A 57,671-nucleotide genomic window follows, 5' to 3' on the forward strand; every position below is an offset into this window, starting at 1 on the left:
CCGCGCCGGTTTCCGCGATCACTCGCTTCTTGCCCATGCGTTTGGCGAGCAGGGCCTGGCCGATTACGTTGTTGATCTTGTGGGCGCCAGTGTGATTCAGGTCTTCACGCTTGAGGAAAACCTGAGCGCCGCCAAGCAGTTCGCTCCAGCGCTGAGCATGATAAATCGGGGAAGGACGGCCAACGAAATGCTTCAGTTCGCGTTCGTATTCAGCAACGAACTCGGGGTCTTTCTGGAATTTTTCGTAGGCTTCACGCAGCTCGTTGAGTGCATGGACCAACGTTTCAGCGACGAACACGCCGCCAAATTGGCCGAAATGGCCTCGTTCATCGGGCAAGTTATACATGGTGTCACTCTTCTCAGTGTGCCGGACCGCTCGCGTCATGCGAGGCCGGCTCCGGCGGAATCACTCTGCGTCCGCCGCGCGCACTGCGCGCACGAACGCCGCCATCCGGGCGTGATCTTTTACGCCCTTGGCGCCCGCTACTTCGATGCCGCTCGAGACATCGACCGCGTACGGGCGCACGCGATGAATCGCATCACTGACGTTTTGCGCGTTCAACCCACCACTCAAAACGGCCCGACGCGCGAGCTCTGCTGGAATAAGTGACCAATCGAAAACCTTCCCGCCGCCGCCATAGCCTTCGACATGGGTGTCGAACAGAAGAGCGCTGGCAGCTGCATAGTTAAGTGCCGATTTTACCAAATCGGCTTGCTGAGTATCGGCCTCAACCCGCAAAGCGCGCAACCAAGGCAAACCCGCAACGCTGGCGAGCGCCTCGCATTGCTGAGGCGTCTCGTCGCCGTGGAACTGTAGCAGGGTGAGCGGAACGTTGCTCACCACCTCGCGCATCCACTCGGGCGACGCGTTCACGAACAGCCCTACCACCGACACGAACGGCGGCACGTCCCGCACCAGTTCGAGCGCCTGCGCTACGTTAATCGAGCGCGAACTGGGCGGATAGAAATTGAGGCCGATAGCATCCGCGCCGAGGTCGATGGCGTGGGCCACGTCCTCGGGCTTCGACAACCCGCACAGCTTGATGCGGGTCCGATGGGGCGCCGCGGCTTGCGTCGCGCCCTGCTGCTGGGGTGCGCCGGCCGCGGCCGGCTGGTTCAAGGTGGTTGAATTCATGATTGCGCTGATTCGGTCCAAACGGTACTCCACGGCACACTGGCCGCCTGCGCAGCGGGCACCGCGAATTCCTGAGGATAGCCCACTTGCGCGAGATATAGGCCGTCAGGCATGAAAGTAGGGGCGGCCTGATTGCGATCGCGGCTCGCCAGCACATCGGCCATCCACGCCGCAGGATAGCGCCCACGTCCGACTGCCACGAGACAGCCCATCAGATTGCGCACCATGTGGTGCAGGAAGGCGTTGGCGCGGAAGCGGAAGTGGATGAAGTCGCCCTGCTGCCGCACGTCGATCTGGTACAGATGCTTGACTGGTGTTTTCGCCTGGCATTCCGATGAACGGAACGCCGAAAAATCGTTCTCGCCGATCAGATAAGCGGCGGCGGCGCGCATCGCCTCGACGTCGAGCGGCGTGTGCACCCAGCCGGCGCGTTCGGCCAGCATCGGCGAGCGGACCGGGTGGACGTACAGCGCGTAGTAATAGGTCCGCTCGAACGCCGAAAAGCGCGCGTGGAACGTCTCCGGCATCGGCTTCGCCCACTGAACCGCGACCGTTTTGGGCAGAAACGCATTGGTGCCGCGCACCCACGAGAAATCCGTACGATCCAGTTCGGTGTCGAAATGCACGACCTGTCCGAGGCCGTGCACGCCGGTATCGGTACGGCCGGCCACCACGGTCTGCAGGGGCGTCTGCGCAAATTCGCGGAGCGCTCTTTCGAGCGCATCCTGGACCGTCTTGCCGTGCGGCTGCGACTGCCAGCCGCAAAATGCCGAGCCGTCGTACTGGATTCCTAGCGCAATCCGTGTCACGGCGGGCATTACGACAGAGGCCGCAGCGTCGACAGCAACGCCCGCGCTTCGCTGCGCGTGGCAGCGTCGTTCGTATCAATCACTTCCTGGATCAGCGCTCGCGCGCCGGCCAGATCGCCCAGTTCGATGTACTCGGAAGCCAGATCGAGCTTGTTGCGAGCAATCCGGACCAGGTCATGCGGCGTGAACGATGGCAGTGGTTGCGCGGGACTCGGCGGCAACTCCAGATCGAAGTCCAGATTCAGCGCGCCGAAGCCGGCAGCGCCTAGCCCGGCGACGGCCGCTGGGCCTGCCGTGCCAGCAGCGATTTCTTCGGCGGCAGGGAGTGAGCCCGCGGAACCGTGCATGAAGGCATGCTGCGCGGTGATCTCGGGCTCGACCATCGGCTGCGTCGACAGCGAAGCCGGCGGCGTTACCGGCGTGGCTGGCGATACCGGCTCGGTGCGCGGCGGCAACGCCATGTCGAGGCTGCCGAAGGCGTCGACTGCATCGCGGGGGAAGCTGCTTGCGGCGGCCGGCTCAGCCGGGGATGCGTTTTGCTCGACGTGTGGCGCGTCCGGTTGCTGATCGGTCGGCGCTGCTTCGTGCGGTGCCTGTTCGAATGTTTCGGGCGCGGAGGGCTGTTCGTGCGTCGATGGAGGGAATGCCTCCGGCGACAGCGATTCTCCGTGCGGCACCGATTCGGATACCTGGGGTGTCAGCGGCTCGCCCCACTCCGGCTCAAGTTGCGGCGGCGAGGGGAGCGGCTGCGGGGCTCCTGTGTGATAGAGCGACGGCTCGGCGGGATGTTGGCCGAATGGCGACCCCGTTTGCGGCTCGCCAAGCGGCGCCGGTGCACCGAAATCCATCTGCGGATGCGGCGGTTCGTTGCGTTCAAGCGGCGGCTCTTCGGCGGCACTTTCTTCAGAGGGATGCTCCGCGGGCTCCGTCCATTGATTCGGGCCGGCCGGCGCAGGGTGGGTCGGATGCTCGATCGCTGGGTGGAACTGGTCTGGACGCAATACGTCAGTCCCGGGTTCTATGACCGGAGCGTGATCGGCCGAGGCGGTGGTGTCTTCGAAGGAGGACGGTGCAGAAGTGTGCTCGGCCGGTTCGTACGTCGCTGTTTCGCTCTCTGCTGACTTCCGTACTGCGGCCTCGTGCTCTTCCACTTCATGCGAGGCCGCTTCTTCATGAGATGCCGCGTCATGAGCCGCTGCCTCGTGCTCTGCGATCTGCCGGGCCGTTGCCTCCCGATCCGCCAATTCACGTGCAGTTGCTTCTTCGTGCGCAGCAGCCTCGCGAGCCGCTGCTTCGCGCTCTGCAGCCTGTTGGGCTGCCGCCTCACGCTCCGCGGCTTCACGTGCAGCCGCTTCCTCGTGTGCCGCAGCCTCACGGGCTGCTGCCTCGCGCTCTACGGCCTGCTGGGCGGCTGCCTCCCGCTCCGCCGCTTCACGGGTAGCCGCTTCTTCGTGTGCCGCAGCCTCGCCAGCTGCGGCTTCGCGCGCCGCGTACCCGCCGGCAACCACTGAGTCAGACGTACCAATCTCATCATGCGGCGCGAAGTTATCCCGCGCCAGCACAGTCTCCGGCCCCGCCACGGGTTCAGTTTCAGACGCCCCAGCAACCTCCCCCGACGTCACGCGACTCTTACGCCGACGCATCCCTAGTGCAGCCAGCAAGGCGACCGCCGCTGCGCCGATTGCAGCGGCAAAGCCGAGGTTCACCGGGGACAGGTCGAAGCCGCCACTCTGAGTGTGCGAACTCGCCACAGCACCCGTGCTCTGCACATGAGTCCCGCTGGCAACGACCGCCGGACTGCTCTCAACCGTCGCAGGACCGCTCGCCGAAGCAGGCTGCGCCGGCTTGCCGCCGATGCCATGCTTTTGCAATTCCAACAGCACCCGGCTCTTCAGCGCGAGCAACTGTTGCAGACTGGAAACCTGCGTCGGAGCCTGCAAGGCCTGCGGAGCGGAGGAAGGCGTAACCGGCAGCGTCGCAGACGCAGACGCCGCGGGGGCGACCGATGCCCCGGTCGCCGGCTGGATCGAGCCCGTCCAGACATGCGCACCAACCGCCTGCGAGGCAGACGGCGCGACGGCTGTCGACGAAACGCCGGCAGGCGCCGAAGCCGCGCCAGACACCGCACCGGACGCGGCCATAGCGGCCCCACTGCCGGCCAACGGCGCGCTAACGCCAGCGCCAGCACCGGGGGCCGAACTCGCCTGAACCGCCGCACTCGCCGGCCCAGAGACGGCCGGAGCAGCCTGCATGGCAGCACTCGCGGCATTCGCCTGCCCACTGGCAGGCTGCGACGCAGCGCTGACCGCAGTACTTGCCGCAGTTGCCGTGGCCGCCGTAGCGGGTGAAGCCGCCGCCGACGACGCACTCGCCGCTACAGCCGAACTTGCTGCCGCCCCCAACGGTGCCGAGGCCCCCGCAGCATCCGAAGCCACGATCGCCGCGCCCGTCGCATCCAGCGCCGGAATCGTCAGCACTGACCCCAGTCGCAGCCGGCTCGGGTCGTGCGACATAAACGCGTTCGGGTTTGCGTCGAACAAGGCCTTCGAGGCGCGCGCCAGCGTCGCGCGGTCGTGCGACTGCGTGGCCGCGATCGCTACATCATTCAGCGATTGCCCCGGATGAATCGAATACTGGCTGCCGGCGGCGAGCGGCGCGGAAGCACCGGCTGGCGCGCTGGCCGCGTCGACAGTCGCTGCCTGAGCGCCGGTTGCACCCCCACCCAGGCCGCCCAGCACGAAGGCCAGGCTAGCCGCGGCGGCGAACCGGCACACACTGCTGCGCGCGATAGCGCGACGGTAAGCGTGTCGGACGGTCATCTGGACCACGGGCGCGTCAGCGCTCAGCCCTTGTTTGCGGTTGGATTGAGACAAGATTTTGGGAGCACACCAATGAAAAAAGCGCCGCGCGAGCGCGACGCTTTTTGAGTTTTTACGCGTCGTAGCCGCGTAGTTTACTTTACTTGTCGAGCAGAATGCGCAGCATCCTGCGCAGCGGCTCTGCGGCGCCCCACAAGAGCTGGTCGCCAACCGTGAAAGCCGACAGATATTCGCCGCCCATCGCCAGCTTGCGCAGACGTCCCACCGGCACCGTCAGCGTGCCCGTGACCACCGCCGGTGACAGATCGCGGATCGACGCTTCGCGCTCGTTCGGCACAACCTTGACCCAGTCATTGGCCGAGGCGAGGATGCTGCTCACCTCGTCGAGCGGCACGTCTTTCTTCAGCTTGATCGTCAAAGCCTGCGAGTGGCAGCGCATGGCGCCGATACGCACGCACAATCCGTCCACCGGGATCGAACCGGGCGTGCCCATGGCCGGCTTGCCGAGGATCTTGTTGGTTTCTGCGCCGCCCTTCCACTCTTCCTTGGACATGCCATTGCCGAGGTCCTTGTCGATCCACGGAATCAGCGAACCGGCGAGCGGCACGCCGAAATGCTCGGTCGGCATGCGGTCGCTGTTCATCGCGGCGAGTACGCGGCGGTCGATATCCAGGATCGCCGACGACGGATCCGCCAGATCTTCCTTGGCCGAGCCATACAGCGTGCCCATCTGTTGCAGCAATTCACGCATGTTCTGCGCGCCCGCGCCCGATGCAGCCTGATACGTCATGGCCGTCATCCAGTCGACGAGGTTTTCGCGGAACAGGCCACCCAGCGCCATCAGCATCAGGCTAACCGTGCAGTTGCCGCCGATAAAATTCTTCTGACCCTTCACCAGCGCGTTCTTGATCACGTCGAGGTTGACCGGATCGAGAATGATGACCGCATCGTCCTTCATACGCAGCGACGAAGCCGCGTCGATCCAGTAGCCGTTCCAGCCCGCTGCGCGCAGCTTCGGGAACACGTCATTGGTGTAGTCGCCGCCCTGGCAGGAGATGATGGCGTCGCACTTCTTCAGGTCGTCGATGCTCGAGGCATCTTTGAGCTTGGTCTCGTTTTTAGCGAACGACGGCGCGTTGCCGCCCGCGTTGCTGGTGCTGAAAAACACCGGTTCGATCAGATCGAAATCGCCTTCCTGCTGCATACGCTGCATCAGGACGCTGCCGACCATGCCGCGCCAACCTACGAGACCTACGTTCATGACACTTACCCTTCGAGTGGAGGCTTCCCCGCATCTTTGCCCGCAGTGACCGCGCGGGGAAGATGGGCGGGCACGACGGACGATCAGCGAATCGTGATCGTTTTCGGGGTAATTGCTTTAATCAGCGTTTTGACGCTAACGGCGAGCTCAACCACACGGGCCGTTTTGCCGTGGTGGTTAGAAATCGAGGTGATTTGGAGAGCGCTAGCCATTTCTACAGTCTACACGAAAACCGGATTTGGGCGGCCTGATTCGCCGCTTTTGCGCGCGAATGGGCCGGATTTCGGGCCATTCGCGCGTGGGCGCGTCTCGAACTTACGACATCGTCCCTACGTCTTTACGGGCCACGAAACGTTCGCGGCCCGGGTAAAACACAACGCCAACAACAGCCTTAAAGTGCGGCGACGACAGCATCGCCCATCGCCGCAGTACCGACCTGCTTGCAACCCGGCGTGAGGATGTCGCCAGTACGGAAGCCTTGCTCCAGCACCTTCTTCACGGCGGCTTCGATGCGATCGGCCTGTTCGGCCTTGTTCAGCGAATAACGCAGCATCATCGCGGCGGACAGGATCGTGGCCAGCGGATTCGCCACGCCCTTGCCGGCGATATCCGGCGCCGACCCATGCGACGGCTCGTACAAGCCCTTATTGTTCTTGTCGAGCGACGCCGACGGCAGCATGCCGATCGAACCCGTCAACATAGCGGCTTCATCGGAAAGGATGTCGCCAAACATGTTGCCGGTGACGATTACGTCGAACGACTTCGGCGCCTTCACCAGTTGCATGGCCGCGTTGTCGACGTACATGTGCGACAGCTCGACGTCCGCGTATTCCTTCGAGACATCGATCATGATGTCCTTCCAGAATTGCGACGTTTCGAGCACGTTGGCCTTGTCGACCGAAGTCAGCTTCTTGCCACGCTTTTGCGCTGCCTGGAAAGCAACGTGCGCGATGCGACGTACTTCCGGCTCCGAATACCGCATCGTGTCGAAACCTTCCTTCGCGCCGGCGAACGGGCCGTCCGGTGCGTCACGCAGACCGCGCGGTGCGCCGAAGTAAATATCGCCATTCAGTTCGCGCACGATCAGGATGTCGAGGCCCGAAACGATCTCTTCCTTCAGCGACGACGCACCCGTCAATTGCGGATAGCAGATCGCCGGACGGAAGTTCGCGAACAGTTGCAGATGCTTGCGCAGACCCAGAATGGCCTGCTCGGGACGCAGCGCGCGTTCGAGCTTGTCGTACTTCCAGTCGCCGACGGCGCCGAACAGGATCGCATCGGCTTCCTTCGCGAGCGCGAGCGTCGAATCGGGCAGCGGGTGGCCCTTGGCTTCGTAACCTGCGCCACCAACGGGCGCTTCTTCAAGCTCGAATTTCTCGCCGAGCACATTCAGTACCTTGACGGCTTCCTTGACGATTTCCGGACCGATGCCGTCGCCGGGCAACACTGCGATCTTCATGCGAATTTCCTTGATTGTTTTCTTTTAAACCTGGGCACGCAAAAGCGCTAACGCCTCAAACTCAGGCGTGCACTTAACCGACGATACGGTGGCCCAGCCACGGCTGCTTCGTCAGACGCTCTGCTTCGAACTGACGAATCTTGTCAGCGTGACGTAGCGTCAGGCCGATATCGTCGAAACCATTCAGCAGGCAGTACTTACGGAAGCCGGCAACTTCGAACGGATACTCGGTGCCGTCGCCAATGCGCACGGTCTGCGCTTCGAGATCGATGGTCAGCTCGAAACCGTTGAACGCGTACGTTTCGTTGAACAGATGATCGACCTGTTGCTCTGTGAGCACGATCGGCAGCAGACCGTTCTTGAAGCAGTTGTTGTAGAAGATGTCTGCGAAGCTCGGCGCGATGATCGCGCGGAAGCCGTACTGCTGCAGCGCCCACGGTGCGTGTTCACGCGAGCTGCCGCAGCCGAAATTCTTGCGCGCCAGCAGGATCGACGCGCCTTGATAACGCGGCTGGTTCAGCACGAAATCGGGATTCAACGGACGCTTCGAATTGTCCTGACCCGGCTCGCCGTGGTCGAGGTAACGCCATTCGTCGAACGCATTCGGACCGAAACCCGTGCGCTTGATCGACTTCAGGAACTGCTTCGGAATGATCGCGTCCGTGTCGACGTTTTCGCGATCCAACGGCGCCACGACGCCGGTATGTACGATGAATTTATCCATGGCCCATCACCCACCAGAGTAAAGACCGGCGGCTGCGACACTGGGCGCGCCGCCGGTGGAATCGAAACAGAATCGCAGCGGCTTAGCCGAGCTTGCGAATATCGACGAAGTGACCTTCGATGGCAGCAGCAGCAGCCATCGCCGGGCTCACGAGGTGGGTACGTCCACCCGCGCCCTGACGGCCTTCGAAGTTGCGGTTAGACGTGGACGCACAACGCTCGCCCGGATCCAGCCGATCCGCGTTCATTGCAAGGCACATCGAGCAGCCAGGCTCGCGCCATTCGAAACCGGCGTTGGTAAAGACCTTATCCAGCCCTTCACGCTCGGCCTGCGCCTTCACCAGACCTGAGCCCGGCACGACCATCGCCAGACGGATGTTCGGCGCGACGCGGCGGCCCAGCTTGCGCACGACATACGCTGCGGCGCGCAAGTCTTCGATACGCGCGTTGGTGCACGAGCCGATAAAAATCTTGTCCGGCTTGATCGATTCGATCGGCAGGTTCGGTTCGAGCGCCATGTACTTCAGCGCACGTTCCATAGCGTCGCGCTTGACCGGATCTTTCTCGCGTTCCGGATCCGGCACGCGGCCATCGATTGCAGTCACCATCTCCGGCGACGTACCCCATGTAACCTGCGGCACGATTTCCGCAGCATTCAGTTCGACGACGCGGTCGAACTTCGCACCGTCATCCGATTTGAACTGCTTCCAGTATTCGACTGCGTGATCCCACTCGACGCCTTCCGGCGAGAACGGACGACCCTTCAGATATTCGATTGTCGTGTCGTCAACGGCGACCATGCCAGCCCGCGCGCCGCCTTCGATCGCCATGTTGCAGACGGTCATGCGGCCTTCCATGCTGAGCGCGCGGATTGTCGAGCCGCCGAACTCGATGGCATAGCCCGTGCCGCCTGCCGTACCGATCTTGCCGATGATGGCGAGCACGATGTCCTTCGCGGTACAACCGCGCGGCAATTGCCCTTCGACCTTCACCAGCATGTTCTTGCTCTTCTTCTGCAAGAGCGTTTGCGTAGCCAGCACGTGCTCGACTTCCGACGTGCCGATACCGTGCGCGAGCGCGCCGAACGCGCCGTGCGTGGACGTATGCGAGTCGCCGCAGACGATCGTCATGCCCGGCAGCGTAGCGCCCTGCTCCGGCCCGATGATGTGCACGATGCCCTGACGCAGGTCGTTCATCTTGAACTGCGTGATGCCGTAGGAATCGCAATTCGTATCGAGCGTGTCGACTTGCAGCTTCGACACCGGATCGGCGATGCCATGACTGCGGTCCGTAGTGGGCACGTTGTGGTCGGACACGGCCAGATTCGCGCTGATCCGCCACACGGGACGCTCAGCCAGCTTCAGGCCTTCAAACGCCTGCGGGCTGGTGACTTCGTGCAGCAGGTGACGGTCGATGTAAAGAATCGTCGTACCGTCTTCTTCCGTGTGGATCACATGTGTGTTCCACAATTTGTCGTAGAGAGTCTGTGCCATGGTATGCGGGGTAGTGATGACTGCGGGCAAGCTGTGTGTGCGATTGATTATGCCACGCTGATCCGCGATTTTGCGCACCGTTTAACGGAAAAACCCAGAAAAAACAGGGAGTTGGGTGGTAGTGGCGATACCTGTATCGATGGCACCCGGCAAGGTGCGGCGCACAAAGTCACGCCTGATCTGACCCGCCATCAACCCCAAAAGCAAAACGCCCCAACGTTTAACCCGTTGGGGCGTTTCCTTAACCGCAGCGCAGCATCACGCGTAGTACACAGCAGTCTGAATCGCTTAACCGCTAACTACACTACGCGACAATCTACACCTGCTTACCGGTCCGAAATAGCCTTCGCTTCACGCGGCGTATCGCCAACGAACAACTGACGCGGACGGCCGATCTTCTGTTCCGGATCGGCAATCATTTCGTTCCACTGCGCAATCCAGCCCACCGTACGTGCCATCGCAAAGATACACGTGAACATCGACGTCGGGATGCCCAGCGCGCGCTGCACGATGCCCGAGTAGAAGTCGACGTTCGGGTACAGCTTGCGCGACACGAAGTATTCGTCTTCCAGTGCGATCTTTTCCAGCGCCATGGCCAGCTTGAACAACGGGTCGTCGTGCAGGCCCAGTTCTTCCAGCACTTCGTGGCAGGTTTCGCGCATCAGCTTGGCACGCGGGTCGTAGTTCTTGTACACGCGGTGACCGAAGCCCATCAGCTTCACGCCGGAGTTCTTGTCCTTCACCTGCTTGATGAACTCAGGAATGTTGTCGACCGAGCCGATCTCTTCCAGCATGTTCAGCGCGGCTTCGTTCGCGCCACCGTGTGCCGGACCCCACAGGCAGGCGATACCGGCTGCGATACACGCAAACGGATTCGCACCCGACGAGCCGGCCAGACGCACCGTCGACGTGGACGCATTCTGTTCGTGATCCGCATGCAGGATCAGGATACGGTCCAGCGCGCGCACCAGCACGTCGTTGACCTTGTACTCTTCGCACGGGTTCGAGAACATCATGTGCATGAAGTTCGCGCTGTACGACAGTTCGTTCTTCGGGTACGCAAACGGCTGGCCGATGCTGTACTTGTACGCCATCGCCACCAGCGTCGGCAGCTTCGCGATCATGCGAATCGCCGACACGTCACGGTGACGCGGGTTATTGATGTCCAGCGAGTCGTGATAGAACGCCGACAGCGCGCCGACTGCGGCCACCAGAATCGCCATCGGGTGCGCGTCGCGACGGAAGCCACGGAAGAAGAAGTGCATCTGCTCGTGCACCATCGTGTGCTTCGTGACGGTCTCGACGAACTCTTCTTTCTCAGCTGCGTTCGGCAGTTCGCCCTTCAGCAGCAGAAAGCACGTTTCGAGGAAGTCGGCATTCTGTGCGAGGTTGTCGATCGGGTAGCCGCGGTACAACAGCTCACCCTTGTCGCCGTCGATGTAGGTGATGGCCGAATTACACGCCGCCGTCGACATAAAGCCCGGGTCGTACGTGAACTTGCCGGTCTGGCCGTACAGTTTGCGGATGTCGATCACGTCCGGGCCCATCGTGCCCTTGTAGATCGGCATTTCAACGCTCGGCGAGTTGTCGCTGAACGATAGCGTGGCTTTAACATCTGACGGGGTCATGGCACATCCTCAATCGAAGTATGGAAACAGGGTTTCGATAATTGCACGCGTGGAACAACGGACTGGCTTTACTCAAGCAGTGCGCAGCAGCTCCAGCAACCGGATCACATCCGGCTCTGCAAGGTCGCCTTCTGGTTCCTTGCGCGCGAGGAGCAAGTCCATCAGGTCGTTATCGCTCAGCTCTAGCAGGCGCGTAAGTGCGCCCACGTCGGCGTCGCTGAGGTCATGCTCGTATTTGCTGAAAAAACGCTCGAAAATCAGATCGTTTTCCAGCAGGCCGCGGCGGGCGCGCCAGCGAAGGCGCGCCCGCCGAAGCGGGTCAGCTTGATGCGATTCTTGCATGTCAGTACGCGCCGGGCCGCCCCAAGCGTACTGACCGCCCCCTTGGGGGGCAGCGAACGAAAGGGAGCGTGGGGGTTGTTTCATTAGACTGCACGGCGAACCATCAATTCCTTGATCTTGCCAATCGCCTTCGTCGGGTTCAGTCCCTTCGGACACACATCGACGCAATTCATGATCGTATGGCAACGGAACAGACGGTACGGGTCTTCCAGATTGTCGAGACGCTCGCCGGTCGCCTGGTCGCGGCTATCCGCGATGAAACGATAAGCTTGCAGCAAACCAGCCGGACCGACGAACTTGTCCGGGTTCCACCAGAAGCTCGGGCACGACGTGGAGCAGCTTGCGCACAGAATGCACTCGTACAGGCCGTCCAGTTCTTCGCGTTCTTCCGGCGACTGCAGACGTTCCTTTTCGGGCGGCGGCGTATCGTTGATCAGGTACGGCTTGATCGAGTGATACTGGTTGAAGAACTGCGTGAAGTCGCAGATCAGGTCGCGCACGACGGGCAGACCCGGCAGCGGACGCAGCACGATCTTCTGCGGCAGATCGTTCATGTTGGTCAGGCACGCCAGACCGTTCTTGCCGTTGATGTTCATTGCGTCCGAACCGCACACGCCTTCGCGGCACGAGCGACGGAACGACAGCGTTTCATCCACTGCTTTCAGCTTGAGCAGCGCGTCGAGCAGCATGCGTTCGTGCGAGTCGATTTCGATCTCATACGATTGCATGCGCGGAGCTGCGTCCTTGTCCGGATCGTAGCGGTAGATTTCAAATGTACGCTTGGCCATTTCTGAATTCCTTTGACTTGTGCCTTAGAAGGTACGCGCTTTCGGCGGCACCGATTCGACGGTCAGCGGTTGCATGTGAACCGGCTTGTAGTCGAGGCGATCGCCTTCGCTGAACCATAGCGTATGGCGCAGCCAGTTTTCGTCGTCGCGATGTTCGAAGTCGTCCTGTGCGTGCGCACCACGGCTTTCCTTGCGCGCTTCTGCCGACACCATCGTGGCGCGTGCCACTTCGATCAGGTTCGCCAGTTCCAGCGCTTCAACGCGGGCCGTGTTGAACACCTTCGACTTGTCCTTCAGATGCACGTTGTCGACGCGCTCGGCCACTTCGCGGATACGCTCCACGCCTTCGGAAAGCAGCTTCGAGGTACGGAACACGCCGGCGTGTGCCTGCATCGTGGCGCGGATGTCGTTGGCCACGTTCTGCGTGTATTCGCCCGACGAGGACTTGTCGAGCTTGTCGAGACGCGAGAGCGCGAAATCAGCGGCGTCAGCCGGCAACGGCTTATGTTCCTTGATTTCCCGCACGTGCTTGACGATGTGGTTGCCGGCCGCGCGGCCGAACACCACCAGGTCGAGCAGCGAGTTCGTGCCCAGGCGGTTCGCGCCGTGGACCGACACGCACGAGCATTCGCCCACTGCGTAGAAGCCGTTGACCGGCTCTTCGTGACCCTTCGACGTACCCACGACCTGGCCGTGAATATTCGTAGGAATGCCACCCATCTGATAGTGGATGGTCGGCACAACCGGGATAGGCTCTTTAATGCAATCGACGTTCGCGAACTTCAGCGCGATTTCGCGGATCGACGGCAGACGCTTCAGGATCGTCTCAGCGCCGATGTGCGACAGGTCAAGCAGCACGTGATCCTTGTTCGGACCTACGCCGCGACCTTCCTTGATTTCCTGGTCCATCGAACGCGAAACGAAGTCACGCGGCGCCAGATCCTTCAGCGTCGGCGCGTAGCGTTCCATGAAACGCTCGCCGTTCGAGTTGCGCAGAATGCCGCCTTCGCCACGCACGCCTTCGGTGATCAGCACGCCCGCACCCGCCACGCCAGTGGGGTGGAATTGCCAGAATTCCATGTCTTGCAGTGCGATGCCCGAACGCGCGGCCATACCCAGGCCGTCACCGGTGTTGATGAACGCGTTCGTGGATGCCGCGAAGATCCGCCCTGCACCGCCCGTAGCGAACAGCGTGGTCTTGCCTTCGAGGATGTAGACGTCGCCCGTTTCCATTTCCAGCGCCGTCACGCCGAGCACGTCGCCTTCGGCGTCGCGGATCAGGTCCAGCGCCATCCATTCGACGAAGAACTGCGTCTTCGCTGCTACGTTCTGCTGATAAAGCGTGTGCAGCAGCGCGTGACCCGTACGGTCAGCAGCCGCGCATGCGCGTTGCACCGGCTTTTCGCCGTAGTTGGCCGTGTGGCCGCCGAACGGACGCTGATAGATCGTGCCGTCCGCATTGCGGTCAAACGGCATGCCCATGTGTTCCAGTTCGTAGACTGCGTTCGGTGCTTCGCGGCACATGAACTCGATCGCGTCCTGGTCGCCGAGCCAGTCGGAACCCTTGATCGTGTCGTAGAAGTGGTAATGCCAGTTGTCTTCGCTCATGTTGCCGAGCGATGCGCCGATGCCGCCTTGAGCAGCCACGGTGTGCGAACGCGTCGGGAACACCTTGGACAGCACGCAGACCGACAGGCCGGCGCGTGCGAGTTGCAGCGAAGCGCGCATCCCCGAGCCGCCTGCGCCGACGATAACCACGTCAAACTTGCGACGCGGCAGAGAATTCTTGATTGCAGCCATTCTTTTATACTCTCCAGAGAATCTGCGCAGCGTAGCCGGCACACGCCAGCAGCCAGACGATCGTCAGGGCCTGAAGGAGGAGACGCACACCGACGGGCTTGATGTAGTCCATCCAGATGTCGCGAATACCTACCCACGCGTGGTAGAACAGGGACAGCAGCGTCACGAAGGTGGCGAGCTTCATCCATTGCGTCGCGAAGATCGACGCCCAGCCGTCATACGAAAAGTCTTGTGCGCCGAAGAACCACGCGAGCAGGATGATCGTGTAGACCGCCATGATCGTCGCGGTGATACGCTGTGCGAGCCAGTCGCGCAGACCGTAGTGCGCGCCGACGACGAGACGCTTCGGACCGATTCGGTTATTAGCTGACATTTTTTTAGAATGCTCCGAAGAGTTTGAGCGCGAATGCAATTGTCAGAAGCGACGAAACGACCAGCACGATGATGGAGGTTTGCTTGCCCTTCTCTTTCGTCGTGAGGCTGTGGCTCGTGTCCATGAACAGGTGGCGCACGCCAGCGCAGAAGTGAAACAGGAAGGCCCACGCGAGAACCAGCGTGATGAGCTTGACGATGATGTTGGAGAGGAAGCCCTTGAAGACGTCAAAGCTGAGCTCTGAGGTAAGGCTTTGATCGAAGAGGTAAAGCAGGAACGGAAGAAAAACAAACAGCAGCCCACCGCTGACGCGATGGAGAATCGACACACGCCCCGCTAGTGGGAGGCGATACGCCGTCAATATCTGCCCGATACCGATGTTCCGGAACTCCGGCCTCGGTTTTTTTACGGCTTCAGCCATGCTAGACCCCTACTATGTAGTAACACTAATCCTGAATTTTAGCGCCTTTTCATATCGCGCTGCAGCGAAAAACCCCAACGGTCCTTTCCTGCGCACGCGAGAATGGCGTTCTCAAGCGGGTTCCGCGCGTTATGCCCATCACCCTTAAACACATCGATCCAGCTCGAACTTCCGGGTCTCCGACAGCCCGGTTTTAGCTGAGATCGTTCTGATAGTAGTACCCAGTTGTGACATACCATCCGCGCCGCACTTCGACAGGGCGGTCCCCATAGGTATAGGACACGCGATCCACCGACAGCAACGGAAATCCGGGCGGCACCTTCAGCAGGTCGGCGACCGTGGGGTCGGCCGCCACCGCCCGAATCTTCTCGGACGCCCGGATCATACGGGTTCCGAACTCCGTCTCAAACATCGCGTAGAGCGGACCCTTGTACTCGGAGAGCCGCTCGAGAGTGAGTCCACGGAACACGACACCGGGCAACCAGATTTCGTCGAGAACCGTAATTTCACCATCAAACTGCAAAAGGCGCTTTATAAGCACCACTGGGTCGGCCGGTTTGAGATCGAGCTGGCGAGCGATATCGGCCGACGCGCGCAGGCGGCGGCATTCGAGCAGGCGGCTAACATGAGGGTGTTCGGCGCCGTCATCGGCCAGTAACCTGAGGAAGCGAAACTGGGCGCGATCCTCATTGTGCGTTGCAACAAAAGTGCCCTTGCCCTGACGGCGCACCAGCAGGTTATCCGCCGCCAGTTCGTCGATCGCCTTGCGCACCGTCCCCTGACTCACCTTAAAGCGGGCAGCCAGTTCAACTTCACTGGGAATGATCTCACCCGGCTTCCACTCACCCGACTCGAGGCTGTGTGTAATCAACGCCTTGATCTGCTGATACAAGGGGCTGAAAGTGGGCGATGTAGCGGGCGCAGCAGCAGCGGACGCACCCTCGCCCGGCCCCCCAGGGCCGTTAGGATTCGGAGTGCTCGCCGGGTTCGAATTCATGCGCGCATTTCATCATAAAGGCCCGTCTGCCGTCTATTACTTTCCCGGCAACAGATATGTCTTATATAAGACATAAGATACTGTTGACTTTGCGTGTGCCGACTCCTACACTCCTTGGCGAGCAAGGGTTCGAGGGTTGTTCAACGGCTTTTTCCAGGGTATCCACAGGTACTCCTGGCAGGCCGCCCGGCACCTAAAGCCGCTCTGCATCATGCTGTTGTCCCTCGCGGTCCCGCTTTCGATTCGCCGGTCTTTGTCCCGTCAGACGCTTCGGAAACACACCCTTGCAGGAGCCCGGCACCATGCAGCGGCCACCGGTGTCCCAAGCACCCGCTCCGCTGTACAGGTTTCCGGCATGGCGGTCTTGCCGCAACGCGCTTCCAGCCTGGGCTTTCGGCCTGAGGCGCCCCGCGTAACAGTGAATTCCGCCCTGTTTCACAACGCTTCGCCTAACGCGCATATAGAATGGCGTTTTCCCTAGCGTCTAACGCATCGTCCTGGAGAATTCTCAATGGCTAAGCCCGCAAAGCGCGTTGCCGTCACCGGCGCCGCAGGTCAAATCGCTTACTCCCTGCTATTCCGCATCGCCAACGGCGACCTGCTCGGCAAGGATCAACCGGTGGTCCTGCAACTGCTCGATCTGCCGCAAGCGCAAGGCGCCGTCAAAGGCGTCGTGATGGAACTGGATGATTGCGCATTCCCGCTGCTGCAGGGCGTCGTGATCACCGACGATCCCAAGGTTGCGTTCAAGGACGCTGACGTTGCCCTGCTGGTCGGCGCGCGTCCGCGTTCGAAAGGCATGGAACGTAAGGATCTGCTGTCGGCGAATGCTGAGATCTTCACGGTGCAAGGCAAGGCGCTCAACGAAGTCGCCAGCCGCGACGTGAAGGTGCTGGTGGTCGGCAACCCGGCCAACACCAATGCTTACATCGCGATGAAGTCGGCACCGGATCTGCCGAAGAAGAACTTCACCGCCATGCTGCGCCTGGACCACAACCGCGCTCTGTCGCAACTGGCTGCCAAGTCGGGCAAGCCGGTGGCTTCGATCGAGAAACTGGCTGTGTGGGGCAACCACTCGCCGACGATGTACCCGGATTTCCGCGTTGCAACGGCAGAAGGTCAGGACCTGACCAAGCTGATCAACGACGACGAATGGAATCGCAACACGTTCATCCCGACCGTCGGCAAGCGCGGCGCAGCGATCATCGAAGCGCGCGGCCTGTCCTCGGCAGCGTCGGCAGCTAACGCCGCCATCGACCACGTGCGTGACTGGGTGCTCGGCACGAACGGCAAGTGGGTCACCATGGGTATCCCGTCGGACGGCTCGTACGGCATTCCGGAAGACATCATTTACGGTGTGCCGGTAACATGCGAAAACGGCGAGTACAAGCGCGTTGAAGGCTTGGCAATCGACACGTTCTCGCGCGAAAAGATGGACGCTACGCTGAACGAGCTGCTTGAAGAGCGCGAAGGCGTTCAACACCTGCTCGGCTAAGCGCCTGATGTAGACCAGCCGGGACTCTGTTGCTTGCCGACGGGTTCCGGTTTTTTACGTCCGTATTTGATCCGAACGCGTTTTGCGCCGCTTGATGCGCTGTTCCAGCCCGTCAGGCAACACCAGGCAGAACGCGGTCGAATCCGATTCTCAACGAGCCAATACGCCCCTGACGCCGAAGATGCGCGCCCTCACACCCGCCGAAGTGCTGTTTGACGGCGAAGCGCCGCCCACAGTCCTGCCTGCCTGCGATCACTACGCCGGCAGTGAAAAGCTGATGCTGAAATCGCTCGCTTTGCAGCAGGAGTTGGGGCCGGTGTTCGACATCACGCTCGATTGCGAAGACGGCGCCCAGGTGGGCCGCGAAGCCGAGCATGCGGAGCTGGTGGCGTCGCTGCTGGGCAGCGAGCACGACCGCTTCGGCCGCGTAGGCGTACGGATCCACGATTTCAACCATCCGCATTGGCGCGACGACGTGCGCCTGATCCTGCGCGCCGCCAAACGCGCCCCTGCGTATATCACCCTACCGAAGGTCCGCAGCGTCCCCGATGCCGCCGAAATGTGCGCGTACATCGAAGCGACGCGGCGTGAGCTCGGCATCGCTCAAGCCGTGCCGGTGCAGTTGCTGGTCGAAACCCATGGCGCACTGGCGCGAGCGTTCGATCTGGCCGCCCTGCCGGGCGTCGAAGCGCTCAGCTTCGGCCTGATGGACTTCGTCTCCGCGCATGACGGCGCGATCCCCGATACGGCGATGCGCTCGCCCGGCCAGTTCGATCACCCGCTGGTGCGGCGCGCCAAGCTCGAGATCGCCGCGGCCTGTCACGCGCACGGGAAGGTGCCGTCACACAACGTTAGCACCGAAGTGCGCGACATGAGCGTGGTAGCCAATGACGCCACCCGCGCCCGCAACGAGTTCGGCTATACGCGGATGTGGAGCATCCATCCGTCGCAGGTGCCGGTTATCGTGGCCGCCTTTTCGCCGCGCGATGAAGAGATCGCCACGGCCGCCGAAATCCTGCTGGCGGCGCAGGCCGCCCAGTGGGGCCCGACTCGCCATCACGACACCTTGCACGACCGCGCGAGCTATCGCTACTACTGGTCGGTGCTGCGCCGCGCGCGCTCGACGGGACGCACGGTGCCGGCCGAAGCCGCACCGCTCTTTGCTACAACCGGTTCCACCAAAGAGTCCGCATCATGAGCGGACATACAGGAGACTGCTGGAGATGAGCGAAAAGACGCAAGCCGCAGCGATACCAGGCGAGAGCGGAGCCCCGAGCGGCTTCAAACCGAAGAAATCCGTTGCGCTGTCTGGCGTGACGGCGGGTAACACTGCCCTGTGTACGGTCGGCAAGACCGGCAATGACCTGCATTACCGCGGCTATGACATTCTCGACATCGCCAGCACCTGCGAATTCGAGGAAATCGCCTACCTGCTGGTGCACGAAAAGCTGCCCACGCAGGCTGAACTGACGGCCTACAAGGCCAAGCTGAAGGCGCTGCGCGGCCTGCCCGCCAACGTCAAGGCCGCGCTGGAATGGATTCCGGCAGCCGCCCATCCGATGGACCTGATGCGCACCGGCGTCTCGGTGCTCGGTACGGTGCTGCCCGAGAAGGACGACCACAATCTCCCCGGCGCACGCGATATCGCTGACAAGCTGATGGCCTCGCTCGGCTCGATGCTGCTCTACTGGTACCACTACTCGCATAACGGCAAGCGCATCGAGGTGGAGACCGACGACGATTCGATCGGCGGCCATTTCCTGCATCTGCTGCACGGCGTCGAGCCGTCGAAGTCGTGGGTCGAGGCGATGCACATCTCGCTGAACCTGTATGCGGAGCACGAATTCAATGCATCGACCTTCACCGGCCGCGTGATCGCCGGCACGGGCTCCGACATGTACTCGGCACTGACCGGCGCGATTGGTGCGCTGCGCGGCCCGAAGCACGGCGGCGCCAACGAAGTCGCGTTTGAAATCCAGTCGCGCTACCAGAGTCCCGACGAGGCTGAAGCGGATATCCGCCGCCGCGTCGACGCCAAGGAAGTCGTGATCGGCTTCGGCCACCCGGTGTACACGATCTCCGATCCGCGCAACAAGGTCATCAAGGAAGTCGCAAAGAAGCTCTCGAAGGAAGCCGGCAGCACGAAGCTGTTCGACATCGCCGAGCGGCTCGAAACCGTGATGTGGGACGCCAAGAAGATGTTCCCGAACCTGGACTGGTTCAGCGCGGTGTCGTACCACATGATGGGTGTGCCGACAGCGATGTTTACACCGGTGTTCGTGATCGCCCGTACGGCGGGTTGGAGCGCGCACATCATCGAGCAACGCATCGACAACAAGATCATCCGGCCGAGCGCGAACTACACCGGCCCAGAGAATTTGAAGTTCGTGACGCTAAATAGGAGAAAATAGCGTCCGCTGTGCGCTTTCAGGGCGCGTGCAGTTCCACCCTGGCGGCTGCTCCCACCGGTAGCCGCGCACTGTTCAACCGATATTAGATAGAAAAGGCTAACTCCATGAAAAAGCTGCTGATCGCCGCCGTTGTCGGCGCCTTGTCCACGACGATGCTGATCGCCACGACGGACGCTTCCGCACAAACGGCGTCGGGCACCGCCGCGACCACCGCCAAGAAGGCCACGCCGAAAAGGCCGGCTCCGAAACGCCTGATCAAGCGTAAGCCGAACCCGAAGAAAGAAGCGCAGGTCGATCCGGTGCCGGACGGTGCAATCAAGTGGTCGTGTAACGAAGGTCTGTCGTTCGACATGAAGGGCGACATGAAGCGCGATCAGATCGTCACTGTTCACTGGGCGAACAAGAACTACAACCTGCCGCGCGAAACCACCACGACGGGCGCTGACCGCTTCCACGACGCCGCTTCGGGTCTGGACCTGGTCGTGATCCCGACCAAGGCGATGCTGTTCTCGGACAATGACGGTTCGCGTCTCGCGGACGAGTGCAAGACAGCTGAAATGTCGCAAGGCGCGCCGGCTCCGACGCAATCGAACGAGCTGATCAAGAACCCGCAGAACTAAGTTTCCCTTAGTTTCGTTTCAGGAAGGAAAGCCCCGATGTCCGCTCCGATATCCAACGTACGGCCCGACCCGGACCAGGTCCTGGTCGATATCGCCGATTACGTTCTGGATTTCCCGATCGACAGCACGCTCGCGCTGGAAACGGCGCGTCACTGCCTGATCGACACGCTCGGCTGCGGACTCGAGGCACTGACTTACCCGGCCTGCACCAAGCTGATGGGACCAATCGTGCCCGGCACGATCGTCCCCAACGGCGCCAAGGTGCCTGGCACGTCTTTCCAGCTCGACCCGGTTCAGGCCGCCTTCAATATCGGCGCGATGATCCGTTGGCTGGACTTTAACGACACCTGGCTCGCCGCCGAGTGGGGCCACCCGTCGGACAACCTGGGCGGGATTCTCGCCACGGCCGACTGGCTGTCGCGTACCGCCATCGCCACCGGCAAAAAGCCGCTGACGATGAAAGACGTCTTGATCGCCATGGTCAAGGCGCATGAAATCCAGGGCTGTATTGCGCTGGAAAACTCGTTTAACAAGGTTGGGCTCGATCACGTCCTGCTGGTTAAGCTGGCTTCGACCGCCGTTATCGGCAGGCTGATTGGCCTCACGCGTGATGAGCTGATCAATGCGGTTTCCTTGGCCCTTGTGGACGGTCAGGCGCTGCGCACCTACCGCCACGCGCCGAACACCGGCTCGCGCAAATCGTGGGCCGCGGGCGACGCCACTTCGCGCGCCGTGCGACTCGCGCTGATCGCGAAGACTGGCGAGATGGGCTATCCGTCTGTTCTGACAGCGAAGACGTGGGGCTTCTACGACGTGCTGTTCAAGGGCAACGAATTCAAATTCCAGCGCCCGTACGGCTCGTACGTGATGGAAAACGTGCTGTTCAAGATTTCGTTCCCGGCTGAGTTTCACTCGCAGACTGCAGTGGAAGCGGCCATGACGCTGCATGCGCAACTGCGCGCAGCGGGCAAGACTGTGGAAGACATCAGCAAGATCACGATTCGCACACACGAAGCCGCGATCCGTATCATCGACAAGAAAGGGCCGCTGAACAATCCGGCCGACCGCGACCATTGCATCCAGTACATGATCGCCGTGCCGCTGATCTACGGCCGCCTGACCGCCGCGGACTACGAAGATTCCGTCGCGCAGGACCCGCGCATCGACGCGTTGCGCGACAAGATGAGCTGCGTGGAAGACCCGCAGTTCACCAAGGATTATCACGATCCGGAGAAGCGTTCGATCGCCAATGCACTGACGGTCGAATTCAACGACGGGTCGACATTCGACGAGGTAGTGGTCGAATACCCGATCGGACACAAGCGCCGCCGTGAAGACGGCATCCCGTTGCTGGTCGAGAAGTTCAGGACCAACCTCGCGCGCAAGTTTCCGGTCAAGCAGCAACAAGCGATTCTCGATGTGTCGCTGGACCAGGCAAGGCTCGAAGCCATGCCGGTCAATGAATACGTCGATCTGTATGTCATCTAGTTCAGTACTGTAGTTCCGCGATCAAACCAAGGAAAACACCATGGCCCACAACCTCCACAAAACGCTCAAGGAATTCGACAGCGGTTCCGGCAAAGGCAAGTTCTATTCGCTGCCGCAACTCGGCAAGGCACTGAATATCAAGATCGACCGCCTGCCGGTTTCGATCCGTATCGTGCTGGAGTCGGTGCTGCGCAATTACGACGGCAAGAAGATCGCCGAAGAACACATCACGCAACTGGCAAACTGGAAGCCGACCGCTTCGCGCGTCGACGAAATCCCGTTTGTGGTTTCGCGCGTGGTGCTGCAGGACTTTACCGGCGTGCCGCTGCTCGCCGATATCGCGGCAATGCGCGGTGTCGCGCAACGCGCCGGCAAGAACCCGAAGTCGATCGAACCGCTGGTCCCGGTTGATCTGGTGGTCGATCACTCGGTGCAGATCGATTACTTCCGTCAAAAGGATGCGCTCGACCTGAACATGAAACTGGAATTCCAGCGCAACAACGAGCGCTACCAGTTCATGAAGTGGGGCATGCAGGCATTCGACACGTTCAAGGTCGTTCCGCCGGGCGTGGGTATCGTTCACCAGGTGAACCTCGAGTACCTCGCACGCGGTGTGCACAAGAAGACGGACGGCAGCGACACGGTGTACTACCCGGACACGCTGGTCGGCACGGACAGCCACACGACGATGATCAACGGTATCGGCGTGGTGGGCTGGGGCGTGGGCGGCATCGAAGCGGAAGCGGGCATGCTCGGCCAGCCGGTCTACTTCCTGACGCCGGACGTGGTGGGCGTCGAACTGAAGGGCAAGCTGCGCGAAGGCGTGACCGCAACTGATTTGGTGCTCACGGTTACCGAACTGCTGCGTAAGGAAAAGGTTGTTGGCAAGTTCGTCGAGTTCTTCGGCGAAGGCACGCGCACGCTGTCGCTGCCGGACCGCGCGACGATCGGCAACATGGCGCCGGAATACGGTGCAACGATGGGCTTCTTCCCGGTCGACGAAAAGACCATCGACTACTTCAAGGGCACGGGCCGCACCGACGCAGAAATCTCCGCCTTCGAGAACTACTTCAAGGCGCAAGGTCTGTACGGCGTGCCGAAGGCTGGCGAAATCGACTACACGAAGGTCGTCAAGCTCGACCTCGGCACGGTGGCGCCGTCGCTGGCAGGTCCGAAGCGTCCGCAAGACCGGATCGAAATCGGTCACGTAAAGTCGACCTTCAGCGATCTGTTCTCGAAGCCGGTTGCAGAAAACGGTTTTGCGAAGAAGTCCGCCGATCTGGACGCGCAATACACGACGACGAACGGTGTCAACGTGAAGAACGGCGACATCCTGATCGCTGCCATCACGTCGTGCACGAACACATCGAACCCGAGCGTGCTGCTGGCTGCGGGTCTGCTGGCGAAGAAGGCTGTGGAAGCTGGCCTGACCGTGGCTCCGCACATCAAGACGTCGCTCGCCCCGGGATCGCGTATCGTCACCGAGTATCTGACGAAGACGGGTCTGCTGCCGTTCCTGTCGAAGCTGGGTTTCGAACTGGCTGCTTATGGTTGCACGACGTGTATCGGCAACGCAGGTGATCTGACGCCGGAACTGAACGAAGCGATCACGAAGAACGACATCGTCGCAGCGGCTGTGCTCTCGGGCAACCGCAACTTCGAAGCGCGTATTCACCCGAACATCCGCGCCAACTTCCTGGCATCGCCGCCGCTGGTTGTCGCCTACGCAATCGCCGGCAACATCACGCGCGACCTGATGACCGAGCCGGTTGGCAAGGGCAAGGGCGGCAAGGACATCTACCTGGGCGACATTTGGCCGACCAGCGACGAAGTCAACGACCTGCTCAAGTTCGCACTGGACGCCGAAGCGTTCCGTAAGAACTACGCACAGCTCACGAAGAAGGGCGACCTGTGGAGCAAGATCGAAGGCGAGGAAGGTCAGGTGTACGACTGGCCGAAGTCGACCTACATCGCTGAGCCGCCGTTCTTCGGCAAGGACTTCTCGATGCAGCCGGCCGACAGCATTGCAGCGGTCAAGGGTGCACGTGCACTGGGCATCTTCGGTGACTCGGTGACGACCGACCACATCAGCCCGGCAGGCTCGATCAAGGAAGACTCGCCGGCAGGCAAGTGGCTGAAGGCAAACGGCGTGCAGAAAGCCGACTTCAACAGCTACGGCTCGCGCCGTGGCAACCACGACGTGATGATGCGCGGTACGTTCGCCAACGTGCGGATCAAGAACCTGATGATCCCGGCGAAGGCAGACGGTACGCGCGTTGAAGGCGGTCTGACGATTCATCAGCCGAGCGGCGAAAACATGTCGATCTACGACGCAGCGATGAAGTACATCGACGCGGGTACACCGACCGTCGTGCTGGCAGGCGAAGAGTACGGCACTGGCTCGTCGCGTGACTGGGCGGCCAAGGGTACGCAACTGCTGGGCGTGAAGGCTGTGGTCGCTCGCAGCTTCGAGCGGATTCATCGTTCGAATCTGGTCGGTATGGGCGTGCTGCCGCTGCAGTTCAAGGGCTCGGATAGCGTTCAATCGCTGGGCATTACTGGCGAAGAAACGTTTGATGTCGAAGGCCTCGGCGACGACTTCAAGCCGCAGCAGGAAGTCACGCTGGTGATTCGCGGCAAGGATGGCAAGGAGAAGCGCGTGGCGGTTCTGCTGCGTATCGATACGCCGATCGAAGTGGACTACTACAAGCACGGCGGGATTCTGCCGTTCGTGTTGCGTTCGCTGCTGGCTGCTTAACTTAACGCTTGATGCGTTAAGTAGACGTCAGACGCGAAAGCGGAAGCGGTTTGCAGGTGCTGCGTCCTTGTGGAAGGACGCAGCCGATTTGAGAGCCCGGCCTTGGCCGGGTTTTTTTATTGTCTGGCGCGTTATTGCGTGCCGCGGTCTACGTGGAAGGCAGCGGGGTCATCGGTGATCCGGCGTTGGGTCATGTGGTCGTTCCAGCTGTTGTCGAGTGGCGTTGCGGCGCGAGTGGCTGGATGCCGCTGTTGGATGGACCAGTTCAGCCATGGGGTGTCGTCGGTCGATGCGCTTTCATGGGCACGCGATGCGCTGGTGGGCCATTCGGGCTGAGTCGATACTGCGGGACGTGCTGCCGGATGGGTGGCGCGGTTCAGTGCGACCCGTTCGTTTACATGGGCTCCGGACAAGCGTGCCATCTTCACTCGCTTCGGCGGTTTTGTGGGCGAGGCGATGTGTGCGTCGTTTTCACGAGCGGGGAGTTGTACGGTCTGCCTTGGCACTATCTGGATGATTTGCTTGGGCGGCGAGTTATTGATTGCGGCCGCTTTCTCCGTTTCCATGGCGGCTGGCTTACCTTCCTGTCTAAGCGGCTGCAGCTTGACGCGACCCGTAGCAGCAGTGGTGCTCGCTGGAGCGACCTGAAGCGCTTTCGTCTTCTCAGCGTCCTTCATGGAACATGTAACGAGCAACCACGTGAGCGCCATTGTGCAACCGGCGAAAATCGACGCCGCGAGCAGATGATCCGAACGCGTCGAGCGCGGACGAACCGTACCCATTTCAAGATACCGCTTCGCCTCCGCCAATGCGGCGTCGTAGCGCCCAGTGTCCGCGCGTTGTGGCAGCATCTTATAAAACAGGATGTGCTTTACGCCCGGCGGAAAGGGGCCAGCCGGCCGCGGTGCCGCGGGTTGACGAACAGCGCGCTGCACGGCTTCGCGCATCACGTTCCGGTGCGACCCAAAAGGTGGCGGCAGACCGTCGTACGGCCGCGGCAGCGGGATCGTCAGATCGCCCTCGATCAATGCTAGCGGTCGAGTCATTGCGAGTTGCTCCGGTGTGGCTCGACCGCCTGGTCGAGTTGCATCATCAGCGCGGCAATGCGCTTTTCGAGTTCGTCGAGCAAATGTCCCGCTGATTCGCGCTGGGTCGCGCTGGCATGCCGTAGTGCTTCCATCAGACTATGCGCGCCGACGAGACCGACTGCACCGCTCAATCTGTGCAACGAGGAGCGCATTCCGTCCATGTCGTGCCGGGTCCGCAGTCCGCGGATCTGCTGCAGATCGTCGTGCACTGATCGGCGCCAACCGTGGATGAACGCGCGGAGGTCGACGCCTTCATTCGATAGCGCGTCGAGGTAGTTGCGATCAAACGATTCGGTCGACGGGACGGGGGAATCCGCCGGAGGTTCCGCCGCAATGGGCTGTGGTGTCGTCTTCTGGAGATTTACACGGTGCGACGCGTTAAACGCTTGCGGGCGTTCAATAGTGAACGGCGCGCTGAATATGCTGCATGTGCCCCTGGCAGCGTCACTCGATACCTTGAGTTCGCCGCGCATGCATTGCGTCAGTTGCTGGCAGAGTTCCAGACTGAGAGCTTCCTCGTCACGTAACTCTCCCTCAGGCGCGGGCACGTCAAACGACGTGGGTATGTGCATTCGCGCTGAGCAAGTGGGAGAAGCCGGCGTGTCAGCGCCTGCAGCCGTTACGCTCACGAATATTCGTTGCGAGCCGGCATTTAGCGTTTCCGCGCGTGCGGTGACTGTGATCTCGCCGTGCTCAGTGATCCGCACCGCACGACTCAAGAGATGAAAAATAATCTGGCCAAGTCGGGTACCGTCGGCGAGAACTAAAGCGTCGACCGACTGATCTACGGTGGTGCTCAGGCACACGCCCTTCTGCGCCGTGGTGTGAGAGAACAGTGCAGCCACCCCATCAATGAGTTCCCGCACGTCCGTCACCGTTTCATCAAAGACAACGGTGCGCGACTGGATGGGCATGGACGCGAGCATGTCCTCTAGCGCGCGTGCCCATGCGCGCACGGCAACGTGAATTTTGCCCACCAGTTGCTTCTGCGGCGGCTGCGAGGATGATTCGTTGAGCTCATCCAGCAAGCTGGCGAGCGCGGACAAGGGACCACCAACGAAGTCGCGCATGGCTGCGTACACACGCTCGCGCTCCCGATTGGTGGCGACAAACGCCTGTGACGCGACACCGACCCCGGAGGCCTGCTCTCGGGACTCGACCGCTGCGAACCGGCGCTGCCATTCGTTCTCGACAGCGCGCGCGGTCGCGACAGCTCGTTTGAGCAGCACACGCGTTCTGCACCATCCAACCAAGGCGATGGTTGTGAGGATCATAAGCACGGACAGCAATACGGCTAAACATTGCCAAGCAACCGCCACATCGCTGATGCGCAACGCTGCCAGCGGGCGGGCAATATTCGTGACATCCCATCCCGTGCCGCGAACGGCAGCCGGCATCGTGTCGGCACGCGCCGACACGATGCACAGCAACGCGAACGCAACAACGCTGCCAAATGCGATCGCATCGTGAATCGAGACCGCCCGCGCTGCGTGAGAGAAACGGCGGGTGCACGTCCGTGTGGGCACTGGAGAACCCGACCGCTTCATCATGTTCATACGTGGCCCGGTCAGTCGATCAGCTTCTGAAGGGCCGCAAATTCGATCAGCCCCGCCAACGAAGACAGACCCAACTTCTCCTGAATTCGACCTTTGTATGTACTGACTGTTTTATCGCTCATAAATAACGCATCGCCAATAGTTTTATTCGACATGCCCTTGGCAAGCATTTGCAGAATCATCAACTCCTTGTCAGAGAGCAGCTCAAGCTTCTCCTCCTCTTCACCGGCAGCCAAGGTTGGGCTTGTTCCTGTAGCCCCGATGTTCATCGGAAAAACTGTATAGGCGGCCATCACCGCTTCGACGCCGCGCATGATTTCCTTCATCTCCTGCGATTTGCCGACGAAACCCTGTGCTCCCGCACGCATGGCACGCGGCGCAAAGGTTGAAGGATCTTGACCCGACAGCACCAGAACGCGGATATCCGGATGGGCCAGCTTCAGCCTTGGAATGACATCGAGCCCATTAATACGCGGAATGTCCAAATCGAGTATAGCGAGGTCCGGCAAGTGCTGCCGGGCTATCTCAACGGCCGTCTGCCCATTGTCGGCCTCGAAGACATCGTTGACGCCGAGCAGTTTGGCGAGATGCATTTTAATAACGAGCCGAAATGCGGGATGATCGTCCACAATCAGGATGGTGCTCATACAGTTGTCCTCCTAACGGTATTTCGATTCAGTCGCTATTGCGCACGAAGCCAATCTCGACACGCCGGTTTGGCGCAAGACACTGCACCAGAGCGACATGATCGGTCTGGTTGCATTCCACCACTGGGCTGGCCTTGCCAAGTCCTGTGACGGTGATCGGCAAGGTCACACCGCGTTTGACCAGATAAGCCTTCACAGTCAGTGCGCGTTGAAGCGAAAGCCTCTGGTTGTACGCATCACTGCCCAAACGATCGGTATACCCGCTAATACTCAGTCGACGAATGCCCTTCGCTTTTTGCAAGGCAGCGGCCACCCCGTTTAGCTGAGTCTTGCCACGTGGCAACAGTGCGGCGACATCGCTACCGTTGAAGCGAAACGCCGAGTCGGCTCTAAGCGTAATCGCCGGTGCGGCGACGCTTGCGGCGGGTGCGGGTGTGGATGGTTGCGCGCATTGCAGTGCTGCTTCTGCCGATTTGTGCAAATTCCCCTGAATATCGGGGAGCGCCTTTTCGGCAGCTGAGAAATTGCGGGTCCATGCGTAGTGACCGGCGAGCATCAATTCGACTTCGGCACAGGCGAGCGGCGCTTGCGCCTCCGGGCAGCGGGCGGTGACCGGATCGCTCTTGATGACGTTGACGATCTTCCACAAATCCGGACGCACCGTCGATACAGTACGCAACTCGGGATTGGCTGCGGAGAGCGGCGTGTCGTTTTCCAGACCGAAGGTGATGATTGCAGCTTGACCGATGGCTTCCTCAACAAAACCCCATTGATCGTGCGCATCCCGCTGAGCTCGTCCAGCGTCGATCCAACATTGGGCCTTGGTGTGAAAGTAGCTGTTCTTGTCGGCGGGTAGGTTGTTCAGCCGCTGCTGGAGCGCGGCAAGCGCTTCGCCACCATGGCTAACCGGCGCGTAGGTGTTCAGCCATTGCGGCGTCACCGCACCCGAGGCAGTATCTTGTGCAGTGCCAAGACCAGTCTTCAGAACTGTAGGATCTTCAATGCCCAGTCGATCCCTGTCGGCCCGACTCGCGCAGCCTGTTAAAGCTAGCGCACACGCCACCATAGTTAGCTGAAATCTCATCAGTGCCCCGCGTCCAAACGCGTTTGTTTTGTAATGAGCAGGAGTATGGGGAGACGTCTACGGGCATGGAATGGGAAGAGTCTTAGAGTGGTGCCCGAAAAAGAAGAGAGCTAATGGGGCCCACCAGCGGCAGACCAGCGATGACATTGCGCAGGACCGCCACGAGCGTCGCAGCCCGGCGGTCCTCGCGACATCGGCGTATTACTTCAGGCCGAAGTCCACCCGCGTTGTGGCGCCCTTGTCCTTGATGCCTTGCGCGTCGAGTTTCGGTGCGACGATGAACACCCGGCTGCTGTCGATCTTGCCGTCGAAGTACTGCTGCACGCTCTGCGCGCGCTCCTGCGCGAGGTCGCGCAGGCTGGCATCGTTGATCGGCGCATGTTCGGCCAGGGCGCTCTTCATCTCGTCATCAGGCATGCTCTTCGTGAGGCCGACAAAATTGCGCGGCTTCTTGAAGTCGGCATCCTTATAGGCCTTGGTCAGATACTTGTCGTAATCCTTTGGATCAACCGTGACCGTCGACAGATCGACGCTTTCACCGTTCCCGACCACGTCCTTGATCTTTTCCTGCTTGACCAGCTTCTCCACATACTCCGTGCGCAAGGCCGGCGTGTCGACAGCCGGATCGACGCGTCCGATCACATCGATCCGGATCGAAGACTTGTCGGCCAGCGCCTTTGCAATGGTGTCGAGCTTCTTTTCCGCCGCGTCCGAAAGCTTCGCGGACCCGGCATCGAATTCGACGTAGCCCATTTCCTCACCACCTCCGCCACCGAACGCGTTTGCAAGCAGCGAGAATGGCGCGGTCACAGCCCGTTCCAGCAGATTCAACACCGCATGCCAGATCAGGCCGCCGATACTGAACTCCGGATTCGACAACGAGCCGGACACCGGAATGTTCACGTCGATCTCGCCCTTCGAGTTCTTCAATAGCGAAATCGCGAAGCGCACCGGCAGCTTGGTCGCTGTGTCATTGTCGATGTGATCGCCGAACGTCAGTTGATCGATGAAGATGTGGTTGTTCGCGCTCAACTGGTCGTTATCGAGCTTGTAGTGCAGATCGACGTTGAGCTTGCCCTTCGTGATCGGATAACCAGCGTACTTCGCCGAGTACGGCGTGAGGTTGGTCAGTTCGATATCGTGCGCGCTCGCGGTCAAATCGAGCGCAGGTTTGGCAATCAGCGGATTAACCGTGCCGCGAATCGATAGCGGGCCATTTGCCGCGAGCTTGGCGGAAACGTCCACCGGGGCGGACGTGGTCGATTGCGTGCCGAACGCGCCAATCGTCCCCTGAATCCCCACCAGGTTGGCCGTGAAGTTCGGCTTGATGAAGTTGTCGGTATACGTCACACGGCCCTGTTGAAGCACCAATTGGCCAAAGTGCAGCCGAACCGGACTAGCGGGCGGCTGTGGCTGCGCCTGGCCGGCAGCAACCGTCGCACCCGAAGCTGCCTTCGCGGACGCTACACGCGGCGCCGACGCACCCACAGACGCCACCGTGGATGCCGGCACCGACGCCGAAGCCACCGCAGGCTCCGAGGCCGGCACCACAGCCGCCACGCCAGCAGAAGCCGGCTCCGCGGGCTCAGGCGCCGTACCAGGCGTCAACGGCACCGGCTCCGTTTTGCTCTTGCTCCGCGTCAGCGATTGCGGCGTGCCGCCCCCTTCATGGGCCACCACATCCGTCAGATTGAGCTTGCCTTGCGGATCCAGCAACACACGCCCGTAGAAGTTCGAAAAGGTCACGCGTCCGGCGTCGACATCGGTGCCGTGTTCGTCGTAGTTCGCCTTCAGGTTAGTCAGCGCGAGCGATCCCCAGCCCGCGAACGAGTCCGAAGTCGCCTTGTCCAGCATGCGAACGTCGACGAGCGCCGCGTTGCCGCGATACGAAGCCTTCAGCGCTTTCGATGCCTGCGACATCGCCACATCGCCCTTCATGTTCAGCAACGCGCTCGCGATCGTCGCGTTGAGCTTGCCGCCGAAGTACGGCTCGAACGCAGCGGCATCCAGGCGGTTGGCATCCACTTTCAGCGCGAGCTTGAGCGGTGTCGCCGTGACGTCGCCCGTCACGCCAAGCGTGCCCTTGCGATTGAGCGTCGCCTGCAGATCGATCGGTAGAGGCTTGCTCAGATCGTCACTGATCTGCTGCACTTTCAGTTGCAGCGGCGAAATGGCGAGCTTGACCGGACGCGGCGTGCTGTTGTCGGTGAAGTTGGCCGTCGCGTCCTTCAGGCTCAGTTCGCCAATTGTGTAATGCCACGCCGGCCCCTGTTCCTGCGCCTGCTTGGCAGCGTGGATCGCGGTGCGTTGCTGCGCCTCCTGGTGCGGTCCGGCCAGCGCAGTGAGGTCGATGCTGCCGTCCTTCATACGCTGCGCGTTGATCACGAGACCGGTCACGTCGACGGCATTGACCGCCGCATTGCGACCCGGCACGTCCACCTGCTTGACGTCCACGTGACCCTGCGCGAGCGCCACCGCCGCCTCCTTGCCGCCGCGCGCTGCCAGTTTCAGCGATTGCAGGTCCAGTTGCGTTGCGCCCACTTGGATGTCGGGCGGCGACTTCGCCCAGTTGGCGCTGAGGTTGGTCGTCACGGAGAGCGCGCCGTCGGTCACCTGGGCGGCGGTCATGCTGTCGAGATACGGCTGCAGCATCGGCAACGGAAGCGACTTGAGGTCGATCTTCGAATCGGCGCTTTTGGTGACCAGACCGAGCGAGCCCGCCACATCCAGCGAACCCGGACTGTCCTTGAATGCCGTGCTCACCGTATAGCGTGCCGGCGCCTTCGCCATCGTCGAAAAGTCCGCCAGCGACACCGCGAGACTCTTCAGTCCCAGCGCGACCGGCCTCGACGCAGCGTCATCCTGAACGTTGACCGTGCCGTCGTTGAGCGTGAAGCGCTTGATCGCAAGGTCGAGCGGCGCAGCGGGTTTGGCTGCGCCAGCCGTCGACGATGCCGCTTCGGGCGCACTTGCACCTGCACCTGCACTTGCACTTGGGTTTGCACTGGCTGCCTGCGCCTCGCTGGCAGACACGGGCGCTCCCGCTGCCGCCGGCGGCGCAGCAAACGTCCGCTCGACGCTCAGCACACCGTCCTTGTCCCGCGCCAGATTCACGGTAGGCGTGTCGAGACGGATATCGTCGAAGTGATAGACGCTCTTCATCGGCTCAAGCGTGGCCGCCGCGACATGCAGCGCGTGCGCGGCAAAAAACGGCTGCTTCTTCTCATCGAGGACGTCGATATCGTTCAGGTCGACGGTACCGGTCACGCGCAACGAAGGCGCGTCGTCCGACATGATGAAATTGAGCTTGAGATCCGTCGAGAGCTTGCCCGCCTGCACCGTCACCGGCAACTTCTGCGGCGAGTACGAGAGCAGCTTCGGCACGTCCAGCCCATCGAACCGCAGCGACACGTCCGACTCGCGCGATGCGGCGAACGGCTTGGTCTTGCCATCGATCGCAAGCGGGCTGCCGTCGATGCGCGCGCGCAGCAGCGGTTCGACAAAGATGTCGGTTTTCGACGGCAACGTGGCGATAAACGGAATGCCGAGTTTCCACTGATCGATCACGTGCTTCACGCCGAGCAGGCGGTCATCGAAAGTGATCTGGCCGTTTTCGAGCCTGATGTTCGACACAGAGAACAGCGTCGGTTTGCTATCCGGCCTGGACGGCTGCTTGGCGAACTTCTCGATCAGATCCGTGAAATTGAAGCGCTGGGCGTCGTAGCGAACGATGGTGAAGCGCGGTGAATCGAGCTGCACTTCATCGACAATCGGCGCTGCGCGAAACAGCGAGCTCCACGACGGCTTCACGATCAACCGCGAGATATCGACGAAATCGCCCTGGCCGCCACGCTCGCCAATATGAATGCGATCCGCTTCGAGCCTGAGTGTGTACGGATTGAGCGCGATCCGGCCAATGGTCGCGGGCCGGTCGAGCTGTTTGCTGAGTTGCTGCTCGGCAATATGGCGAATCAGCGGCGGCGCCGCGAAGAAGCCAAACAGACCGAACAACACCAGGAAGATCAGCAGGCCGATCACGATACGGCGTGTACGACGCGCCTGCGCGACACCGCGCACGGCCTGCAGGGAAGATGTCAGAGTTGCTTTATTGAGGCTTGCCATGCTCGGTCATGGGTGATGCGGCGGCAAGCCCGCCGCGATAACTGGAGTCCTGCCTCGGGCAAGTATATGTCGTGAGACGTAGGCGGGATAGAAATGTAAGCCGAAAGCAAACAAACACCCGATGCGCATGGGCGCGCGCGAGCACAAAGTTTAGTCACGCGTTTGTGACAATCTTTGCAACGCTGCGAACCCGCGTTGCGGGTTCGGAAACAATTGATTTGCGGGCTACTTGACGGCGCTGCTGCGGAAGCAGCGAAGGTGTGCATCGCAATGGCGCGATGCACACCCCGTCATCATTGACGTACGACGGCGGGCGGTTGCCAGGTGCCGTCGGTGGCTTGCGGTTTGGGTGCGTAGAGTCGCAGCACGAGTTGAAGGTCGGTGCGCGGCGCCGGCAGCCAGTTGGCCGCCCGCACGTGCGCCGACGACACCACCACGTCAAGCGATCCGTCCCGGTTGCGGTGCGCGCCGTTGCGATCGCCGACGGCAAGCCGTGCCGGCGCGCTTTCACCGAGCGCGCCTTCCTTCGTGTAGGCCGTGATCGACCAGAAGCCGCGCACCGGCGGCAACTGGTTCGGCGCGAAATGGATCACATACCGGTTGGCGCCATTCAACGCGTGCCCGTCGCTATCCAGCGTGACCGTGGCGCGCACTTCGTCGTCTTTCGTGCCGATACCCGGCTGCTCGTAGGCTGCGTAAGCACGCAACGCGTAATCCGGACCGTAGTTGCCGACGCCGTCACCGAACCAGCTCCAGCCGTTCACGCTCAGCAGATTCGGCGGAGGCGTCACCACACGCTCACGACCGTCGGCCATCCCCTCGGTAATAACGTCCTTGGCGTTCGGCAGTTCGACCGGCTCACCAGGCTTCACGCCCAGATCAGCGAGGATCTTCAATGCGTGCGGATCGTCAGGCACAGACGGGTTGTCCTGCAACCCCTGCGCAAGCCGGTTGAAAAAGCCGCTCGCGTCGAGCGCGGCGACCTGCGCGGCCGGCGACCCGGATGCCGCCAACGCCGCAGCAGCCGCCGCGTTGCCACCCGGCGCGATCGACGCCGAACGCTTATCGCTCGCGTACGCGCTCAATGGTACGAGACGCATGCCGCGCTGCAGTTTGCGCACCGCCGTGACGTCGCGACCGGCGTTGGACTGGATCCGCACGGTCACCCACGCGTTGCGGGTCGGCACGTCAACGCGTTTGACGTTCGCCGGCAAATCGCCCTGCCAGCCAGGACCGACAAAGGCGATCGCCTGCTCCCTGATCCCGCTGGATCGCGGACCGATCTGGGCGCTGGTCGACCAGACCACGTTGGTCCACATATCGAGCGCGCGGGCATCGACGTAGCGGCCGTGCGAATCGGGCAGCGTCAGGATCACGGGTTCCGCGCTCAGGTCGAGCCAGCCGCTCGAATCGAACGTGTCGATACCGGGTGTGGGCGGATTCGCCGAGCCGACCGGCGGCAACGCCTGCGCGTGGCGCAGCGCATTGAGGGGCGCCTGACCCGGATCGGTGCCGACCGCGGCATCGCGCGCCGCTTCCATCAGCACGAGCGGGTAGCCGAACACGTAGGAGTCGGCCACCTCGTCCTTGATCCAGCCGGTGGGCTTGGGTGCGTCGATATGAGTCGAGGCACAGCCGGCGAGAAAGGCGAAGCCTGCGAACGAAGCGCAGGTCCAATGAAGCGAAAACAGTGTTCGGCGATTTTTTATCATTCGTTCAGGTGGCAGAACGTTCGGTCCAGGGACAGGCGTCGGTCGGCGGCGGCTCTGCCCACGTGGTTCCCAAGCCCCCGCGAACTCGCCACATATCTCGATCCCGACAACAACGGGTTGTATCGTATCCTTGACAGCTAGCAAGCGCAAAGGCACAACCACACCTTTTGCACAACTCGCACCTTCACGCCCCCGGAGCGCCCATGTACGTCCCTGCCCATTTCGAAGAGAATCGTCCAGAGGTCCTTCATCAACTCATCTCCGATCAGCCGTTCGGCACGCTCGTGACCACCGGTCCCAACGGTCTGGACGCGAATCATCTGCCGTTCGAATTCGCCCCGGCCGAAGGTTCGCACGGCAAGTTGCGGGCGCACGTGGCGCGGGCCAACCCGGTCTGGCAGGAAGTGGCTTCGCAACCGGACACGCTGGTGATTTTCCAGGGGCCGGCCGCCTATATTTCGCCGAACTGGTATCCGAGCAAGCACGAGGCGCACCGTCAGGTGCCTACGTACAACTACATGGTGGTTCACGCCCACGGCAAGATCGTCGTACGCGACGATGAAGCGTTCGTCCGCGGACTTGTGGCGCGGCTTACCCGCGCGATGGAGGCCAATGAGCCGCGGCCTTGGAAGATGGGGGACGCACCGGCTGACTATATTTCCCAAATGCTCGGGGCCATCGTTGGAATCGAGATCGAAGTTACGCGGCTGGTCGGCAAATGGAAGCTGGGTCAGAACAAGGAAGCACGCGACCGGCGTGGCGCGGTCGATGCGCTGCTGGCCGGCGGCGGCGAGGCGCAGGAGGCTGTCGCCGAGGCAATGCTGAACGCGCCACCGGCGTTTTAAATGTGGTTTGGCACGCGGTCTGGCCCCGGTCATTATTTTGGCTGATATTAGCCCTTGACCTTCCCATCATGGGAAGGTGAATACTGGGACTCATGATGCGGCCACATGCCGCCCGAGCCCAAACCATGACTGATCTTTCCATTCCCGAAGCCGCGACGCAGGCCAGCGCAGAACTCGAAATCAGCGGCATGACCTGCGCTTCGTGCTCGGCGCGGGTCGAAAAGGCGCTGGCTAAAGTGCCGGGCGTCGCGAGCGTGTCGGTCAATCTTGCGACTGAAAAGGCGACCGTCAATCTGAGCGATGCGGCCACCGGCGTCGATGCGCTCATTGCCGCGGTGACCAGGGCCGGCTATCGGGCGACACCCATTGTCGAAGAAGCCGCGCCGGCCGCGGCAACTTCCAGCGCACAACGCGCCGAGGACCGAACCCGCCGCGAACTCGTAGCCGTCGTGATCTCCGCACTGCTGACGCTGCCGCTCGTCTTGCCGATGATCGGCGAAGGATTCGGCGGCAGCTTCGCACCGCACGGCATCGGCGCGATGGTGCCCCCATGGCTACAGTTTGCGCTCGCCACGGTCGTGCAGTTTGCGTTCGGCGCGCGGTTTTACCGGGCGGCGTACCGTGCAGTGCGGGCCGGCGCGGGAAATATGGACCTGCTGGTTGCGCTCGGCACCTCGGCGGCGTACGGCATCAGCGTCTACGAACTGGTCGCCCACCCGGGCAGCGCGGCACATCTCTACTTCGAGGCCTCGGCGGTCGTGATTACGCTCGTGCGCTTCGGCAAGTGGCTGGAAGCACGCGCCAAGCGTCAAACTACCGACGCGATCCGCGCGTTGAACGCGTTGCGGCCCGAGCGAGCGCGCATCCGCGTCGGCGAGAAGGAACATGAGTTGCCGCTGGCACAGGTGCAGGTCGGCATGATCGTCGTCGTGCGACCCGGCGAACGGGTGCCGGTCGATGGCGCGGTGTTCGAAGGCCGGACTCACATTGACGAATCGCTGATTACCGGTGAGAGCCTGCCCGTGCCGAAGCAGCCGGACGACCCGGTCACGGCCGGCTCGATCAACGGCGAGGGCGCGATCACCATCACGACGAAGGCGATCGGCGCGGAGACCACGCTGGCGCGGATCATTCGCCTCGTCGAAACGGCGCAGGCCGAAAAGGCGCCGATCCAGCGGCTGGTGGACCGGGTAAGCGAGATTTTCGTACCTGCGATTCTGGTAATTGCGTTGCTCACGCTAGTCGGCTGGCTGATCGCCGGCGCGGGCGTCGAAACTGCGATCCTCAACGCGGTCGCCGTGCTGGTGATTGCCTGCCCGTGCGCGCTGGGCCTGGCGACGCCCGCCGCGATCATGGCGGGCACCGGTGTAGCTGCGCGCCACGGAGTGCTGATCAAGGACGCAGAAGCGCTGGAAATCGCGCATCGAGTGAACCTCGTCGCGTTCGACAAGACCGGAACCTTGACCGTGGGACAACCGTCGCTGACGGCGTTCGAGCCGATCGGCATGGCGCACGACGAGGCGCTCGCATTGGCGGCGGCCGTGCAGCGGGATAGCGATCATCCGCTTGCGCGGGCAGTGGTCAAGGCTTATGAGGGCACGCGCCGCGAGGATGCCGCGTCCGGCCACGCCCTTGCGGCAGTGGCCTCCGGGGCGAACTCTGAAGCGACCTCTTCCAGCCGCTCCCTCCTTGGAGCATCCTCCAAGGCGCGCGCTGTGCCGGGACGTGGCGTCGAAGCCGAGATCGACGGCCGGATTATCGCGATCGGCAGCAGCCGCTGGCTCAAGGAACTGGGCATCGTGCTGACACCCGAACTCGCCGCCCGCGCCCAACAACTTGAACACGCAGGCAACACTGTCTCGTGGCTGATGAGCTACGCGGACCATGCGAACAGCGAAGACGCCAACGCCGCGCCCGCGCGAGCACTCGCGTTGCTCGCCTTTGGCGACACCATCAAGCCGAGTGCACGCGCGGCGATCGAACGCCTCAAGCAAATGGGTATCCGCAGCGTGCTCCTGACCGGCGACAACGAGGGCAGCGCGGCCAGCGTCGCGGCGGCGCTCGGTATCGACGAATTCCACGCCCACGTGTTGCCCGAGGATAAAGCGCGTGTGATCCGCGATCTGAAGATCCGCACCGCCGGCATCGTCGCGATGGTAGGCGACGGCATCAACGACGCCCCGGCCCTTGCCGCAGCAGACCTCGGCATTGCCATGGCGACCGGCACAGACGTCGCCATGCATGCCGCGAGTATCACGCTGATGCGCGGTGACCCCGCACTCGTCGCCGACGCAATCGACATCTCGCGCCGCACCTGGCGCAAGATTCAGCAAAACCTGTTCTGGGCGTTCGTCTACAACCTGATCGGCATTCCGCTTGCCGCGTTCGGCTTGTTAAATCCCATGCTGGCAGGCGCGGCAATGGCGTTTTCAAGCGTGAGCGTCGTGACCAATGCGCTGTTGCTGCGCACCTGGCGGCGCAAAGACGACTACTTGACTACTTGATGTGCGCAAGCCCTATGTCTTTAGGGTTGCGGAAAGCGCTCGCCACCTTGTCGCATTCACTTTGCGGCACGCCATATTCGTCGAACCAGGTTCGCCACTCACGCACGACGCTCGCGATCTCATTGATGTATGCCACAGCGTCGCCGGCCAGGATACCGAACTGGCCGGCAGCAGAAAGCGCGTTCTCGAGCGTAGCGAGCCGGCCTTTCTGGCCGACGCCAAGAACCAGATATCGTTGTGTGGCGACCTGAGGTTTCGGCACTACGTCGTACAGGTCACTCAAGCGCCAGCCGTTCCTTGCACCGTCCCAAACGAATGCATGGTTGCGCAAATGATCGTCGTCATTCGACACGAGCACATTGAACACCATCCGCTTGAAAAGCTCGACCTTATCGAGCGCAACAAAGCCGCTGGCACCATGATTGTTCAGAACCTCGGCGAGATCGGCGTACCGCGCCGCCGCCGTATCGCTCTCGTGCAGCCTTAACATAGTCAACGCGCTGACCATATGACGGCGTGCGAACCCGCCTGTCGCCAACGGCAACCGGTCGAAGCGTTCGAAGCGTTCGATCAGCATCACATCGCGCCCATCGGCAAGCCGCACGTGCGCGAGATCCGGCACGCGCAGGCCGCATTGACGCGCGAGTTGCAATGTCGCCCTCTCGATCAGCGGCACGTTGAAACCGTCATTGATTGCCGGGAACTTGGCCACCCACTGCCGCGCCTTGTCGAGCACGACGGCTTTAGGCCGCGCGCCCCCAAATGTTGCGCCGACCGTAAAGTACACGTCGAGATTGCGCGGCACAGGTCTGCCCTCCTGAATCATCGCGGACGCATCGAGCAGATACTTCAGGTCTTTCGCGTCGGGCAGTTTGCCGATTTGCGCCGGCGCCGTTGGCGAGTCTCGAAAATCGAGCGCTCCTGTTCTATGCGGGCCTGCGTGGGCCAGGTAGTCAGTCTCCGGCAGCGAATTCGGTTCGGCGTCGAGACTGTTTTCGATTACGCGCCGTCCCCACGAGTCGGGTGCGGAGTCCCTTATGGCGCCGAAGAGAGCGAGCCCCGCCGGCGGTTCGAACGTGACAGGCTTACCTGTTCTGTTCGCTTCGACCAGCGCCAGGCTTTCAGGGTCTACGGCAATCGCGTTTTTGCGCTCCCGGTATCGGTTGCCATATACGAAAGTTGAACGCACGGGCCTGATACCCTGCTCATAGATGGTAAGCAGGCCGGCGGGAACGGCCCCACTCTCGCCGTCGAGACAGATGAAGACAGTTTTCGTCCAGTCCGTTATTTCAGAAGTCGTACGGATCATCCTTTACCTTGCTCCTGCGAGGCCGCTTGCGCGCCTCGGCCTTTCGTTTCGACTCCCCTACGACGTCGGCTTGCGGAAGCGACAAGGGCTCAAGCAGCCCAAGCAAGCCGGCTCGTTCCAAGGCCTGAAGCCACGCCAGAAAATTAACCGACACGTCACCTCTCTCTATTCGCATCAGCGTGCTCGGACTGATGCTGGCCCTCTCTGAAAAGTCCTGTCGACTCATGTTCCGGGCAATACGAGCCGCGGAGATTGCCGAACCTAGCGCTTCGGAGCGGCGTCTCAAGTCCGGGGAGACAAATTCCTTGTTCTGGCGTCGCATAGGTCTATGTTGACAAATTAGGCGGGTTATTTGATCAACATAGACCAAATTTTACAGTTAATCAAGTTGCCAACTCAAACAGCATTAGTCTATCCTGACCAAATATGGGCCTTATTTTGTCAACATAGACTAAATAACCCCTCCAAAATCGTCGGGACTGGGCTTTCCATCTGCGCCCGCAGCTTGCGCTGTCCAGTTGTATCCCTCCCCGCTGCAAACGTTTCCGATCTCAAGAAATCAGCTGATCTGCCGTAAAAAGAGCAAGGGCGCACTTTGTATCGGCGCACGGCTGCGCTCTATTCCTCTCATCTTCTTATCCGCAGAAACCCATGGAAATACTCTCTTTGCGTCGCGCCAGCGTCGGGGCCAGGCTCGCCATGCTTTCGTGCACGCTGGTCGCGCTGATCTTTGCCGCGTTCACGTGGGCGCTGACCCGCTCGGCCGGTGAACAGGTGAGCGAGCAGGTGCTGGCCCGTATTGCCGAGAAAGACCGCTCGATCGCCGCAATGATCGCCCTGTTCAACCAGGGTCTGTCAGCCGAAGTTGGCCGTTCGATGACACTGTTCGCCAGTCTGCTGCCGGCCACGTACACGCTCGACGAATCGCAGAAAGTCGACATCAACGGCGTCGCGACACCCACCATTAAAGCCGGCGACAAAGTCCTCAATATGGACTTCTCGATCCCCGACCAATTCCTGCAAAGCAGCGGCGCCATCGCCACCGTATTCGCGCGCACCGGCGACGACTTCGTGCGCGTCACCACGTCGCTGAAGAAGCAGGACGGCAGCCGGGCCATCGGCACGCTGCTCGACCGTAAAGGCCCGGCCTACGGTCTGATCGTTGCAGGCAGAACCTTCACCGGTCTCGCCACGCTGTTCGGCAAGCGTTACATCACGCAGTACCGGCCCATCACGGACGCCAGCGGCAAGGTGATCGGCGCGTTCTTCGTCGGCGTGGACGTGGGCGCGCAGATCCAGTCGGTTCAAGACGGCATCCGTCAGCTCAAGATCGGCGACAGCGGCTATTACTTCGTGCTCGACGCGTCGAACGGTGCGGACCGCGGCAAGTTACTCGTGCATCCGGCCGCCGCCGGCCAGCTCGCCGACGACACCAACGCACCGTACAAGCAGATGCTCGACATGCAGCAAGGCCAGCTCGAATACCGCTCGGCCGACGCGACACTCGGCGAGAGCTCGGCGCAAGACAAATACGTGTCGTTTGCCACGGTGCCGGAATGGCACTGGCTGGTGGGTGGGATTGCACCGCGCGATGAAGTGATGGCCGAGGTCAAAGCGACCCGTAACCGCTTCCTGCTGATTGGCCTCGCGCTGGTCGTCGCGTTCGCCGTGGTTTTCCTGATCGCCGTGCGGCGTCTGGTAAGTCGTCCGATCGAGGAAGCCGCCAAGGCGTCCGAGCGTCTTGCCGCGGGCGATCTGAGCGTGCGGCTCGTGGATGGGAACAACGCCCGCGCCGATGAGATCGGGCGCTTGATGCTGGCGATAGATGGCATCGGCGAGGGCATTGCGCGCATTGTGGTCCAGGTGCGCAATGCGTCGTCCGACATGACGCAAGGCACCGCGAAGATCGCCACCGACAGCGGCGATATCGCCTCGCGCATCGCCGTGCAGGCGAGCAGCCTCGAAGAAACTGCCGCGAGCATGGAACAGATGACGTCGAACGTCCAGCAGAACGCGGACCACGCCGCACAGGCCAATACACTCGTGACGAGCGCCTCTGAAGCAGCACTGGAAGGCGGCCGCGCAGTGGAACGCGTCGTCTCGACGATGGGCGACATCACGCGCTCTTCGCAGAAAATATCCGACATCACCAGCGTGATCGAGAGCATTGCGTTTCAGACCAATATCCTCGCGCTGAATGCAGCGGTCGAGGCCGCGCGCGCCGGCGAACACGGCCGGGGATTCGCAGTGGTCGCATCCGAAGTGCGTGCACTTGCTCAACGCAGCGCTGCTGCCGTGAAGGAAATCGAAGCGCTGATCGGAGAATCGACCGCGCGGGTCCAAAGTGGCTTCAAGATCGCCGAGGAGGCGAGCGCGACGATGCATGGCATCGTTGAACGGGTCGGCCAGGTGCGCGCGATCATGGGTGAAATTAGCGTCGCGTCGCGCGAGCAGTCGGGCGGCATCGAACAGGTGAATATCGCCGTTACGCAGATCGGCGAAGCGACCCAGCAGAACGCCGCGATTGTCGGCAACGCAGAACAGGCCGCCGCAGAACTACGCGATCAAGCCGCACGGCTCGCGCAGGTGGTGAGCGTGTTCAAGCTGGACGCAGGGCGTCGGGAGTGATCCGGAGCCCTGCCGTCCGACGTGCGCCGGGCCTAAGCGAAACGCGAAGTTGTGAGGGTGCTTAGAATTCGACGTCCAGCTCATCGATCTCGTCGATTTCCTGCTGCGCGTCGGCGATCCATTGCTGCATCTCCGGCAGCGCGAGGATGCGCTGTCCGTATTCGACGATATCCGGGTCAAGCTTGACGTCATAGGTGACAAAGCGGGTCACCACAGGCGCATACATCGCATCGGCGACACTACGTTCTCCAAACAGATAAGGGCCGCCGTATTGCTCGAGACACTCGCGCCAGATTGCGACGATCCGGTCGATGTCGGACTGCGCGCGTGCCCACACCTTGAAACCTGGAAAGTGCGCCTTGAGGTTCATGGGCAGTGCCGAGCGCAACGAACCAAACCCCGAATGCATCTCGCCGCTGATCGCCCGGCAGTGTGCCCGGGCACGCCGGTCGTCCGGCAACAGCTTCGCATCGGGCTGCACCTCGTTGAGATACTCGGCTATCGCCAATGTGTCCCACACCTTGATGCCGTCGTGAAACAGACAAGGCACGAGAATCGATGGCGAAAGCAGGAGCAGTTCGGCGCGCGCGCTGGGGTCATCCACCGGCATCACGATCTCTTCGAAAGACAATCCGCTGAACTTCGTCAGTAGCCAGCCCCGCAGGGACCATGACGAATAGTTCTTGCTGCTGATGGTGAGCGTCGTATTCGCCATACCAATCTCCTCCTAAGCGGGAGCCCTGTCTGTGCTGCCCATGGTGTCGGGTCGCCCTATGCACGCTGTGGTGCGTGCACGCACCAAACCGCGGCAAAACGAGCACCCTGCTCGCAATGGTGCAAATGCTATGCCAGCGTGGGCGGGTGCCGGGCACTGCCTGGCGCATTGGCACACGTATTGCCTCTATTCGGGCTCCTTCCTTTTGGGCATTCGTGCGAAGGCTATGAACCTGTTCGCATATCCCGCTTACCAGGCGTTTGCCGACCTGATGCTTCCGGCCCGGCACGGCGCGGCGCTTATCAATCATTCGTTGAACGCATGGCCGGCGTTCAGCGAGACGCCACACGGCCGTTCGCTACGTGCGTCTTGCGACCTGATCACGCTGGCCGGTCTGACGCACTCGAGACCACCGTTCGAGCTGGACATCATCGAAGTGGACGGCAAGCCCATCAAGCTTGTCGAAGAGGTCGCAGCGCGCACGCCGTTCTGTTCGCTGCTGCATTTCCGCAAGGAACAGGCCGCCTCACCCGCTCAGCCGCGCGTGCTGGTGATTGCGCCGATGTCCGGCCACTTCGCGACCCTGTTGCGGGGCACCGTCAAGACGATGCTCGCCGAGCACGACGTCTACATCACCGACTGGCACAACCCGCGCGACGTCCCGTTGTCGCAGGGACGCTTTGGCTTTGAGGAATTCGTCCAGCACATTATCGACTTCGTTGAAGCAATTGGTCCCGGTACCCATCTGTTGGCGGTTTGCCAGCCTACGGTTGCCGCCCTCGCGGCGGTGTCGCTGATGGCCGCGGACGACCATCCCGCGCAGCCCGCGAGCATGACGCTTATGGCTGGACCGCTCGATACGCGCATCAATCCGACGAAGGTCAACGCGCTCGCCAAGAGCAAGCCGATTGAATGGTTCGAACGCAATCTGATCAGCGCGGTGCCGTTCGGTTTTGCCGGCGCACACCGCCGCGTGTATCCCGGCTTCGTGCAGCTCAACGCGTTCATGGCGATGAATCTTGGCCGTCACCTCGATTCGTTCGAGACGATGTATTACGAGCGCGCCAAAGGCGATCCGGCCAAGGCGGACACCATCCGGATCTTCTACGAGGAGTACTTCGCAACAATGGATCTGACGGCAGATTTCTATCTGGAAACCGTCGAGACCGTATTTCAACGCCATGCGTTGCCGCTGCATGAGCTGGAGGTGGGCGGACGCCTGATCGAACCGTCGAAGATTCGCCGCACGGCCTTGTTAACCGTCGAGGGTGAGAAGGACGATATCTGCGCGGTCGGCCAGACGCTCGCGGCGCAAGATATGTGCGACAAGCTTCGGCCCTATCTGAAAACCCATCATGTGCAGACGGGCGTCGGCCATTACGGGGTGTTCAACGGCCATCGTTGGGAGCGGCATATCTATCCACGTGTGCGGGCAGTGATCTACGACAACGAGCCGCGTGCGGTCGCGGTCAGCTCACGTGCACAGGCGATCCGGCCAGTGCCTGTGGCAGCGGCGCCGATTGCCGCGCCAGCCGCATCTGCTGTAACGGCGGCGGCTACGGACGCGTCGTCTTCGGGTAAAGCGTCGCTGGCATCGCCACGAAGCAACGTCGCTTGAGTTGAACCGGTACGAGCCGCTTCGTTGCCTGCGCCCTACCGGCGGCCTGATACGATTTCCGCCTCGTTCAAGCCGTTACGCTTTTCCACGGCGTGACGGCCGGGACGTCGCACGGCCCCTCGACGTCGATCGATTTGAAATCCGCGGGCGAAACAATTTCGATGTACTCCATATCTTCGGAGTAGTCGAACAGGTAGTGAACGATGCCGGGCGCCTGATGGACGCAATCGCCGGCGGCGACAAGCGTCTCCTTCTCGCCATACATGAAGCGCGCCCAGCCCTTCAGCATGATCACAATGTGGAAATCGGCCTCATGACGGTGCCAGCCGGTGCCTTGCTCTGGTGCATGGTTCGCCTTCACGAGCTGCGCCAGAACCTTGCCTCCCGTCGCTTGCGCGATGCCGAGATCGCGGTAGAGAAAGAAGTCGCGCAACCCCTGGTCCTCATACGAAGTGTCTTGCGGACGGACATGCGAAAACTGTGTGGCGAATTCGGTAGACATGATCGCGCTCCAGGAAGATGAACGGGCAAGGAAAACGGCACGGTGAGCGCCGTTTTCAAGCATCAAGCGTTCCAGCTTCGCTGGTGGCTATTGTCAAACCGGCGAACCACAATGGTTCACGCAGTCGGGCGGATCATCTGAAACATCTCGCCGATCTGCGCATAGTCGGCGCGATAGCCCGCGCGCATGATCGGCTGGGCCGCGTGCGTGTCGAACAGACCGTCCTTGAGATAGGCATTCTGGATATGGACGCCGACCACCTGGCCGAGGGCGAGGTAGTTATCCATCGGTGTTCCGTCGAGGGAGTTCAGGCGCACGATCTGTAGCAGCTTGCATTCGAGCGCTGCGGGCGATTCGCCGACGTGCGGCACCGAAACGCTGCGGCCCGGCACCGGCGTGAGTCCGGCGAGCTGGAATTCGTCGACCTCGGGGGCAACCGGTGCGGAGCTGCGGTTCATCTGCTCGGCGAGCGGCCTGGTGGCGAGATTCCAGACGAATTCGCCGGTTTCCTCGATATTGCCGATGCTGTCTTTGCGGCCTTCACTGCAGAAACCGATGATGGCCGGGAAGGTCGCGAAGGCGCCAAAGAAGCTGTACGGCGCCAGGTTGAGGTGGCCGGCAGCACTGCGGGTCGAGATCCAGCCGATCAGGCGCGGAGCAACGATCGCCTTGAACGGATCGTGCTTGAGACCGTGGCCTTTGGCCGGGTCGTAGAAGTAGGTGTCGTTCATGTTGGAGGGAGCGGTTGTCTGGAACTTTTGGGTTAATTGCATGGCTGGCGCCGGTTTCGTGTCTGGCGGCCTGGTTTGTGGAGCGGTGTCGCAAACCCTTCGGGCTTCACGGCATCGACCATCCGGATCACGGCGGATCAACCGCGGCTAATCACTTTTTTGCGTCCTTCCTTCACCTGCGCCAGATGCGCATCGTCCCAATCATAAAAGCCGGCGCCGCTGCGAACGCCTACGCGCCCCACACCGACCTGCTTGCGTAAAAGATCGAGTACGTCCTCATCTTTTGCGAGTTCAGGCATCAAGTGGGAAGCGATATCGAGGAAGGTGTCGAGGCCGCCGAGGTCGGCGCCCTCGAGCGGTCCCACGACACCCCAGCGGCGTCCAAGCGAAGCCTTCACCACACGATCCACCACCTCCGGCGTCGCCGCGCCCGAGCGCACGATGTTGAGCGCCTCACGGAGCACGGCAAACTGCAGGCGGTTTCCGACAAAGCCCGGTATCGCCTTCGTCAGCACAACCGGTTCCATGCCGATGCGGCTCATCAAGGCCACCGTCTGCTGGGTAACGTACGGGTCAGTGAGCGTGCCGGGCACCACCTCGACGAGCGGAATCATATGCGGAGGATTCCAGAAATGCGCGATCAGGAAGCGCTCTTTGTGACGCAATGGAGCGGCGAGCTGATCGGGAGTAAAGCCGCTGGTATTGCTGGCGAGAATGGTGTCGTCAGCAAGCAGTTGAGCGAGCGACGCGTAAACGCGATGCTTCAGCTCCAGTACCTCGGGGATCGCTTCGATGACGAATTGCGCGGCCGCCATCGTTTCGAGCGTAGTGTGCGTTTCGATGCGCGCGAGGGCCGCGCGCTTGGCTGCTGCATCAATGCGGCCAGCGTCGATCAGTTCGTCGAGCACCGCTTCCGCTTTGGGCGCGACGCTGGCGAGACGCGCTGCGTCGACGTCATGCACGATCGTCCGATATCCATGCAACGCGCTCTGCGTCGCAATACCCACGCCCATCAGGCCCGTGCCTACCACACCTACTACTGCGTTATCCAAGCTGCTCTCCCGCTGGGGCGTCGATGAAAGCGTTTAAGGATAGCGCAGAGGCGGGATTTGCGACGGACGGGCTGACGTCAACCTCGCTCGCTGCCTTGTGATGGCTGTCGCATCATGGCGGCGGCTCCGGCTAGATGAGTCCAGGCGAAAGCGCCAAGAAAAGCAGAGAACACATAGCGGAAATAAAAAACCGCCCGAAGGCGGCCTAATCACTTAGGAAGTCACAGTGCTTCGAGCAGTCTCAGTGTCTCTGGATGTTTCTCGACCAGCTTGATCAAAACGGCCGCTTGCGCATTGGGCTTTGCCTTTCCTTGCTCCCAATTCTGATACGTACGCTGATTAACGCGCAAACGTCGAGCCATCACCGCCTGCGATGCGTGTAGCGCCTCTCGAACAGTTCTGATTTCCTCCGGCGAAACGTCAAGTGCGTCAGGAACCTCGACGTCTACCGTGCGCAGCGTCAGTTTGCCTTCGCGTTCGCCGGCAAGTTCAGCCATGCCTTCCTTCAATTCGGCAAACAGGTTCCGCTTCATCGTGCACTCCGTTGCGCAATTTCGACTTCGAGCATGCGCGCCAGCTCTTTGCGCTCGTCGTTCGTTAGATCGCTCATTTCGTCTTTGTCGTAGAGCGTGAACATCCAGAATTGGAAGCCACCGACCCAATAGTAGTAAATCACGCGCAGACCGCCACGCTTGCCCTTGTTTCGCCGCTTATCGGCAAAACGAAGCTTGCGCAGACCACCCGTGCCTCTAATGACATCTCCAGCGCCAGGCTCGGCAAGCAACTCTTCTTGCAAAAACCTGTATTCATCATCCGACAGATAGTCGCTACGATGCTTCCGGAATGCTACCAACTCGACAAAAACGGCTCTCATCTCGAAATATACGCTATTTGCGCATATTTTAGCAATCTGGCGACCTAGGCGGAATTGCAAAACGACAAAGCCGGCCCCTCATCATGAGAGACCGGCCTCGTCAGACCTCACATCGGCGCCAAAGGCGCCGTTACCACCGCACCATTACTGACGGTGGTCGTCGTGCCGATACGGATCCCGATCGTGCGGGTGGTGACGCATCCAGTCGTCGTGCGCCCAATAACGATGGCCGTCCCAATAACGGTCGCCGTGCCAGCCGATATCGATCTGCACGCCCACCGGGATCATTCGCGGTTGGTCATAAGTTGCAACCGGGCCCGGCGCCGAAATCACGACGCGGTCTGCCTGTGCGAAAGCGCTGCCTGCGGTGAGCAATGCGCCGCCAGCTACCAGAGCGGCGAGGATGGTACGCGATGTCTTGTTCAACGTTTTCATAGTGAGACCTCCGATTCAAGGTTTGCTCAGGTGCAGGCTGGCTGATCGCCACGACGCCCGGTGCCCTGCGCTTGAAAACAACTTTAACGGGGCCAAACGATTAAAGACGTGAGCGCTTGTAAGAAGAAGTATCAATATTCGGGGATCGATGAACGAGCCTTTCCGTCGGGAAAGTGCAAGCTTTTTCGCACGTTGGCGAGCCCCTCTACGCCGATCCAGCGCGCTACGGCAGTCAGTCATCGTTACATTCATTTCGGCGTTGAAATATTCAGCAATGCATTCGAAAGCCCTGTTTTTTCTTCTGACAGCTAATTCAGGCCCGTAGATGCACGAATGCCAGGCCGTAAACGAACAAAAGCCACGGCAAGGCCGTGGCTCGTATGCAGCAGCGCGCGCCAAGGGCGCGCACCCGGCGCGGCTCACCGCGCCAGACCTGAGCGAATTAGTCGCTCAGCTTGATGCCGAACAGCGTGGACTGCGCACGACGCTGACGTTCAGCTTCGCGGCTACGCGCTTCGTACGAGTAATCCGAATCCATCGGCAGATGGGGCGACGCGAAGAGGTCGCTGACCTTTTGGAACAATGCAAAGATAACGCTCATGGCGACTCCCGGTTGATTGGTTGCTAGGGTTTTCCCTTAAGAAGCATTATAGGGGTTTTCCCTAGGGAAAAGCTAGTGCGTTGCAACATTTTTTGACTGTGGTCGCTTGTCGCACCCATTCGACGGGATGTTGCGTTGCGTCATTACAACAAGAAAGCTATGCCGGCGCGCAGGCGAACAACACGCGATTCGGCCCTATCAGCTCCGCGATCATTGCAGCGTACTGGGGTGCGCCTTCCTTGTCCGCGCGGTTTTCGCCGCTGCGACACGCTTGCGCGGATTGACGACGGCTGCGTCCAACGTACCCCGCGCGGCATTTTCGGTACGGACCAGCGTGGCGCTAACGACCGATACCAGCAGTGCCGGCAACGTCTTTGCGGGGTCGGTCGGGGAATTCGCGGCGGTGCCGCTCGCCAGAAACTCGACATTCAATGCCCAGTGACCCTCGTGGATGCCTTGGGCGCGCAGCAGCGCCTGAATCAGTTCGTCGATTGAAAATTTGTGTTCGCTGGTCGCCATCTTGCGCTCGTCAGAAAGCCGGCCGGGGGTCCGGCCATCGTTTGTGCTTTGACAATGCAAGTTTAAATCCCGCGATTCGCCTCAGGAGGCGTGCTGGCGTCGCCTCGCCTTACCGCACCTATCATTTGCGAGCGTCGGCGCGCCGTGTCTTTGAAAGCGGCGTGGTGGCTTGGCCTTGCGAGACGACAAGAGGGGCAACAGGTCGAGCGGGCGACGGATGCCGCAAGCGGCATCGCGTCTTCCGACCCGATTCGATCAGTGGGCAGCGGGAAGCGCTTTAGGCTTGTGCGCGTGCGTGTGCGCTTTTCGCTTGCTGGCGGGTGCAGCAGCAGGCGCCGCGGTAGCAACAGCGGGAGGAGGCGTCGCAATCGGCGCCGCGGCAGTAGACGCGGCACCTGCTACCGGATTCGCCATTGCGAGGTGTGCGTCGAGCAGGCTCGTCATTGCCGTCTGCTCGTTCTGCATCAACTGTTCGATACGGTGCTGCTGCGCCGTGGTTTCACGAGTCAGACGCATCAGCAGAACGGTCTGCGTGATGCCGATCGCCACAGTCATCAGCAGCGCCCCGACGACGATCGACAGCATCCATTTCATCCGGCGCGTATGGTCGGTCGCCGCGTGGCGCTGATCGGAGATCACGCCGTACAGCGCGTCGACTGTGTCGGCGAATGCCGTCGCGCGAGCCCGGTCGAGTTCCGGTGCGCTCGCCGGCGGGGTGGATAATCCCGCCGCGTCGTTGGGCAAGGGCTTGGCCTCCTCCGTCGTGGGCCCAGTCGACGCGCGATCCAATGCCTCGCCGTTCACATCCGCCGTCTCGCTGGAGGCGGTTGCTGGCTTCGCAAAGCTTGCAGCAATGCGCTGAGACGGCAAAGCCGCCGGCTTAGAGTTGTCGGCCGTGGAGGTCGGCGTAGTCGGTGGGCTCGGCGTAGTCGTGGCGATCGACGTAGCCGGCACAGTCGGGCTGAACGATGAATCGCCGCTCGGACGCCGTGCGGTCACGCTGCGCACCAGGCTCGCCGCCGCCATCGACGGTGAGACGAGCGTCGAGCTAACAGCCGGCGAGGTCTGCTGCGAATCGTCCACCCGTACCGCCTGCCCATCCGCCACGTCTACCACTTCAGGCACCACCCCGCCAGCGCCCGCAGCATCGGAAGATAAATCCTTAGGCGCACTCACTTTCTGCGTCGGCTCGATACGTTCAAACCCGGCCAACGGCACCGCCGCATAAGCCGCCTCGGTCCTCTCACGCGGCGCACGGCGCGCCGCCCGCGCTTCGGACGAAGTGCTCGCCGCGCCCTCCAGACTGGTCGCCGCACCAACCGCAGCCAGTACAACGTCCGGCAATTCAAAGCCATGCAGCGTGCCTTGCCGGATGTCGATATTCATCGCCTCCAGCGTCGCGCGGGTGGGATCGTCGGGGAACATGTCGAGCGTGCTGTCGTCGCGCGACGCGTCGCTCAGTTGGGCTAAGCGCTGCGCCGAGCGGGCAGCGCGTGCCAGTTTATTTTCGGTCTCGGTGGAGACGGTATTGGCGCGCCGCTTCTTCGAGCCGGCGCGGGGTGTACGAGACTGCGTGGATGCTGCGGAATCTGCCATAGAGAAAGAAGCGGTCGTCGCCGGCCACCGGGCGCCGAATGCCGCTACAAAATGCCATCAGTTTTTTCGAGAGCGCATTGTCTCATGGCCAACCGCGCCAGCTAAAGCCCATCGCCGATTTAAACCGTCGGATCGTCCTCGCGAAGCTCCTTGACGCAAGGCAGTTCACGCAAGCGATCGCGAATCGCAGCATATTCGGTTGAGGAGACCCGGTGCAGCGTGATCATCACCACATCAAACTCGGGCGCATCGTCGCTCTGTTGCATCACGAACTGTTTGACACGCGGGCTCGCCGCGCCGAGCGCATCGTGCAGCGAGTGAAACGTGAGCGCACCGCGCTCGACCAGCAACGTCAGCTGACGCCGCTGCTTGACTGTGATGAAACGCCGCTCGAGCGGTTTGATCCCCGCCAGGATGATCAGGATGATGATGGTCGCCGCGATCGACGCCGTGTACATACCACCGCCCACCGCCAGCCCGATCGCCGCCACCGACCACAGGCTCGCCGCAGTCGTCAGTCCGCGCACGATCTCGCCGCGCATCAGGATCGAGCCGGCTCCCAGAAAGCCGATACCGGAGACCACCTGGGCAGCCATCCGCGAGGGATCCAGTACGACGTTCTGGGCGCCGAGCACATCGGCAAAACCGAACGCGGAGACAATCATGATGAGCGCCGAGCCGACGCACACCAGCATGTGCGTGCGCAAGCCCGCGGCCCACGACAGCCGCTCACGCTCGATACCGATGACGCTGCCAAGCGCCGCGGCCAACACCAGCCGCGAGACCAGTTCGACATTGCCCAGCATGGTCGTTCCTCCTTATCTGAAATTATTGGAACCGCACTTGAGACGGTCGCAAACGTGCCCTCGCTGGCGGTTTGCTTTATGCTTGGACCCGCGCTGCCTTGCCGGACCCAGCGCCCGCAACCTTGTACGGCTCTACCCCCAAGCAGATTCATAGCATGAACACACCCGCCTCCGCGATCACCCTTGCCGCCGCCCTGCGCGATCATTTTGCACGCGTCGTTCTGCCCATCTGGCGCGGGCCGGGCTTCAACATTGCATTGAAACTGCCGTACGAGGCAGTTAGCGCGGAAGGCCACCGCCCCCTGCCGGCCGAACGCTACCGCGCGATGGCTTGCGCACGGCAATTGTTCGTTTTCTCCCAGGCAGGTGATACGGCCCACGCCGAAGGCTTGTTCGATGCGCTCGTGCACTACTTTCAAGACAAGCAGCGGGGCGGATGGTTCTATAGCGTCGATTCAGAAGGTACGCCGCTCGATACGACCAAGGACCTCTATACACACGCTTTCCTGGTCTTCGCGTGTGCCGAATACGGCTCGCGTTCGGGCAATCGGGATGCGCTGGACCTGGTGCACAGTACGTCGGCGCTGATCGAAGACCGCTTCGCGGCGCAGGATGGCCTGCTCAACGCCGCGTTGGACGCAACGTTTTCGACGGTGACCGGCACGCCTGTGCAAAACCCCTTGATGCACCTCACGGAAGCGTGGCTCGCCGCGCGCGCAGCGACCGGCGATAGCGCATTCGACACCGCTTTGCGCAAGCTGGCCGGCGCCATCGAACGCACTTTCGTGCACGCGCCGACGGGCTCCATCGCGGAACTGCCGTTAGGAGCGGATGACAATCGTCTGGAGCCGGGGCACCAGTTCGAATGGTTCTGGTTGGTCAAGCAGGCAGGTGCATTGCTGGAAGGATCGGGGCTCGACGAGGCTCTGACGCGCGCTTTTGACTTTGCGCAACAGCATGGCGTCGATCCGGTGACAGGCGGCGTCGCTGCATCGCTCGACGAAGCTGGTCGCGTCAAGGACGCGACACAGCGGATCTGGGCACAGAGCGAATATCTGCGCGCTCTAGCTACACGCAATGACGACGCGGCGCGCGCCGTCTTGCCGGGGCAAATCGAGCATTTCCAGCAACGCTTTCTGCACCCGCAAGGATGGTACGAGTGCAAAACGGCTACAGGCGAGGTTTCGCGCGCCGACATGCCGTCGACGACGCCTTATCATCTCGCCACCGCGTATGCAGCGCTGCCGGCCTGACGCGGCTAGATCTGGATAAACCTAAGAAAAGCCTGCTTAAACCGCTGCACCGAACGAAAACTCCCGCTCGTGCTCGCCGCGCAACTCGTCGAACTGCTGCATCCTTAGGACGACATCGGAAATCTCGAACACCGAGACGGCCGCCTTCAGTTGCTGCGTCTGCTGATGCAACGAGGCCGCGGCCGCAGCAGCTTCTTCGACCAGCGCCGCGTTCTGCTGCGTCATCTCGTCCATCTGCACGACGGCCTGGTTGACCTGCTCGATGCCAGTGCTCTGCTCGAGCGACGAAGCGCTGATCTCCGCCATCATCTGCGTGACGCGCGAGATCGACTCCGAGACATTGCGCATCGCGCCGCCCGCGTGCTCGACGAGCGTCGAGCCACCCTTGATCTCTGTGACCGACTCGCTGATCAGCGTCTTGATCTCCTTGGCCGATTGCGCGCTGCGCTGCGCGAGCCCGCGTACTTCCCCTGCCACCACCGCAAAGCCACGTCCTTGCTCGCCTGCCCGTGCCGCTTCGACCGCCGCGTTCAACGCGAGGATGTTGGTCTGGAACGCGATGCCGTCGATCACCGAAATGATTTCCGCGATCTTGTCCGAGCTCTGCGCGATCCCCCGCATCTTGTCGACCACCTGATTCACGACCTCGCTGCCGCGCGAAGTGGCATCCAATGCGGTCTGCGCGAGCGCGTTCGCTTCGCGCGCATGATCGGCGTTCTGCCGCACGGTCGCAGTCAACTCTTCCATGCTCGAGGCGGTTTCCTCCAGCGAGGCAGCCTGACTCTCGGTACGCGCCGACAAATCCGCGTTGCCCGTGGCAATTTCGTTAGCGCCCAGGTAAATCGAGTCAGCCGATTCACGCACCGTCTTCACTGTTCGCGCGACGCTTGCCTGCATTCTCGCCAGCCCCGAAAACAGACGGCCGATTTCGTTGGTGCCACGCGCGCTAATCGGCTGATCGAGCCGGCCTTGCGCAATCCGGTCAAAATGGCGGCCCGCCTCTTCGAGCGGCGCAACCACGCCGCGCCGCAGCGCCAGGTAGACTGCCACCGTGCCCGCCAGCAGCAACAGCAGGATCACCGCGCCAACACTGCGGAACAACGCAAGGCGGCTGTCGATCGACTCGAGCGAAGCCCGGTTCGCGGCGTCCGCGAACTCTACGAAGGTATGCAGTTCGCCGAGATAGGCGTCCTGGAACGATTGCGTTGGCTGATCGAGGAAGGCCTGGATGTTGCCCGAGTCGAGATCCTGCGTCAGTTCGACCAGCGCCGAGTGATATTTCTGATAACGGTCAGTGAGCGCGGCGGCGCGAGCGCTGTTTTCGTCGCTCGTCTTGGTGGCATTGGTAAAAGAGGTGAACGACTGATCCGCCGCCACCAGTTGGTCGCGAGCGTGCTGCACGATGTCGGCCGGTTCGGCGCTGCCCTTCACCATCCGCGTGCTGGCGCGCGACAGGTTGATGCGCGCGTCCATCAGCGCCTGCGTAGTGCGATTCACCGCGTCGACCTGGTTCAACGCGACATTCGACAGCTCGCCAACATCGTCATGGGTACGCGTCAACGACCAGAACCCCAAACCTTCCGTCACCAGTTGCAGCAGGCAAAAAGCGGCCAAAACACACAGCAGGCCGGATGCGACCTTGATCTTGCTAAACATCGTGAACACCTGAATTGCATTGAATGACGGGGAAACCACGACGCTGTTTACGGCAACACCAACGTTCTCTTGAGAAAAACCCGGTGAAAGACTGTCTTGCAAGCTGATTCGTGACGCAATCACTCTATTGACATTGATTTACACAATAATCCGCGCGTCATTTTTGCGATTCACCTTGACGTGGCGCGTACGGGCTTCCTAGAGTGGGTAGGGACGCCACCACGGGCATCGCCCCGAAGGATTCGACGATGACAGATCTACTGGACCGGGCACGAGGCGCACTCCATGCCCAGCCCTTCAGCATGCTCCTCGGCGCCGAGCTGATGCACACCAGTGCCAACGAGGTGACCCTATGCCTGCCGATTCGCGACGAGTTGCGGCAACAACACGGTTTCGTTCACGGGGGAGTGATCAGTTACCTGGCGGACAATGCGCTCACGTTCGCCGGAGCGCTCGCACTCGGGCCGCGGGTTGTCACGGGCGAGTACAAGATCAATTATCTGCGGCCCGCGATGAACGGCATGCTGGTCGCGCGGGCGCAGGTCGTCTATGCCGGGCGGCATCAGGCGACCTGTCAGTGCAATATCTTTGTGATGGACGGCGATCGCGAGCGGCTCGTCGCCGTCGCGCAGGGGACAATCAACCGGATCGGCGACGGCGGGGAAACGGTGCCGTCGCCTTGAGGGATTACTCTGCTGCGTAAGTCTTCTGCTGCTGCTCGCCCAGGCCTTCGATACCGAGGCGGATCGTCTGACCCGGCTTCAGATAAATCGGGTTCGGCTTGACGCCCATGCCGACGCCCGGCGGCGTGCCGGTCGAGATCACATCGCCCGGTTGCAGGCTCATGCACTGCGACAGATACGATACGAGCTTCGCGACGGTGAACACCATCGTCCTGGTCGAGCCGTTCTGATAACGGTGGCCGTCCACTTCGAGCCACAAGTTCAGGTTCTGCGGATCGGCGACTTCATCGCGCGTGACAACCCACGGGCCGATCGGGCCGAACGTGTCGAAGCCCTTGCCCTTATCCCACGTACCGCCGCGTTCGATCTGCCATTCGCGCTCGGAGACGTCGTTGATCACGCAATAACCGGCGACGTGGTCGAGCGCGTTCGCCTCATCAATGTATTTGGCCGGCTTGCCGATCACCACGCCCAGTTCGACTTCCCAGTCGGTCTTCTTCGAGCCGCGCGGGATCTCGACGTCGTCGTTCGGGCCGCTGACCGCGCTATTCCACTTGTTGAACACAACCGGCTCGGTCGGCACCGGCAGATTCGACTCGGCCGCGTGATCTGCGTAATTCAGGCCGATACAGATGAACTTGCCGATCCGGCCAACGCACGGCCCAAGGCGCGGATTGCCTTCGACCACCGGCAGCGATGCCGGGTCGAGCTTGCGCAGTTGTGCGAGACCGGCGTCCGTCAGCGTGTCGCCATTGATATCGGCCACCACCTTCGACAGATCGCGGATCTTGCCTTGCGCGTCGAGCAAGCCGGGTTTTTCCTGACCTTTCGGCCCATAACGAAGCAGTTTCATCGTTGCACTTCCCTATCTATCCAGAGTGTTCAGTGAAAAAACAGGCTAGTTCGACCAACCGCCGTCGATCACGTGCGCCTGGCCGGTAGTAAAGCCCGACTCGTCGGAGGCGAGATACAGCGCCAGCGCCGCGATCTCTTCGGTCTTGCCGACGCGGCCCATCGGCTGGCGGGAGACGAACGCCGCCTGCACCGCGTCGACGGTGGCGCCTTGCGCCTGCGCCTGTGCCGCAATCCGCTGTTCGAGCGACGGTGAAGCCACCGTGCCCGGGCAGATCGCGTTACAGCGTACACCACGTGTGACGAAGTCTGCAGCGACGGCCTTCGTCAAACCGATCACGGCCGCTTTCGACGCGCCGTACACGAAGCGGTTCGGCACGCCTTTTACGCTCGACGCCGCCGACGACATATTGATGATCGAACCGTTGCCCTTCTCCAGCATTCCCGGCAGGAACGCGCGAATCGTGTGGTACATCGCCTTGGCGTTCAGGTTGAACGCGAAGTCCCAATCTTCTTCCGTCGCTTCGAGAATCGATCCGGCGTGGACGTACCCTGCGCAGTTGAACAGCACATCGATCGGGCCGAGTTCGGCGGCCAGCGCGTGGATCGCGGCCTTGTCGAGCACATCGAGCTTGCGCGCCTCGACCGGCTTGCCGGCGAGCGAATCGATACGGATATCGGTAGCGATCACCCGCGCGCCTTCGCTGGCGAAAAGTTCGGCGGTGGCAAGACCGATGCCTTGTCCGGCGGCAGTAATCAGGGCCGTCTTCCCGGCCAGTCTTTGTGTCATCTACGGCTCCAGTTGAAATGGCTTGCGAAGTTTTATACGGGATAGCTTGCCATGAATTTCACAGACGGTAGAACGCCGTCGCGTTCGCGCCGAACACCGCTTCGCGTTCCGCGTCGGATAATCCGCTGAGCAGTGTATTCGCCACCGAATGCCATAGCAGGTAGTCACCGTTCAGATCGAGTACCGGCCAATCGCTGCCCCACATCAGACGCGCCGGACCAAATGACTTCAGCAGATGGTCGACGTAGGGTTGCAACGTGGCCTCCGTCCAGCCGGACGCGGCCTCAGTCGCAAGCCCGGAGAGTTTGCAATGGACGTGCGGCAAGCCGGCGAGACGTGTGATGCCGTCGGCCCAACTTTGCCAGCCTTCATGGCCGCCGTCCCGGATCGGCGGCTTGGCGCCGTGATCGACCACGATGCGCAGCTTGGGAAAGCGCTTGACGAAGATTGCGAGGGCGTCGACATGGCGCGTAAAAATCAGCGCATCGAACGCGAGGTCGTGAGCAATCAGCGCTTCGACGGCGGGCGCGAGATCGGGATTGGCGATCCAGTCGTCATCAGCGATGTCTTGCAGCATCGGCCGGATGCCCTTGAATTTCGCGTCACGTGCGAGTTCGGCGATCAGGGCGGGTGCATCGTTGGACAACATCGGCACCCAGCCGACCACACCCGC

The 57,671-nt window shown here is 61.6% G+C and carries 50 protein-coding genes (2 of these 50 running past the window's edge); 12 read left to right on the top strand and 38 right to left on the bottom strand.

The features are described from left to right. The 15 genes from trpB to P3T24_RS10800 all read right to left on the bottom strand — a co-directional run. Positions 1 to 346, bottom strand: partial view of a tryptophan synthase subunit beta gene (gene trpB, locus P3T24_RS10730; protein ID WP_074266605.1) — the beginning only. It extends 848 nt beyond the left edge of the window; 346 of the gene's 1,194 nt are visible here — the first part of the coding sequence; it begins with the start codon at positions 344 to 346; the stop codon falls past the left edge of the window. Positions 347 to 406: 60 nt separating this feature from the next. Then, positions 407 to 1,135 carry a phosphoribosylanthranilate isomerase gene (locus P3T24_RS10735; protein WP_429434456.1) on the bottom strand — a complete coding sequence of 243 codons (729 nt, stop codon included), beginning with the start codon at positions 1,133 to 1,135 and terminating at the stop codon, positions 407 to 409. After that, on the bottom strand, positions 1,132 to 1,944 hold the full coding sequence (gene truA, locus P3T24_RS10740) for a tRNA pseudouridine(38-40) synthase TruA (RefSeq protein WP_074269234.1): 813 nt from the start codon (positions 1,942 to 1,944) through the stop codon (positions 1,132 to 1,134). The genes P3T24_RS10735 and truA overlap by 4 nt, the downstream gene beginning before the upstream one ends. A gap of 8 nt (positions 1,945 to 1,952) precedes the next feature. Beyond that, the gene (locus tag P3T24_RS10745) at positions 1,953 to 4,763 is read right to left on the bottom strand and encodes a FimV/HubP family polar landmark protein (RefSeq protein ID WP_429434458.1); all 2,811 of its coding nucleotides are present in this window, start codon (positions 4,761 to 4,763) and stop codon (positions 1,953 to 1,955) included. A gap of 139 nt (positions 4,764 to 4,902) precedes the next feature. Continuing rightward, entirely contained in the window at positions 4,903 to 6,024 is a 1,122-nt protein-coding gene (gene asd / locus P3T24_RS10750) for an aspartate-semialdehyde dehydrogenase (RefSeq protein WP_429405779.1), read from the bottom strand. A 391-nt stretch (positions 6,025 to 6,415) separates the two neighbouring features. Next, positions 6,416 to 7,483, bottom strand: coding sequence for a 3-isopropylmalate dehydrogenase (gene leuB / locus P3T24_RS10755; protein WP_074266609.1), 1,068 nt, complete (start codon positions 7,481 to 7,483; stop codon positions 6,416 to 6,418). Positions 7,484 to 7,556: 73 nt separating this feature from the next. After that, on the bottom strand, positions 7,557 to 8,207 hold the full coding sequence (gene leuD, locus P3T24_RS10760; protein ID WP_074266610.1) for a 3-isopropylmalate dehydratase small subunit: 651 nt from the start codon (positions 8,205 to 8,207) through the stop codon (positions 7,557 to 7,559). Positions 8,208 to 8,289: 82 nt separating this feature from the next. Beyond that, complete coding sequence (gene leuC, locus P3T24_RS10765) at positions 8,290 to 9,699, bottom strand: 3-isopropylmalate dehydratase large subunit (protein ID WP_074266611.1); 1,410 nt, start codon at positions 9,697 to 9,699, stop codon at positions 8,290 to 8,292. 326 nt (positions 9,700 to 10,025) lie between these two features. Then, positions 10,026 to 11,327, bottom strand: coding sequence for a citrate synthase (gltA, locus tag P3T24_RS10770; RefSeq protein WP_074266612.1), 1,302 nt, complete (start codon positions 11,325 to 11,327; stop codon positions 10,026 to 10,028). Between the two features lie 72 nt (positions 11,328 to 11,399). Then, positions 11,400 to 11,669: a succinate dehydrogenase assembly factor 2 gene (locus P3T24_RS10775; RefSeq protein ID WP_074266613.1), complete on the bottom strand. Its 270-nt coding sequence runs from the start codon at positions 11,667 to 11,669 to the stop codon at positions 11,400 to 11,402. Positions 11,670 to 11,752: 83 nt separating this feature from the next. Beyond that, entirely contained in the window at positions 11,753 to 12,457 is a 705-nt protein-coding gene (locus tag P3T24_RS10780) for a succinate dehydrogenase iron-sulfur subunit (protein ID WP_074266614.1), read from the bottom strand. A 24-nt stretch (positions 12,458 to 12,481) separates the two neighbouring features. Further along, positions 12,482 to 14,257 (bottom strand): succinate dehydrogenase flavoprotein subunit, encoded by a 1,776-nt coding sequence (gene sdhA / locus P3T24_RS10785; protein ID WP_074266615.1) that lies wholly within the window; start codon positions 14,255 to 14,257, stop codon positions 12,482 to 12,484. A 4-nt stretch (positions 14,258 to 14,261) separates the two neighbouring features. Then, positions 14,262 to 14,630: a succinate dehydrogenase, hydrophobic membrane anchor protein gene (gene sdhD / locus P3T24_RS10790; protein ID WP_074266616.1), complete on the bottom strand. Its 369-nt coding sequence runs from the start codon at positions 14,628 to 14,630 to the stop codon at positions 14,262 to 14,264. A gap of 4 nt (positions 14,631 to 14,634) precedes the next feature. Next, a complete protein-coding gene (gene sdhC, locus P3T24_RS10795) occupies positions 14,635 to 15,051 on the bottom strand; it encodes a succinate dehydrogenase, cytochrome b556 subunit (protein ID WP_074266617.1) in 417 nt (138 codons plus the stop codon). 193 nt (positions 15,052 to 15,244) lie between these two features. Then, on the bottom strand, positions 15,245 to 16,048 hold the full coding sequence (locus P3T24_RS10800; protein WP_074266618.1) for a GntR family transcriptional regulator: 804 nt from the start codon (positions 16,046 to 16,048) through the stop codon (positions 15,245 to 15,247). A 511-nt stretch (positions 16,049 to 16,559) separates the two neighbouring features. Between P3T24_RS10800 and P3T24_RS10805 the strand changes: the two genes are divergently transcribed. The 6 genes from P3T24_RS10805 to acnA all read left to right on the top strand — a co-directional run bounded on the left by P3T24_RS10805 (position 16,560) and on the right by acnA (position 24,820). After that, a complete protein-coding gene (locus P3T24_RS10805) occupies positions 16,560 to 17,543 on the top strand; it encodes a malate dehydrogenase (protein WP_074266619.1) in 984 nt (327 codons plus the stop codon). Between the two features lie 181 nt (positions 17,544 to 17,724). Next, a complete protein-coding gene (locus P3T24_RS10810; RefSeq protein WP_429434460.1) occupies positions 17,725 to 18,741 on the top strand; it encodes an HpcH/HpaI aldolase/citrate lyase family protein in 1,017 nt (338 codons plus the stop codon). Positions 18,742 to 18,766: 25 nt separating this feature from the next. Further along, on the top strand, positions 18,767 to 19,954 hold the full coding sequence (gene prpC, locus P3T24_RS10815; protein ID WP_429434463.1) for a bifunctional 2-methylcitrate synthase/citrate synthase: 1,188 nt from the start codon (positions 18,767 to 18,769) through the stop codon (positions 19,952 to 19,954). A 104-nt stretch (positions 19,955 to 20,058) separates the two neighbouring features. Further along, the gene (locus tag P3T24_RS10820) at positions 20,059 to 20,574 is read left to right on the top strand and encodes a hypothetical protein (RefSeq protein ID WP_074266622.1); all 516 of its coding nucleotides are present in this window, start codon (positions 20,059 to 20,061) and stop codon (positions 20,572 to 20,574) included. A gap of 36 nt (positions 20,575 to 20,610) precedes the next feature. Then, on the top strand, positions 20,611 to 22,062 hold the full coding sequence (locus tag P3T24_RS10825; protein ID WP_429405788.1) for a bifunctional 2-methylcitrate dehydratase/aconitate hydratase: 1,452 nt from the start codon (positions 20,611 to 20,613) through the stop codon (positions 22,060 to 22,062). A gap of 40 nt (positions 22,063 to 22,102) precedes the next feature. Next, positions 22,103 to 24,820: an aconitate hydratase AcnA gene (gene acnA, locus P3T24_RS10830; RefSeq protein ID WP_074266624.1), complete on the top strand. Its 2,718-nt coding sequence runs from the start codon at positions 22,103 to 22,105 to the stop codon at positions 24,818 to 24,820. Positions 24,821 to 24,951: 131 nt separating this feature from the next. On the opposite strand, the gene P3T24_RS10835 is transcribed toward acnA, so the two are convergent. From P3T24_RS10835 to P3T24_RS10860, 6 genes are all read right to left on the bottom strand, one after another. Next, positions 24,952 to 25,866, bottom strand: a complete 915-nt coding sequence (locus P3T24_RS10835; RefSeq protein ID WP_429434465.1) for a hypothetical protein — start codon at positions 25,864 to 25,866, stop codon at positions 24,952 to 24,954. Further along, complete coding sequence (locus P3T24_RS10840; protein ID WP_429434468.1) at positions 25,863 to 27,242, bottom strand: ATP-binding protein; 1,380 nt, start codon at positions 27,240 to 27,242, stop codon at positions 25,863 to 25,865. The genes P3T24_RS10835 and P3T24_RS10840 overlap by 4 nt, the downstream gene beginning before the upstream one ends. Before the next feature lie 233 nt (positions 27,243 to 27,475). After that, the gene (locus P3T24_RS10845; protein ID WP_429405795.1) at positions 27,476 to 28,111 is read right to left on the bottom strand and encodes a response regulator; all 636 of its coding nucleotides are present in this window, start codon (positions 28,109 to 28,111) and stop codon (positions 27,476 to 27,478) included. A 28-nt stretch (positions 28,112 to 28,139) separates the two neighbouring features. Next, positions 28,140 to 29,051, bottom strand: coding sequence for an OmpA family protein (locus P3T24_RS10850; protein ID WP_429434470.1), 912 nt, complete (start codon positions 29,049 to 29,051; stop codon positions 28,140 to 28,142). Between the two features lie 345 nt (positions 29,052 to 29,396). Beyond that, positions 29,397 to 33,317, bottom strand: coding sequence for a DUF748 domain-containing protein (locus P3T24_RS10855; RefSeq protein WP_429434472.1), 3,921 nt, complete (start codon positions 33,315 to 33,317; stop codon positions 29,397 to 29,399). A gap of 293 nt (positions 33,318 to 33,610) precedes the next feature. Further along, the gene (locus tag P3T24_RS10860; protein ID WP_429405800.1) at positions 33,611 to 35,029 is read right to left on the bottom strand and encodes a DUF1254 domain-containing protein; all 1,419 of its coding nucleotides are present in this window, start codon (positions 35,027 to 35,029) and stop codon (positions 33,611 to 33,613) included. Positions 35,030 to 35,232: 203 nt separating this feature from the next. Between P3T24_RS10860 and P3T24_RS10865 the strand changes: the two genes are divergently transcribed. Further along, positions 35,233 to 35,874, top strand: coding sequence for an FMN-binding negative transcriptional regulator (locus P3T24_RS10865; protein WP_429434474.1), 642 nt, complete (start codon positions 35,233 to 35,235; stop codon positions 35,872 to 35,874). Between the two features lie 95 nt (positions 35,875 to 35,969). Further along, the gene (locus tag P3T24_RS10870; RefSeq protein WP_429435286.1) at positions 35,970 to 38,378 is read left to right on the top strand and encodes a heavy metal translocating P-type ATPase; all 2,409 of its coding nucleotides are present in this window, start codon (positions 35,970 to 35,972) and stop codon (positions 38,376 to 38,378) included. Here the strand turns inward: P3T24_RS10870 and P3T24_RS10875 are convergent. After that, positions 38,371 to 39,687, bottom strand: a complete 1,317-nt coding sequence (locus P3T24_RS10875) for a type II toxin-antitoxin system HipA family toxin (protein WP_429434476.1) — start codon at positions 39,685 to 39,687, stop codon at positions 38,371 to 38,373. The genes P3T24_RS10870 and P3T24_RS10875 overlap by 8 nt on opposite strands. After that, on the bottom strand, positions 39,668 to 40,009 hold the full coding sequence (locus tag P3T24_RS10880) for a helix-turn-helix domain-containing protein (RefSeq protein ID WP_143787632.1): 342 nt from the start codon (positions 40,007 to 40,009) through the stop codon (positions 39,668 to 39,670). The genes P3T24_RS10875 and P3T24_RS10880 overlap by 20 nt, the downstream gene beginning before the upstream one ends. Before the next feature lie 329 nt (positions 40,010 to 40,338). Between P3T24_RS10880 and P3T24_RS10885 the strand changes: the two genes are divergently transcribed. Further along, entirely contained in the window at positions 40,339 to 42,315 is a 1,977-nt protein-coding gene (locus P3T24_RS10885; RefSeq protein ID WP_429434478.1) for a methyl-accepting chemotaxis protein, read from the top strand. Between the two features lie 61 nt (positions 42,316 to 42,376). Here P3T24_RS10885 and P3T24_RS10890 read toward each other — a convergent pair whose 3' ends face one another. Further along, entirely contained in the window at positions 42,377 to 43,030 is a 654-nt protein-coding gene (locus tag P3T24_RS10890; RefSeq protein WP_429434481.1) for a glutathione S-transferase family protein, read from the bottom strand. Between the two features lie 226 nt (positions 43,031 to 43,256). On the opposite strand from P3T24_RS10890, the gene P3T24_RS10895 reads away from it, so the two are divergent. Next, positions 43,257 to 44,648, top strand: a complete 1,392-nt coding sequence (locus P3T24_RS10895; protein ID WP_429434484.1) for a polyhydroxyalkanoate depolymerase — start codon at positions 43,257 to 43,259, stop codon at positions 44,646 to 44,648. 67 nt (positions 44,649 to 44,715) lie between these two features. Here P3T24_RS10895 and P3T24_RS10900 read toward each other — a convergent pair whose 3' ends face one another. From P3T24_RS10900 to P3T24_RS10945, 10 genes are all read right to left on the bottom strand, one after another. Further along, positions 44,716 to 45,150 carry a cupin domain-containing protein gene (locus P3T24_RS10900; protein ID WP_429434486.1) on the bottom strand — a complete coding sequence of 145 codons (435 nt, stop codon included), beginning with the start codon at positions 45,148 to 45,150 and terminating at the stop codon, positions 44,716 to 44,718. 116 nt (positions 45,151 to 45,266) lie between these two features. Further along, positions 45,267 to 45,881, bottom strand: a complete 615-nt coding sequence (locus P3T24_RS10905; protein WP_429435288.1) for a flavin reductase family protein — start codon at positions 45,879 to 45,881, stop codon at positions 45,267 to 45,269. 137 nt (positions 45,882 to 46,018) lie between these two features. After that, positions 46,019 to 46,894, bottom strand: coding sequence for a 3-hydroxyacyl-CoA dehydrogenase family protein (locus P3T24_RS10910; protein ID WP_254369070.1), 876 nt, complete (start codon positions 46,892 to 46,894; stop codon positions 46,019 to 46,021). A 260-nt stretch (positions 46,895 to 47,154) separates the two neighbouring features. Beyond that, positions 47,155 to 47,466 carry a helix-turn-helix domain-containing protein gene (locus tag P3T24_RS10915; RefSeq protein WP_074266654.1) on the bottom strand — a complete coding sequence of 104 codons (312 nt, stop codon included), beginning with the start codon at positions 47,464 to 47,466 and terminating at the stop codon, positions 47,155 to 47,157. Next, positions 47,463 to 47,807, bottom strand: coding sequence for a toxin (locus tag P3T24_RS10920; protein ID WP_074266655.1), 345 nt, complete (start codon positions 47,805 to 47,807; stop codon positions 47,463 to 47,465). Before P3T24_RS10920 ends, P3T24_RS10915 begins: the two co-directional genes overlap by 4 nt. Before the next feature lie 144 nt (positions 47,808 to 47,951). After that, positions 47,952 to 48,242: a hypothetical protein gene (locus P3T24_RS10925; protein WP_074266656.1), complete on the bottom strand. Its 291-nt coding sequence runs from the start codon at positions 48,240 to 48,242 to the stop codon at positions 47,952 to 47,954. Positions 48,243 to 48,684: 442 nt separating this feature from the next. Beyond that, complete coding sequence (locus P3T24_RS10930; protein ID WP_167379418.1) at positions 48,685 to 48,843, bottom strand: hypothetical protein; 159 nt, start codon at positions 48,841 to 48,843, stop codon at positions 48,685 to 48,687. A 210-nt stretch (positions 48,844 to 49,053) separates the two neighbouring features. After that, positions 49,054 to 49,362: a hypothetical protein gene (locus P3T24_RS10935; protein ID WP_074266657.1), complete on the bottom strand. Its 309-nt coding sequence runs from the start codon at positions 49,360 to 49,362 to the stop codon at positions 49,054 to 49,056. 255 nt (positions 49,363 to 49,617) lie between these two features. Beyond that, complete coding sequence (locus P3T24_RS10940) at positions 49,618 to 50,958, bottom strand: hypothetical protein (protein WP_429434488.1); 1,341 nt, start codon at positions 50,956 to 50,958, stop codon at positions 49,618 to 49,620. Between the two features lie 119 nt (positions 50,959 to 51,077). After that, positions 51,078 to 51,764 (bottom strand): MgtC/SapB family protein, encoded by a 687-nt coding sequence (locus P3T24_RS10945; protein ID WP_074266659.1) that lies wholly within the window; start codon positions 51,762 to 51,764, stop codon positions 51,078 to 51,080. Between the two features lie 155 nt (positions 51,765 to 51,919). Here P3T24_RS10945 and P3T24_RS10950 point away from each other — a divergent pair, with 155 nt between their 5' ends. Then, positions 51,920 to 53,017 (top strand): AGE family epimerase/isomerase, encoded by a 1,098-nt coding sequence (locus tag P3T24_RS10950; RefSeq protein ID WP_429434490.1) that lies wholly within the window; start codon positions 51,920 to 51,922, stop codon positions 53,015 to 53,017. A 36-nt stretch (positions 53,018 to 53,053) separates the two neighbouring features. Here P3T24_RS10950 and P3T24_RS10955 read toward each other — a convergent pair whose 3' ends face one another. After that, entirely contained in the window at positions 53,054 to 54,673 is a 1,620-nt protein-coding gene (locus P3T24_RS10955; protein WP_429434493.1) for a methyl-accepting chemotaxis protein, read from the bottom strand. 248 nt (positions 54,674 to 54,921) lie between these two features. On the opposite strand from P3T24_RS10955, the gene P3T24_RS10960 reads away from it, so the two are divergent. Beyond that, complete coding sequence (locus P3T24_RS10960) at positions 54,922 to 55,356, top strand: PaaI family thioesterase (RefSeq protein WP_074266661.1); 435 nt, start codon at positions 54,922 to 54,924, stop codon at positions 55,354 to 55,356. Between the two features lie 4 nt (positions 55,357 to 55,360). On the opposite strand, the gene P3T24_RS10965 is transcribed toward P3T24_RS10960, so the two are convergent. The 3 genes in view from P3T24_RS10965 to P3T24_RS10975 are tightly spaced (at most 58 nt apart) and all read right to left on the bottom strand, a layout consistent with a single transcriptional unit that may run on beyond the window. Then, a complete protein-coding gene (locus P3T24_RS10965; RefSeq protein ID WP_429434495.1) occupies positions 55,361 to 56,209 on the bottom strand; it encodes an ureidoglycolate lyase in 849 nt (282 codons plus the stop codon). Positions 56,210 to 56,254: 45 nt separating this feature from the next. Then, the gene (locus tag P3T24_RS10970) at positions 56,255 to 56,998 is read right to left on the bottom strand and encodes an SDR family oxidoreductase (RefSeq protein ID WP_429434498.1); all 744 of its coding nucleotides are present in this window, start codon (positions 56,996 to 56,998) and stop codon (positions 56,255 to 56,257) included. A gap of 58 nt (positions 56,999 to 57,056) precedes the next feature. Then, a protein-coding gene (locus P3T24_RS10975; RefSeq protein ID WP_429434500.1) for an amidohydrolase family protein crosses the window boundary here: on the bottom strand, positions 57,057 to 57,671 show its 3' portion. The gene runs 219 nt beyond the window's last position; 615 of the gene's 834 nt are visible here — the last part of the coding sequence; its start codon lies off the right edge, out of view — the gene reads right to left on this strand; it ends in the stop codon at positions 57,057 to 57,059.

The organism is Paraburkholderia sp. GAS33 (assembly GCF_050436645.1).
Classification (GTDB): Bacteria; Pseudomonadota; Gammaproteobacteria; order Burkholderiales; family Burkholderiaceae; genus Paraburkholderia; species Paraburkholderia phenazinium_B.

Coding starts and splice junctions, on each gene's coding strand:
- P3T24_RS10735 (WP_429434456.1), bottom strand. CDS start 1,135: ATGAATTCAACCACCTTGAACCAGCCGGCCGCGGCCGGCGCACCCCAG.
- P3T24_RS10745 (WP_429434458.1), bottom strand. CDS start 4,763: ATGACCGTCCGACACGCTTACCGTCGCGCTATCGCGCGCAGCAGTGTG.
- asd (WP_429405779.1), bottom strand. CDS start 6,024: ATGAACGTAGGTCTCGTAGGTTGGCGCGGCATGGTCGGCAGCGTCCTG.
- leuB (WP_074266609.1), bottom strand. CDS start 7,483: ATGAAGATCGCAGTGTTGCCCGGCGACGGCATCGGTCCGGAAATCGTC.
- leuD (WP_074266610.1), bottom strand. CDS start 8,207: ATGGATAAATTCATCGTACATACCGGCGTCGTGGCGCCGTTGGATCGC.
- leuC (WP_074266611.1), bottom strand. CDS start 9,699: ATGGCACAGACTCTCTACGACAAATTGTGGAACACACATGTGATCCAC.
- gltA (WP_074266612.1), bottom strand. CDS start 11,327: ATGACCCCGTCAGATGTTAAAGCCACGCTATCGTTCAGCGACAACTCG.
- P3T24_RS10775 (WP_074266613.1), bottom strand. CDS start 11,669: ATGCAAGAATCGCATCAAGCTGACCCGCTTCGGCGGGCGCGCCTTCGC.
- P3T24_RS10780 (WP_074266614.1), bottom strand. CDS start 12,457: ATGGCCAAGCGTACATTTGAAATCTACCGCTACGATCCGGACAAGGAC.
- sdhA (WP_074266615.1), bottom strand. CDS start 14,257: ATGGCTGCAATCAAGAATTCTCTGCCGCGTCGCAAGTTTGACGTGGTT.
- sdhD (WP_074266616.1), bottom strand. CDS start 14,630: ATGTCAGCTAATAACCGAATCGGTCCGAAGCGTCTCGTCGTCGGCGCG.
- sdhC (WP_074266617.1), bottom strand. CDS start 15,051: ATGGCTGAAGCCGTAAAAAAACCGAGGCCGGAGTTCCGGAACATCGGT.
- P3T24_RS10800 (WP_074266618.1), bottom strand. CDS start 16,048: ATGAATTCGAACCCGGCGAGCACTCCGAATCCTAACGGCCCTGGGGGG.
- P3T24_RS10805 (WP_074266619.1), top strand. CDS start 16,560: ATGGCTAAGCCCGCAAAGCGCGTTGCCGTCACCGGCGCCGCAGGTCAA.
- P3T24_RS10810 (WP_429434460.1), top strand. CDS start 17,725: ATGCGCGCCCTCACACCCGCCGAAGTGCTGTTTGACGGCGAAGCGCCG.
- prpC (WP_429434463.1), top strand. CDS start 18,767: ATGAGCGAAAAGACGCAAGCCGCAGCGATACCAGGCGAGAGCGGAGCC.
- P3T24_RS10820 (WP_074266622.1), top strand. CDS start 20,059: ATGAAAAAGCTGCTGATCGCCGCCGTTGTCGGCGCCTTGTCCACGACG.
- P3T24_RS10825 (WP_429405788.1), top strand. CDS start 20,611: ATGTCCGCTCCGATATCCAACGTACGGCCCGACCCGGACCAGGTCCTG.
- acnA (WP_074266624.1), top strand. CDS start 22,103: ATGGCCCACAACCTCCACAAAACGCTCAAGGAATTCGACAGCGGTTCC.
- P3T24_RS10835 (WP_429434465.1), bottom strand. CDS start 25,866: ATGACTCGACCGCTAGCATTGATCGAGGGCGATCTGACGATCCCGCTG.
- P3T24_RS10845 (WP_429405795.1), bottom strand. CDS start 28,111: ATGAGCACCATCCTGATTGTGGACGATCATCCCGCATTTCGGCTCGTT.
- P3T24_RS10855 (WP_429434472.1), bottom strand. CDS start 33,317: ATGGCAAGCCTCAATAAAGCAACTCTGACATCTTCCCTGCAGGCCGTG.
- P3T24_RS10860 (WP_429405800.1), bottom strand. CDS start 35,029: ATGATAAAAAATCGCCGAACACTGTTTTCGCTTCATTGGACCTGCGCT.
- P3T24_RS10865 (WP_429434474.1), top strand. CDS start 35,233: ATGTACGTCCCTGCCCATTTCGAAGAGAATCGTCCAGAGGTCCTTCAT.
- P3T24_RS10870 (WP_429435286.1), top strand. CDS start 35,970: ATGCGGCCACATGCCGCCCGAGCCCAAACCATGACTGATCTTTCCATT.
- P3T24_RS10875 (WP_429434476.1), bottom strand. CDS start 39,687: ATGATCCGTACGACTTCTGAAATAACGGACTGGACGAAAACTGTCTTC.
- P3T24_RS10880 (WP_143787632.1), bottom strand. CDS start 40,009: ATGCGACGCCAGAACAAGGAATTTGTCTCCCCGGACTTGAGACGCCGC.
- P3T24_RS10885 (WP_429434478.1), top strand. CDS start 40,339: ATGGAAATACTCTCTTTGCGTCGCGCCAGCGTCGGGGCCAGGCTCGCC.
- P3T24_RS10890 (WP_429434481.1), bottom strand. CDS start 43,030: ATGGCGAATACGACGCTCACCATCAGCAGCAAGAACTATTCGTCATGG.
- P3T24_RS10895 (WP_429434484.1), top strand. CDS start 43,257: ATGAACCTGTTCGCATATCCCGCTTACCAGGCGTTTGCCGACCTGATG.
- P3T24_RS10900 (WP_429434486.1), bottom strand. CDS start 45,150: ATGTCTACCGAATTCGCCACACAGTTTTCGCATGTCCGTCCGCAAGAC.
- P3T24_RS10905 (WP_429435288.1), bottom strand. CDS start 45,881: ATGAACGACACCTACTTCTACGACCCGGCCAAAGGCCACGGTCTCAAG.
- P3T24_RS10910 (WP_254369070.1), bottom strand. CDS start 46,894: ATGGGCGTGGGTATTGCGACGCAGAGCGCGTTGCATGGATATCGGACG.
- P3T24_RS10915 (WP_074266654.1), bottom strand. CDS start 47,466: ATGAAGCGGAACCTGTTTGCCGAATTGAAGGAAGGCATGGCTGAACTT.
- P3T24_RS10920 (WP_074266655.1), bottom strand. CDS start 47,807: ATGAGAGCCGTTTTTGTCGAGTTGGTAGCATTCCGGAAGCATCGTAGC.
- P3T24_RS10925 (WP_074266656.1), bottom strand. CDS start 48,242: ATGAAAACGTTGAACAAGACATCGCGTACCATCCTCGCCGCTCTGGTA.
- P3T24_RS10930 (WP_167379418.1), bottom strand. CDS start 48,843: ATGAGCGTTATCTTTGCATTGTTCCAAAAGGTCAGCGACCTCTTCGCG.
- P3T24_RS10935 (WP_074266657.1), bottom strand. CDS start 49,362: ATGGCGACCAGCGAACACAAATTTTCAATCGACGAACTGATTCAGGCG.
- P3T24_RS10940 (WP_429434488.1), bottom strand. CDS start 50,958: ATGGCAGATTCCGCAGCATCCACGCAGTCTCGTACACCCCGCGCCGGC.
- P3T24_RS10945 (WP_074266659.1), bottom strand. CDS start 51,764: ATGCTGGGCAATGTCGAACTGGTCTCGCGGCTGGTGTTGGCCGCGGCG.
- P3T24_RS10950 (WP_429434490.1), top strand. CDS start 51,920: ATGAACACACCCGCCTCCGCGATCACCCTTGCCGCCGCCCTGCGCGAT.
- P3T24_RS10955 (WP_429434493.1), bottom strand. CDS start 54,673: ATGTTTAGCAAGATCAAGGTCGCATCCGGCCTGCTGTGTGTTTTGGCC.
- P3T24_RS10960 (WP_074266661.1), top strand. CDS start 54,922: ATGACAGATCTACTGGACCGGGCACGAGGCGCACTCCATGCCCAGCCC.
- P3T24_RS10965 (WP_429434495.1), bottom strand. CDS start 56,209: ATGAAACTGCTTCGTTATGGGCCGAAAGGTCAGGAAAAACCCGGCTTG.
- P3T24_RS10970 (WP_429434498.1), bottom strand. CDS start 56,998: ATGACACAAAGACTGGCCGGGAAGACGGCCCTGATTACTGCCGCCGGA.